The 54,108-nt window shown below is 69.1% G+C and carries 59 protein-coding genes and 7 pseudogenes (2 of these 66 only partly in view); 38 read left to right on the top strand and 28 right to left on the bottom strand.

The genetic code is table 11. The features are described 5' to 3' along the window. The 5 genes and pseudogenes from FVA80_RS19710 to FVA80_RS19685 form a co-directional block, all read left to right on the top strand. Positions 1-1,201: the 3' portion of a methyl-accepting chemotaxis protein gene (locus FVA80_RS19710; RefSeq protein WP_147957859.1), read on the top strand. 983 nt of this gene lie to the left of the window's left edge; the window shows 1,201 of its 2,184 coding nt (coding positions 984-2,184); the start codon falls outside the window, past its left edge; its stop codon occupies positions 1,199-1,201. Between the two features lie 126 nt (positions 1,202-1,327). After that, positions 1,328-3,255: pseudogene (locus FVA80_RS19700) on the top strand (CHASE3 domain-containing protein). Between the two features lie 155 nt (positions 3,256-3,410). After that, complete coding sequence (locus FVA80_RS19695) at positions 3,411-3,884, top strand: chemotaxis protein CheW (protein ID WP_147910601.1); 474 nt, start codon at positions 3,411-3,413, stop codon at positions 3,882-3,884. Between the two features lie 22 nt (positions 3,885-3,906). Next, positions 3,907-4,752, top strand: a complete 846-nt coding sequence (locus tag FVA80_RS19690) for a CheR family methyltransferase (protein WP_147910600.1) — start codon at positions 3,907-3,909, stop codon at positions 4,750-4,752. After that, positions 4,749-5,846, top strand: coding sequence for a chemotaxis response regulator protein-glutamate methylesterase (locus FVA80_RS19685; RefSeq protein ID WP_147910599.1), 1,098 nt, complete (start codon positions 4,749-4,751; stop codon positions 5,844-5,846). The genes FVA80_RS19690 and FVA80_RS19685 overlap by 4 nt, the downstream gene beginning before the upstream one ends. A gap of 25 nt (positions 5,847-5,871) precedes the next feature. Here FVA80_RS19685 and FVA80_RS19680 read toward each other — a convergent pair whose 3' ends face one another. After that, a complete protein-coding gene (locus FVA80_RS19680; RefSeq protein WP_147910598.1) occupies positions 5,872-6,762 on the bottom strand; it encodes a LysR family transcriptional regulator in 891 nt (296 codons plus the stop codon). Between the two features lie 87 nt (positions 6,763-6,849). On the opposite strand from FVA80_RS19680, the gene FVA80_RS19675 reads away from it, so the two are divergent. Further along, positions 6,850-7,251 (top strand): DUF4260 domain-containing protein, encoded by a 402-nt coding sequence (locus tag FVA80_RS19675; protein ID WP_147910597.1) that lies wholly within the window; start codon positions 6,850-6,852, stop codon positions 7,249-7,251. 288 nt (positions 7,252-7,539) lie between these two features. On the opposite strand, the gene FVA80_RS19670 is transcribed toward FVA80_RS19675, so the two are convergent. Continuing rightward, the gene (locus FVA80_RS19670; RefSeq protein WP_147910596.1) at positions 7,540-7,995 is read right to left on the bottom strand and encodes a hypothetical protein; all 456 of its coding nucleotides are present in this window, start codon (positions 7,993-7,995) and stop codon (positions 7,540-7,542) included. A 671-nt stretch (positions 7,996-8,666) separates the two neighbouring features. On the opposite strand from FVA80_RS19670, the gene FVA80_RS19665 reads away from it, so the two are divergent. The 6 genes and pseudogenes from FVA80_RS19665 to FVA80_RS19640 all read left to right on the top strand — a co-directional run. Next, positions 8,667-8,954 carry a DUF3761 domain-containing protein gene (locus tag FVA80_RS19665; RefSeq protein ID WP_246692036.1) on the top strand — a complete coding sequence of 96 codons (288 nt, stop codon included), beginning with the start codon at positions 8,667-8,669 and terminating at the stop codon, positions 8,952-8,954. A gap of 113 nt (positions 8,955-9,067) precedes the next feature. Beyond that, positions 9,068-9,415: a hypothetical protein gene (locus tag FVA80_RS19660; protein ID WP_147957858.1), complete on the top strand. Its 348-nt coding sequence runs from the start codon at positions 9,068-9,070 to the stop codon at positions 9,413-9,415. 323 nt (positions 9,416-9,738) lie between these two features. Further along, positions 9,739-11,047 (top strand): annotated as a pseudogene (locus FVA80_RS19655) (terminase family protein). A gap of 166 nt (positions 11,048-11,213) precedes the next feature. After that, positions 11,214-11,405: a hypothetical protein gene (locus FVA80_RS19650; protein ID WP_147910588.1), complete on the top strand. Its 192-nt coding sequence runs from the start codon at positions 11,214-11,216 to the stop codon at positions 11,403-11,405. Positions 11,406-12,047: 642 nt separating this feature from the next. Further along, a complete protein-coding gene (locus FVA80_RS19645; RefSeq protein WP_147910587.1) occupies positions 12,048-13,238 on the top strand; it encodes a phage portal protein in 1,191 nt (396 codons plus the stop codon). A 66-nt stretch (positions 13,239-13,304) separates the two neighbouring features. Next, positions 13,305-13,430, top strand: a pseudogene (locus FVA80_RS19640) (HK97 family phage prohead protease); the annotation flags it as partial. A 606-nt stretch (positions 13,431-14,036) separates the two neighbouring features. On the opposite strand, the gene FVA80_RS19635 reads toward FVA80_RS19640, so the two are convergent. From FVA80_RS19635 to FVA80_RS19620, 4 genes are read right to left on the bottom strand one after another with little or no spacing between them, the layout of a single operon-like run. After that, positions 14,037-14,237 (bottom strand): hypothetical protein, encoded by a 201-nt coding sequence (locus tag FVA80_RS19635; RefSeq protein WP_147910586.1) that lies wholly within the window; start codon positions 14,235-14,237, stop codon positions 14,037-14,039. Then, positions 14,228-14,623 (bottom strand): hypothetical protein, encoded by a 396-nt coding sequence (locus FVA80_RS19630; RefSeq protein ID WP_147910585.1) that lies wholly within the window; start codon positions 14,621-14,623, stop codon positions 14,228-14,230. The genes FVA80_RS19635 and FVA80_RS19630 overlap by 10 nt, the downstream gene beginning before the upstream one ends. Continuing rightward, positions 14,620-14,859 (bottom strand): hypothetical protein, encoded by a 240-nt coding sequence (locus tag FVA80_RS19625; protein ID WP_147910584.1) that lies wholly within the window; start codon positions 14,857-14,859, stop codon positions 14,620-14,622. Before FVA80_RS19625 ends, FVA80_RS19630 begins: the two co-directional genes overlap by 4 nt. Next, positions 14,856-15,248 carry a hypothetical protein gene (locus FVA80_RS19620; RefSeq protein WP_246692035.1) on the bottom strand — a complete coding sequence of 131 codons (393 nt, stop codon included), beginning with the start codon at positions 15,246-15,248 and terminating at the stop codon, positions 14,856-14,858. The genes FVA80_RS19625 and FVA80_RS19620 overlap by 4 nt, the downstream gene beginning before the upstream one ends. Positions 15,249-15,555: 307 nt before the next feature. Here FVA80_RS19620 and FVA80_RS19615 point away from each other — a divergent pair, with 307 nt between their 5' ends. Together FVA80_RS19615 and FVA80_RS19610 are read left to right on the top strand one after the other, a co-directional pair. After that, positions 15,556-15,786 (top strand): hypothetical protein, encoded by a 231-nt coding sequence (locus tag FVA80_RS19615; protein ID WP_147910583.1) that lies wholly within the window; start codon positions 15,556-15,558, stop codon positions 15,784-15,786. Between the two features lie 258 nt (positions 15,787-16,044). Further along, positions 16,045-17,874 carry a hypothetical protein gene (locus FVA80_RS19610; protein ID WP_147910582.1) on the top strand — a complete coding sequence of 610 codons (1,830 nt, stop codon included), beginning with the start codon at positions 16,045-16,047 and terminating at the stop codon, positions 17,872-17,874. 125 nt (positions 17,875-17,999) lie between these two features. Here the strand turns inward: FVA80_RS19610 and FVA80_RS19605 are convergent, their stop codons facing one another. Further along, a complete protein-coding gene (locus FVA80_RS19605) occupies positions 18,000-18,446 on the bottom strand; it encodes a hypothetical protein (protein ID WP_147910581.1) in 447 nt (148 codons plus the stop codon). Between FVA80_RS19605 and FVA80_RS19600 the strand changes: the two genes are divergently transcribed. After that, positions 18,429-19,238: an IS5 family transposase gene (locus tag FVA80_RS19600; RefSeq protein ID WP_147911041.1), complete on the top strand. Its 810-nt coding sequence runs from the start codon at positions 18,429-18,431 to the stop codon at positions 19,236-19,238. The two genes, FVA80_RS19605 and FVA80_RS19600, sit on opposite strands and share 18 nt — an antisense overlap. A 10-nt stretch (positions 19,239-19,248) precedes the next feature. Here FVA80_RS19600 and FVA80_RS19595 read toward each other — a convergent pair whose 3' ends face one another. The 7 genes from FVA80_RS19595 to FVA80_RS19570 all read right to left on the bottom strand — a co-directional run bounded on the left by FVA80_RS19595 (position 19,249) and on the right by FVA80_RS19570 (position 24,670). Next, complete coding sequence (locus FVA80_RS19595; RefSeq protein WP_147910308.1) at positions 19,249-19,449, bottom strand: hypothetical protein; 201 nt, start codon at positions 19,447-19,449, stop codon at positions 19,249-19,251. A 256-nt stretch (positions 19,450-19,705) separates the two neighbouring features. Further along, positions 19,706-22,216 (bottom strand): phage tail tip lysozyme, encoded by a 2,511-nt coding sequence (locus FVA80_RS19590; RefSeq protein WP_147910307.1) that lies wholly within the window; start codon positions 22,214-22,216, stop codon positions 19,706-19,708. Beyond that, positions 22,209-22,340, bottom strand: a complete 132-nt coding sequence (locus FVA80_RS32015; protein ID WP_281408661.1) for a hypothetical protein — start codon at positions 22,338-22,340, stop codon at positions 22,209-22,211. The genes FVA80_RS19590 and FVA80_RS32015 overlap by 8 nt, the downstream gene beginning before the upstream one ends. Beyond that, positions 22,337-22,846, bottom strand: a complete 510-nt coding sequence (locus tag FVA80_RS19585; protein WP_147910306.1) for a hypothetical protein — start codon at positions 22,844-22,846, stop codon at positions 22,337-22,339. Before FVA80_RS19585 ends, FVA80_RS32015 begins: the two co-directional genes overlap by 4 nt. A 307-nt stretch (positions 22,847-23,153) precedes the next feature. Continuing rightward, the gene (locus tag FVA80_RS19580) at positions 23,154-23,360 is read right to left on the bottom strand and encodes a hypothetical protein (protein ID WP_147910305.1); all 207 of its coding nucleotides are present in this window, start codon (positions 23,358-23,360) and stop codon (positions 23,154-23,156) included. 231 nt (positions 23,361-23,591) lie between these two features. Further along, positions 23,592-23,864: a hypothetical protein gene (locus FVA80_RS19575; RefSeq protein ID WP_147910304.1), complete on the bottom strand. Its 273-nt coding sequence runs from the start codon at positions 23,862-23,864 to the stop codon at positions 23,592-23,594. Positions 23,865-23,866: 2 nt separating this feature from the next. Continuing rightward, entirely contained in the window at positions 23,867-24,670 is an 804-nt protein-coding gene (locus FVA80_RS19570; RefSeq protein ID WP_147910303.1) for a cell envelope integrity protein TolA, read from the bottom strand. A 1,753-nt stretch (positions 24,671-26,423) separates the two neighbouring features. Between FVA80_RS19570 and FVA80_RS19560 the strand changes: the two genes are divergently transcribed. Next, entirely contained in the window at positions 26,424-26,798 is a 375-nt protein-coding gene (locus FVA80_RS19560; protein WP_147910301.1) for a hypothetical protein, read from the top strand. Between the two features lie 24 nt (positions 26,799-26,822). On the opposite strand, the gene FVA80_RS19555 is transcribed toward FVA80_RS19560, so the two are convergent. The 7 genes from FVA80_RS19555 to FVA80_RS19525 form a co-directional block, all read right to left on the bottom strand. Then, positions 26,823-27,494 (bottom strand): DUF3102 domain-containing protein, encoded by a 672-nt coding sequence (locus FVA80_RS19555; RefSeq protein ID WP_187193424.1) that lies wholly within the window; start codon positions 27,492-27,494, stop codon positions 26,823-26,825. Between the two features lie 143 nt (positions 27,495-27,637). Further along, positions 27,638-28,900, bottom strand: coding sequence for an AAA family ATPase (locus FVA80_RS19550; RefSeq protein WP_147910299.1), 1,263 nt, complete (start codon positions 28,898-28,900; stop codon positions 27,638-27,640). Then, entirely contained in the window at positions 28,900-29,133 is a 234-nt protein-coding gene (locus tag FVA80_RS19545) for a hypothetical protein (RefSeq protein WP_147910298.1), read from the bottom strand. Before FVA80_RS19545 ends, FVA80_RS19550 begins: the two co-directional genes overlap by 1 nt. Then, on the bottom strand, positions 29,130-29,486 hold the full coding sequence (locus FVA80_RS19540) for a hypothetical protein (RefSeq protein WP_147910297.1): 357 nt from the start codon (positions 29,484-29,486) through the stop codon (positions 29,130-29,132). Before FVA80_RS19540 ends, FVA80_RS19545 begins: the two co-directional genes overlap by 4 nt. 203 nt (positions 29,487-29,689) lie before the next feature. Beyond that, positions 29,690-29,917: an excisionase family DNA-binding protein gene (locus tag FVA80_RS19535; RefSeq protein WP_147910296.1), complete on the bottom strand. Its 228-nt coding sequence runs from the start codon at positions 29,915-29,917 to the stop codon at positions 29,690-29,692. A 90-nt stretch (positions 29,918-30,007) separates the two neighbouring features. Next, positions 30,008-30,607, bottom strand: a complete 600-nt coding sequence (locus tag FVA80_RS19530) for a hypothetical protein (protein WP_147910295.1) — start codon at positions 30,605-30,607, stop codon at positions 30,008-30,010. 18 nt (positions 30,608-30,625) lie between these two features. Beyond that, positions 30,626-31,777: an integrase arm-type DNA-binding domain-containing protein gene (locus FVA80_RS19525; protein ID WP_348642436.1), complete on the bottom strand. Its 1,152-nt coding sequence runs from the start codon at positions 31,775-31,777 to the stop codon at positions 30,626-30,628. Positions 31,778-31,925: 148 nt separating this feature from the next. On the opposite strand from FVA80_RS19525, the gene FVA80_RS19520 reads away from it, so the two are divergent. Both FVA80_RS19520 and FVA80_RS19515 read left to right on the top strand, forming a co-directional pair. Further along, complete coding sequence (locus FVA80_RS19520) at positions 31,926-32,372, top strand: HK97 family phage prohead protease (protein ID WP_147910293.1); 447 nt, start codon at positions 31,926-31,928, stop codon at positions 32,370-32,372. Then, positions 32,369-33,664 (top strand): phage major capsid protein, encoded by a 1,296-nt coding sequence (locus tag FVA80_RS19515; RefSeq protein WP_147910292.1) that lies wholly within the window; start codon positions 32,369-32,371, stop codon positions 33,662-33,664. The genes FVA80_RS19520 and FVA80_RS19515 overlap by 4 nt, the downstream gene beginning before the upstream one ends. 243 nt (positions 33,665-33,907) lie before the next feature. Here FVA80_RS19515 and dps read toward each other — a convergent pair whose 3' ends face one another. The 3 genes from dps to FVA80_RS19495 form a co-directional block, all read right to left on the bottom strand. After that, complete coding sequence (gene dps / locus FVA80_RS19505; protein WP_147910800.1) at positions 33,908-34,453, bottom strand: DNA starvation/stationary phase protection protein Dps; 546 nt, start codon at positions 34,451-34,453, stop codon at positions 33,908-33,910. Positions 34,454-34,633: 180 nt separating this feature from the next. After that, entirely contained in the window at positions 34,634-35,530 is an 897-nt protein-coding gene (locus FVA80_RS19500) for a trypsin-like serine protease (RefSeq protein ID WP_147910799.1), read from the bottom strand. Positions 35,531-35,935: 405 nt separating this feature from the next. Next, complete coding sequence (locus tag FVA80_RS19495; RefSeq protein ID WP_147910798.1) at positions 35,936-36,685, bottom strand: trypsin-like serine protease; 750 nt, start codon at positions 36,683-36,685, stop codon at positions 35,936-35,938. A gap of 31 nt (positions 36,686-36,716) precedes the next feature. Between FVA80_RS19495 and FVA80_RS19490 the strand changes: the two genes are divergently transcribed. The 7 genes and pseudogenes from FVA80_RS19490 (at position 36,717) to FVA80_RS31375 (ending at position 39,748) form a co-directional block, all read left to right on the top strand. Next, positions 36,717-37,277 carry a hypothetical protein gene (locus tag FVA80_RS19490; protein ID WP_147910797.1) on the top strand — a complete coding sequence of 187 codons (561 nt, stop codon included), beginning with the start codon at positions 36,717-36,719 and terminating at the stop codon, positions 37,275-37,277. Positions 37,278-37,318: 41 nt separating this feature from the next. Further along, positions 37,319-37,671: pseudogene (locus tag FVA80_RS31380) on the top strand (head-tail adaptor protein). Next, positions 37,668-38,084, top strand: a complete 417-nt coding sequence (locus FVA80_RS19480) for a DUF3168 domain-containing protein (RefSeq protein ID WP_147910795.1) — start codon at positions 37,668-37,670, stop codon at positions 38,082-38,084. The pseudogene FVA80_RS31380 and the gene FVA80_RS19480 overlap by 4 nt, the downstream one beginning before the upstream one ends. A 60-nt stretch (positions 38,085-38,144) precedes the next feature. Next, the gene (locus FVA80_RS19475) at positions 38,145-38,555 is read left to right on the top strand and encodes a phage major tail protein, TP901-1 family (protein ID WP_147910794.1); all 411 of its coding nucleotides are present in this window, start codon (positions 38,145-38,147) and stop codon (positions 38,553-38,555) included. Beyond that, positions 38,552-38,889 (top strand): annotated as a pseudogene (locus FVA80_RS19470) (gene transfer agent family protein). Before FVA80_RS19475 ends, FVA80_RS19470 begins: the two are co-directional and overlap by 4 nt. A 107-nt stretch (positions 38,890-38,996) precedes the next feature. Further along, positions 38,997-39,116, top strand: a pseudogene (locus tag FVA80_RS32200) (phage tail assembly chaperone); the annotation flags it as partial. A gap of 335 nt (positions 39,117-39,451) precedes the next feature. After that, the gene (locus tag FVA80_RS31375; RefSeq protein ID WP_246692034.1) at positions 39,452-39,748 is read left to right on the top strand and encodes a hypothetical protein; all 297 of its coding nucleotides are present in this window, start codon (positions 39,452-39,454) and stop codon (positions 39,746-39,748) included. On the opposite strand, the gene FVA80_RS19455 is transcribed toward FVA80_RS31375, so the two are convergent. Beyond that, positions 39,696-40,709 carry a TauD/TfdA family dioxygenase gene (locus FVA80_RS19455; RefSeq protein ID WP_246692033.1) on the bottom strand — a complete coding sequence of 338 codons (1,014 nt, stop codon included), beginning with the start codon at positions 40,707-40,709 and terminating at the stop codon, positions 39,696-39,698. The two genes, FVA80_RS31375 and FVA80_RS19455, sit on opposite strands and share 53 nt — an antisense overlap. A gap of 275 nt (positions 40,710-40,984) precedes the next feature. On the opposite strand from FVA80_RS19455, the gene FVA80_RS19450 reads away from it, so the two are divergent. Genes FVA80_RS19450 through FVA80_RS19440 form a run of 3 tightly spaced genes read left to right on the top strand, consistent with a single transcriptional unit; the run spans position 40,985 to position 43,032 of the window. After that, positions 40,985-41,626, top strand: a complete 642-nt coding sequence (locus FVA80_RS19450; RefSeq protein ID WP_147908039.1) for a DUF2460 domain-containing protein — start codon at positions 40,985-40,987, stop codon at positions 41,624-41,626. A gap of 9 nt (positions 41,627-41,635) precedes the next feature. Beyond that, on the top strand, positions 41,636-42,511 hold the full coding sequence (locus FVA80_RS19445) for a DUF2163 domain-containing protein (RefSeq protein WP_147908038.1): 876 nt from the start codon (positions 41,636-41,638) through the stop codon (positions 42,509-42,511). Further along, on the top strand, positions 42,508-43,032 hold the full coding sequence (locus FVA80_RS19440) for an NlpC/P60 family protein (RefSeq protein WP_147908037.1): 525 nt from the start codon (positions 42,508-42,510) through the stop codon (positions 43,030-43,032). The genes FVA80_RS19445 and FVA80_RS19440 overlap by 4 nt, the downstream gene beginning before the upstream one ends. Here FVA80_RS19440 and FVA80_RS19435 read toward each other — a convergent pair. Further along, the gene (locus FVA80_RS19435; protein ID WP_147908036.1) at positions 42,963-43,247 is read right to left on the bottom strand and encodes an addiction module antidote protein; all 285 of its coding nucleotides are present in this window, start codon (positions 43,245-43,247) and stop codon (positions 42,963-42,965) included. The two genes, FVA80_RS19440 and FVA80_RS19435, sit on opposite strands and share 70 nt — an antisense overlap. Then, positions 43,168-43,548: pseudogene (locus FVA80_RS19430) on the bottom strand (type II toxin-antitoxin system RelE/ParE family toxin). Before FVA80_RS19430 ends, FVA80_RS19435 begins: the two are co-directional and overlap by 80 nt. Positions 43,549-43,626: 78 nt before the next feature. Here FVA80_RS19430 and FVA80_RS19425 point away from each other — a divergent pair. Both FVA80_RS19425 and FVA80_RS19420 read left to right on the top strand, forming a co-directional pair. Further along, complete coding sequence (locus FVA80_RS19425) at positions 43,627-47,520, top strand: glycoside hydrolase/phage tail family protein (protein ID WP_147957856.1); 3,894 nt, start codon at positions 43,627-43,629, stop codon at positions 47,518-47,520. Positions 47,521-47,677: 157 nt separating this feature from the next. Continuing rightward, on the top strand, positions 47,678-48,934 hold the full coding sequence (locus tag FVA80_RS19420) for a DUF2793 domain-containing protein (protein WP_147908034.1): 1,257 nt from the start codon (positions 47,678-47,680) through the stop codon (positions 48,932-48,934). A 156-nt stretch (positions 48,935-49,090) separates the two neighbouring features. On the opposite strand, the gene FVA80_RS19415 is transcribed toward FVA80_RS19420, so the two are convergent. Beyond that, positions 49,091-49,654, bottom strand: coding sequence for a GDSL-type esterase/lipase family protein (locus tag FVA80_RS19415; RefSeq protein ID WP_246692032.1), 564 nt, complete (start codon positions 49,652-49,654; stop codon positions 49,091-49,093). A 94-nt stretch (positions 49,655-49,748) separates the two neighbouring features. Between FVA80_RS19415 and FVA80_RS19410 the strand changes: the two genes are divergently transcribed. From FVA80_RS19410 to FVA80_RS19375, 8 genes are all read left to right on the top strand, one after another. Then, positions 49,749-50,300 carry a phage tail tip lysozyme gene (locus FVA80_RS19410; RefSeq protein WP_147908033.1) on the top strand — a complete coding sequence of 184 codons (552 nt, stop codon included), beginning with the start codon at positions 49,749-49,751 and terminating at the stop codon, positions 50,298-50,300. Further along, a complete protein-coding gene (locus FVA80_RS19405) occupies positions 50,297-50,839 on the top strand; it encodes a hypothetical protein (protein WP_147908032.1) in 543 nt (180 codons plus the stop codon). The genes FVA80_RS19410 and FVA80_RS19405 overlap by 4 nt, the downstream gene beginning before the upstream one ends. Before the next feature lie 123 nt (positions 50,840-50,962). Continuing rightward, positions 50,963-51,283, top strand: a complete 321-nt coding sequence (locus FVA80_RS19400; protein WP_147908031.1) for a hypothetical protein — start codon at positions 50,963-50,965, stop codon at positions 51,281-51,283. Continuing rightward, positions 51,280-51,483, top strand: a complete 204-nt coding sequence (locus FVA80_RS19395; protein WP_147908030.1) for a hypothetical protein — start codon at positions 51,280-51,282, stop codon at positions 51,481-51,483. The genes FVA80_RS19400 and FVA80_RS19395 overlap by 4 nt, the downstream gene beginning before the upstream one ends. A 248-nt stretch (positions 51,484-51,731) precedes the next feature. Further along, complete coding sequence (locus FVA80_RS19390; protein ID WP_147908029.1) at positions 51,732-52,103, top strand: PepSY domain-containing protein; 372 nt, start codon at positions 51,732-51,734, stop codon at positions 52,101-52,103. 35 nt (positions 52,104-52,138) lie between these two features. Further along, positions 52,139-52,816: a response regulator transcription factor gene (locus FVA80_RS19385; protein WP_147908028.1), complete on the top strand. Its 678-nt coding sequence runs from the start codon at positions 52,139-52,141 to the stop codon at positions 52,814-52,816. Beyond that, a complete protein-coding gene (locus FVA80_RS19380; RefSeq protein ID WP_246692031.1) occupies positions 52,813-53,976 on the top strand; it encodes a 2-methylaconitate cis-trans isomerase PrpF family protein in 1,164 nt (387 codons plus the stop codon). Before FVA80_RS19385 ends, FVA80_RS19380 begins: the two co-directional genes overlap by 4 nt. A gap of 14 nt (positions 53,977-53,990) precedes the next feature. Next, positions 53,991-54,108: the start of a sensor histidine kinase gene (locus FVA80_RS19375; protein ID WP_147908027.1), read on the top strand. It continues 1,301 nt past the right edge of the window; only the first 118 of its 1,419 coding nucleotides appear in the window; it begins with the start codon at positions 53,991-53,993; its stop codon lies beyond the right edge, outside the window.

The raw sequence follows: 54,108 nt of genomic DNA, 5'->3' as shown, positions 1-54,108 counted from the left end.
CGGATTCGTCATCGCCACCTGGCTCGCCGTCTCGATCGCGCGCGGTCTCCTGCGGGCGGTCTCACTTGCCGAGGCCGTCGCGGTGGGAGACCTCGGCACGACGATCACCGTGACCTCGCGGGACGAGATCGGCGACCTCGTCGCCGCCCTGAACCGCATGACCGCCAGCCTCAACGACACGGCCGCGATCGCCAACGCGATCGCGGCGGGCGACCTCACGGTCGAGGCGCGCCCCCTCTCCGACAGGGACTCGATGGGCCGGGCGCTGCAGACGATGCTGGGCAAGCTCCGGGCGATTGTGGCCGACGCGTCGGTCGCCGCCGGCAACGTGTCGGCGGGCTCGCAGGAGCTGTCGGCCTCGGCCGAGCAGCTGTCGCAGGGCTCCACCGAGCAGGCGGCCTCCACCGAGGAGGCCTCGGCGTCGATGGAAGAGATGGCCGCCAACGTGAAGCAGAACGCCGAGAACGCCAGCCAGACCGAGACCATCGCGCGCCAGTCGGCCAAGGATGCCGAGGCCAGCGGCGCCGCGGTCGGCCGGGCGGTCGATGCGATGCAGACCATCGCTCAGAAGATCACCATCGTGCAGGAGATCGCCCGGCAGACCGACCTGCTGGCCTTGAACGCCGCCGTGGAGGCGGCCCGCGCCGGGGAGCACGGCCGCGGTTTCGCGGTGGTGGCGTCCGAGGTGAGGAAGCTCGCCGAGCGCAGCCAAGCGGCGGCCGCCGAGATCGGGACCCTGTCCTCCGACACGGTCAAGGCGGCCCAGCAGGCCGGCGAGATGCTCGGGCGGCTGGTGCCCGACATCCGCAAGACCGCGCTGCTGGTGGAGGAGATCTCCGCGGCGTGCCGGGAGCAGGATGTCGGCTCGGCCCAGATCAACCAGGCGATCCAGCAGCTCGACAAGGTGACCCAGCAGAACGCCAGCGCGTCCCAGCAGGTCTCGGCGACCTCCGAGGAGCTGGCGACCCAGGCCGAGCGGCTTCAGGCGACCATCGCCTACTTCCGCATCGAGGAGGCGGGTCCCGACGCCGCGGCCGCACAGCTGCGGACGACGGCAGCCTGGATGGCCGTGCCGGCCAGGGCCGCAGCCAAGCACCGCCCCGTCCGGAGCGCTCCGGTCGCGGTGGCCTCGCAGCCGGGCTTCGTCCTGAACATGAACGAGGGCGACGCCCGCGATTCGGAGTTCATCCGCGCCGCCTGAGCGGCGCCGACCTGGCGTCCTGTCCAGGCCGTCGCCGCCACGATCAACCGCCGTCCGGCCCCACCCGGACCCCGCCAACCGCAGGGTGCTCCCCGATCGAGATCCCCGCCCCCGAGGATGAAGGCCATGAACCTGCTCGACAACATTTCGATCCCGCGAAAGCTGTTCCTGGCCTTCACCCTGATGCTGGTGGTCAGCCTCGGCATCAACGGTATCGTGTACTGGAAATCAGCCGAGATCCGTCAGTCGGTGAACTGGACCGACCACACCATCAAGGTGATCGACACCGCCGACCGGGCGCTGGCCGGCATGGTCAACCAGGAGACCGGCTATCGCGGCTTCCTGCTCTCCGGGGATGCCAAGTTCCTGGCGCCCTACCAGAAGGGCTGGGAGGCCTTCAACGTTGCCTGGCGGCAGGCCAAGGCGCTGACCTCCGACAACCCGGCCCAGCAGGAGCGGCTCGAGACGATTCGCAAGCAGGCCGAGGCCTGGCATGACGGCGTCGCCGAGAAGGGCATCGCCGGGATGGCCAATCCCGAGACCCGCGAGGCCGCGCGCCAGACCGAGATCGCCGGCGCCGGCAAGGCGGCCATGGACGGCCTGCGCGCCGAGGTCGCCGAGATGGTCAACGTCGAGAACACCCTGATGCGCACCCGCCAGGACGCGCAGAATGCGGCCTTCGAGACCACGACGCAGATGATCCTGCTCGGCATCGCGGCCAACCTCGTGATCGCCGTCGCGATCGGGTTCGTGCTGGTCCGCACCGTGGCGAAGCCGGTCACCGCAATCAGCACCCGCCTGGCGACCCTGGCGACGCCGTTCGAGACCGGCCGCCTCGACGAGGTCGGCCGGATCCAGGGCACCGCTCTGGCGGTGGAGCAGGCCTTCCGGGAGATCTCGGACGTGCTGGCCGCCGCCTCGCTCGGCGACTTCACCAAGACCCTCACGAAGGATTTCGGCGGGCTCAGCAGCGAGGTCCAGGCCCATCTCCGGGCGACGACCGACAACCTGCAGGTAATCGCCGGCGTCGCCTCGGCGATCGCGGCGGGCAACCTGACCATCGAGGCCAAGCGCCTGTCCGACAAGGACGTGCTCGGCATCGCCCTGGAGCAGATGCTGGGCAAGCTCCGGGCCGTGGTGACGGAGGCCGCCACCGCCGCCGGCAACGTGTCGGCGGGTTCGCAGGAGCTGTCGGCCTCGGCCGAGCAGCTGTCGCAGGGCTCCACCGAGCAGGCGGCCTCCACCGAGGAGGCGTCCGCCTCCGTCGAGGAGATGGCCGCCAACGTGAAGCAGAACGCCGAGAACGCCAGCCAGACCGAGGCGATCGCGCGCCAGTCGGCCAAGGATGCCGAGGCCAGCGGCGCCGCGGTGGGACGCGCCGTCGATGCGATGCAGACCATCGCCCAGAAGATCACCATCGTGCAGGAGATCGCCCGGCAGACCGACCTCTTGGCGCTCAACGCCGCCGTGGAGGCTGCCCGCGCCGGCGAGCACGGCCGGGGTTTCGCGGTGGTGGCGTCCGAGGTGAGGAAGCTCGCCGAGCGCAGCCAAGCGGCGGCCGCCGAGATCGGGACCCTGTCCTCCGACACCGTCAAGGCGGCCCAGCAGGCCGGCGAGATGCTCGGGCGGCTGGTGCCCGACATCCGCAGGACTGCGCTGCTGGTGGAGGAGATCTCCGCGGCGTGCCGGGAGCAGGATGTCGGCTCGGCCCAGATCAACCAGGCGATCCAGCAGCTCGACAAGGTGACCCAGCAGAACGCCAGCGCGTCCCAGCAGGTCTCGGCGACCTCCGAGGAGCTGGCGACCCAGGCCGAGCGGCTTCAAGCGACCATCGCCTACTTCCGCATCGAGGACGCCGAGACGGGCATCGACCAGGCGGTCTCGCGGCTGCGTGGCGTGGCAACCCGGATGGGGACTGCGCCGGCCGCGGCCTCCCCAGCCCGGGGCGGCGCCAAAGCCCGCGCCGGCCGGCCGACCCTCGCCCCGGCGGTGGCTTCGCCCTGGACATGGGCGAGGGTGACGCCCGCGATGCCGACTTCGTCCGCGTCGCCTGACCGATCCCGGCACCGCGCGGGCTCCCTCCGCGCGGCGCCTCCCGTCGAGACGCCCGATCCCCGAGACCCCCGATCCTCACGTCGCCGCGACGAAGCCCCGTGTCCCCCGCGTTCCGGGCCGGATCCGGCCAGCCGCGACCCAGCCGGAGACCAGCATGTCCAGCCTGTGGCAATACCTGACCCTCGGCCTCGATCGCGAGATCTTCGGGATCGACATCGAATCCGTACACGAGATCCTCGATTACCGCCCGCCGGCGTCCCTGCCGCAGGCGCCGCCGTTCCTGGTCGGCATGATCGACGTGCGCGGCCAGAGCTACCCGGTGGTGGACCTGCGGACCAAGCTCGGCCTGCCGGCGATCCCGGCGACCCCGGCGACCCGGATCATCCTGCTGAACATCCCCATGGGCGACCGGCCGATGCGGGTCGGCTTCGTGGCCGACCGGGTCATCGAGGTGACCGAGCTCGACAGCGCGGAGCTGGAGCCCGCCCCCGATGTCGGCGGCCGCTGGCGCTCGACCTACATCGCCGGCATCGGCCGGAAGGGCGACGCCTTCGTGGTGGTGTTCGACCTCCGGGCGCTGATGGCCGGGGAAGACCCGGCGCTCCTGTTGCCTTCGCTCGCGGCCTGATCGCCCCACCGGGAGCCACACCATGCCGCGCCTGAACGACCGCCATTTCGAAACCGTCGCGGAGATGATCCAGGACCGGGTCGGAATCCAGATCCCACCGGCCAAGCGCACCATGGTGGAGGGCCGGCTGCGCAAGCGCATGCGCGCGCTCGACATCGAGACCCTGACGGAATACGGGCGGCACGTGTTCGATCACGGCCACCTCGCCGAAGAGTTCGTCCACATCGTCGATTGCGTCACCACCAACAAGACCGACTTCTTCCGCGAGCCGGCGCATTTCGACCAGCTCCGGGACGAGCTGATCCCGATGCTGCGCCGGAACGGCATCACGCAGGCGCGGCTCAAGCTGTGGAGCGCCGCCGCCTCCACGGGGGCCGAGGCCTACACCCTCGCGATGGTGCTGCACGACATGGCGATGGCCGGGCACGCCATCGACTACGCGATCCTCGGCACCGACGTTTCCACGGAGGTGCTGCGGGTCGCCGCCGACGGCATCTATCCGGACGACGTCCTCCAGGCGGTGCCGCCGCATTTCCGCAGGCGCTACGTGATGAACGCCCGCAACCCGTCCTGGAAGGTCGGGCGGATCGTCCCGGAGCTGCGCAGCCGGGTCCATTTCAAGCACCTGAACCTGATGAACGCACAATATCCGGTCGATCGCGACGTGGACATCATCTTCTGCCGGAACGTTCTGATCTATTTCGACAAGGATACCCAGCGGGCTGTGCTGTCCAGGCTGGCCACGCACCTGCGGCCCGGCGGCTTCCTGGTGGTCGGCCACTCGGAATCGATGGCCGGGGCCGGGGTGCCGGGCCTGGCTCAGATCTCCTCGACCATCTTCGGCCGGACGCCGGGCGCGGTCGCGTGAGGCGGGGCGCGCCGATCCGCGTCCTGATCGTGGACGATTCCGCCTCGGTCCGGCAGACCCTGGTGGGCATCCTTGAGGCTGCCCCCGACATCACCGTGCTGGGCACGGCGGCCGACCCGTTCATCGCGGCGCGGCGCATCCACGACGAGGTGCCGGACGTCATCATCCTCGACCTCGAGATGCCCCGGATGGACGGGCTGACCTTCCTGCGCAAGATCATGGCGCAGCGGCCGATCCCGGTGATCGTCTGCTCGACGCTCACCGAGGACGGCTCGCGGACCCTGTTCGAAGTGCTGGAGGCGGGGGCGGTCGATGTCTTCCCGAAGCCCCGCGTCGACACCCGCCAGTTCCTGATGGAATCCTCCGTGCGGGTCTGCGACGCCGTGCGGGCGGCGGCCCGGGCGAAGCTGCGCCCGGGCCTTCCGGCTCCCCGGCCGGTGGAGGCCAAGCTCACCGCCGACGCCGTGCTGCCGCTCAGCGCCCGCCCCCGGGCCCTGGCCGGGACGGATCCGATCGTCTGCATCGGCGCGTCCACGGGCGGCACCGAATCCCTGCGCGACGTGCTGGAGGCGCTGCCGCCGGATTGCCCGGGCCTGGTCATCGTCCAGCACATGCCCGAGCACTTCACGGCGGCCTTCGCCAAGCGGCTGGACGGGCTCTGCGCCATCGCGGTCAAGGAGGCGGAGGACGGCGACGCGGTGGTCCCCGGGCGGGCCCTGATCGCCCCCGGCGGGCGGCACCTGCTGCTCCAGCGCAGCGGCATCCGCTACACCGTGGCGGTGAAGGACGGCCCGCTGGTCTCGCGCCACCGCCCGTCGGTGGACGTGCTGTTCCGCGGGGCCGCGCAATGCGCCGGCGCCAACGCGCTCGGCATCCTCATGACCGGCATGGGTGACGACGGCGCCAACGGCCTCCTGGAGATGCGCCGGGCCGGCGCGCTCACGGTGGCGCAGGACGAGGAGAGCTGCGTGGTGTTCGGCATGCCCAAGGAGGCGATCGAGCGTGGCGCCGCGGCCAAGGTCCTGCCGCTGGACCGGCTGTCCCACGAGATCATCCGCTTCGGCTGCGCCCCGGCCCAGCGCCAGCCGGCGTGAGCCGGAGCGCCGCGGGCGCGCGCACTCAGCCGCCGCGCAGCAGGGCGCCGAGCGCGTCCGTCACAAAATCGGCGACGCGGCGGATCCGGGCGTTGCCGCGCACCTCCTCGTGCAGGACCAGCCAGACCGGCAGCGGCGCGAGGGCAAGGCCGATCTGTGCCTGCTCCAGCTCGGGGTGGCGTCCCGCCAGGAGGACCTGGGCGAAGCCGAGGCCGGCCCCGGCCCGCATCAGGTTCCAGTAGGCCATCTGGTCGTCGCAGCGGATCGGGAAATCCGTGCGCGCCGCCCGGAGCCCGTGGGCGGCATAGGCCCGCAGCAGGGCGTCGCTGCGGTCGAAGCCGAGGACGTCGTGCTCATCGAGGTCCGCCACCGTGCGGGGCCGACCGCGGCGCTCGAAATAGCCGCGGGTGCCGAACAGGCCGAGCGGCGCCTCTCCGAGCCTGCGGGCGATCAGCGCATTCTGGGTCGGGTCGAACATCCGGATGGCGATGTCGGCATCCCGGCGCAGCAGGTTCTGGGCCTGATCCGAGGCGACGAGTTCAATCTGGATGCACGGCTCGGCCGCCCGCAGGTCCGCCAGGATCGGCGGCAGCAGCAGGTTGGCGACCATCACGGAGGCCGTGATGCGCACCGTCCCGCGCAGGCCCTGCGCGCGACCCTGAGCCTTGAGCGCGAAGGTTTCGGCGGCTTCGCCCATGGCGCGCGCGGCGTCGATCAGGCCGAGGGCCGCCTCGGTCGGATCGAGCCCCCGGGCCGAGCGTGTGAACAGGGTGACGCCGAGCGCGGTCTCCAGCGCGCGGATATGCCGGCTCAGGGTCGGCTGGGTCGCCCCGATGCGCGCCGCGGCCGCCGACAGCGAGCCGGTCTCCACCACCGCCAGGAAGGCACGCAGCAGGGTCCAGTCGAGGGTATTCATATTTCGGGTACCGCCATGCCGAATCTCGATATCGCCATTCGGAAATGGATCGGCGAGCCTCGGGATCGTCAAGCGGGAGACGACGTCATGGCCGGAATGGTAACGGGAGTGCCGCGGCTGCTCCTGCGTCTCGAAGGCGTCTGCATCGCCGCTGCCGCCACGGTGGCGTATGGCCGCCTGGACGCCGGCTGGTGGCTGTTCGCCCTGCTCTTCTTCGCCCCCGACCTGACCCTGCTGGGCTATGTCGCCGGGCGGTCGGCGGGGGCTGCGCTCTACAACGCCGCACACGGGTACGGCCCGCCTGTCGCATGCCTGGCCTGGGGCGTGTTCGGGCCGGCCCCGGAGGCCCTCGTGGCGGGGCTGATCTGGGCCGCCCATATCGGCTTCGATCGTGCCCTCGGCTACGGCCTCAAATACGCCGACGGCTTCGGCGTGACGCATCTGGGGCCGCTGGGGGGTGGTCCGAGGGGTTCGCGGGCCGACGCGTGACGGAGCACCAATCGGCGGCCCCCAGCCCAGCACCGGCTGGCGTCGGGCATCCGAGGCCGGCCCTGTCGGCGCCGTCTGTCGCGATCCGAGGAGCGTGCCGCCCCGCGCCCGTCGATCCAGGAGGCGCGCGAGGCCGGGAAAGACCGGTCAGGCGGGGCTTTCAAAACCGCACGCGCTCCCACGGGGCCCGACCGGCGCGTCTTCGTGAGGCGCTCACCATCGGAGGGCCGGCGCGCGCCTTCCGGGCCACGACCGAACCCTCCCTGCTTCCGATGTCCCGGCCGCGGGTCAGGCCCGGCGGCGTTGGCCCGACAGCGTGTCGTTGGCGACGGCGCGGGGCGCCTCGGACTGGATGTTCACCATCGGCTTGTGCGCGGCGGCGGGATGCCGGCTGCGCACGGCGGCAAGGAGGAGGCCGGCGAAGACCGCCGCGCTTCCCGCGCCGAACGGGGCCAGGAGGACCGCGCCGGGGCCGAACCATGGCCATGCGCCGACACAGGTCAGAATGCCACCCGCCAGGGTGGCCAGCACCAGAACGAACACTTCGCCCCCGTATTCATTTTCGAACGCGTCGCCGACGCGCCAGTCACATAGATTACCGTCGCACAGGTCTCCCCGGCAACCCCGGTATTTTTGCAGGACGCGCGACGAAAACGGCTCGCTCCATGTCCAATACGCAGATCGGACGCGGGTGACTGCAGCGAAAGCACGGTTCGACCAATAAAGTATCGAACCGGATTTCATGGTGCCTCAAGACTTTTTCTAGACCTGCGCTTGGTGTTCGACGGGCGCCGGGCCACCGCATACGCGAAGGTCTGTCTCGATCGCGTGCAGTCCCGGACCTGTCGCTCTGCTCTGGAAGCCTGCGCCGGGGCCATCGACAGCGCTGCTGCTCCCGGGCGCTGCGCGCATCGCCAAACCCGGAAAACCCACCGCAGACGGCAATCAGGAGCCTCTGACGGTGCAGGATCCCGACCCGCCGATGAGGCCGGATCCGGCGCAACATCCGGCCCCGCAAAGGAAATTTCGCCATCGCGCGCCGTCGCGGTGCCGCACGGTGCGGATCGGGTCTCGCCTGGGACGCGGCGCGACCCGCGCGGCCCCGCCGCCCACGATTACAACTTGCGAGATGTTTAAAGCTAACCCGAGATAGTCCGTGACGGCCCCGCATGGGTTGTGTCTGATGCCATTCGACACAACCCACAGGGTACCCTGTGAGACCGAACCCGATCCGCCCCGGGGCTTTGCTGTCGGCCGATGCCGGACCCGCCCGAGGATCCGGTGGCGGTCGCGGGCCGAGCGCCACCGGCCCGAACGACACCGCGCGCGACGATTCCCGGGCACCAGTAAGCCCCTTGCCGGCGCGGTCGCCAAGCGCGGTCGCCAAGCGCGGTCGCTATGCCCGGTGCCGACCGGTGAATCCCCATGCCTGCGCGCGGCTGGTGCTGGCCGGTGCCGTGCTTCTGGGATTCGCGGGCGCCGCCTGCGCCCGGGATGTCCGCGAGCCGGACGAATCGACCCTGGACCGGCATGGCCATTACCGCAGCCGCGACGGCTCCGAGGTGCATCGCCCGGCCAAGACCCGCGACGGCGGCAAGCCGGCCGGCGCCACGGCCAAGTGCCGCGACGACACCTGGAGCTTCAGCCACACGAGGCGCGGCACCTGCTCCGGCCATGGCGGCGTGGCGCGGTGGGAGGGGTGAGGCGGTGCCCCGAAGATCTGCCTAAAATCCGTTTCTAGGATTTTAGAGATTGACACCGTCGCGCTCCTCGGGTACAAGACAGGCACGGTCGAGAAGTGTGCGGAGCGGCGGCGATGCGGTCCTTCGATGCGCTCCCGTCGGAGCGGCGCGCCCTGGCCGAGCAGCTCCTGCGCGAGACTGCGTTGACGCTCGACGAGATCAGCGCCCGCACCGGCGTCAAGCCGGCCACGATCTCCACCTGGAACGCCCGGTCCGGCTGGCTGAGGCCGCGCCGCTGGCGGCAGGACGTGGTGACGCGCTGGCCGGAGGCGCGCCGGCGGCGCTCGGCCGCCTCATCGGCGCGGCGCAGAACGATCCCGGCGACGTCGCCGGGCGGTCGGGATCGGGCGCGACGCCGCCCGCCGGCTGATGGCGGTCTGCGGCGTGGCCCGGCCCGAGCCGCCGGCCGAGCCCGAACGTGAGCCCCAGACCGAGTTTTCGAGGCGGCGGTCGAGCGCGGGATCCTCGATCCGGACTCGGCGGCAGACCCGCCGGTCCTGCGGGCGCACCTGCGCGCCCACATCGCCCGGCAGATCGCCGCCTTCGACGCCGCCTTGAGCGGGCAGGGGCGGCGGTGCTGGATTCCGCCCGGGTGCTCCGCGACCTCGGCGGTCTCAAGCGGCTGCTCGACGAGATCGCTCCAGGGCAGGCGCGTGCGCGGACCGGCGGACAGGCGCAGGGGAGGGCGGCGATGGCGGCACCGGACCCGACCTGCCTGCGCTCCGCACGGAGATCGCGCGCCGCTATGCTGGCTTTGTCCGCGACCGGAAGGCTGCCTGACTTCCTCGCGACCCTGCCGGCGCCGTTGGTCTGCGCCCTGGCCGACGACTGGCTGCACCAGGCCCGCCCCGACCAGCTGCCGCCCGCCGAGACCGCGACGCCCTGGACCACCTGGGCGGTGATCGGCGGCCGCGGCTGCGGCAAGACCCGCACCGGAGCCGAGTGGGTCGATGCGCTGGCCCGGGGCGATCCGGCCTTCACGCCGGAGCCGGTCGGGCGCATCGCCCTGGTGGGCGAGACCCATCTCGACGTGCGCGACGTGATGGTCGAGGGGCCGTCCGGCCTGCTCAACCTGCCGGCCCGGGGCCGGGTGCGCCCGCGCTGGTCGCCGAGCCTGCGCCGGCTCGCCTGGGACAACGGCGCGGTGGCCCAGGCCTTCTCGGCGGAGGAGCCGACGCGCTGCGCGGCCCGCAATTCGGCGCCGCCTGGTGCGACGAGGCCGCCAAGTGGCGCCGGCCCGAGGCCGCGTTCGACATGCTGCAATTCGGGCTGCGGCTGGGCACCCGCCCGCGCAACCTCGTCACCACTACGCCCCGGCCGGTGCCGCTGATCCGCCGCCTGCTCGCCGACCCGCGCACCGTGGTCAGTCGCGCCCGCACCCACGACAATGCCCGGCACCTCGCCCCGGATTTCCTGGAGCAGGTGGTCGGGCGCTATGCCGGCACCCGCCTCGGCCGCCAGGAACTCGACGGCGAGCTGATCGCCGACCGGGACGACGCCCTGTGGGACCGTGCCGCCCTGGAGGTCGGCCGGGTCGGCGCCGCGCCGGAGCTCGCCCGGATCGTGGTGGCCGTGGATCCGCCCGCGACCTCGGCGCGCGCTCGGATGCCTGCGGGATCGTGGCCGCGGGTCGGGCCGGCACCCACGCCTACGTGCTGGCGGACGCGAGCCTCGCCCGGGCGAGCCCCCAGGCCTGGGCCGGGGCGGCGCTGGCGCTCTATCATCGGTTTCGGGCCGACGCCCTGGTGGTCGAGGTCAACCAGGGCGGCGAGATGGCCGCCGCGGTCCTGGCCCAGTGCGACCCGGCGGTGCCGGTCACGCCCGTCCGCGCGACGCGGGGCAAGTACCTGCGCGCCGAGCCGGTGTCGCTGCTCTACGCCCGGGGGCTCGTCCACCATGTCGGGGCCTTCCCGGCCCTGGAGGACGAGCTGTGCGATTTCGGTCCGGACGGCCTGTCGAGCGGCGGCTCGCCCGATCGCCTCGACGCCCTGGTCTGGGCGGTGACGCACCTGCTGCTCGACGCACCCCGCGCGCCGCGGATCCGCGGCCTCTGAAACCAAATTGTGCGCGGTCACACGGGAACGTGACGCCGGGCTGCATCCTTAAATTGCATACACGCAGGGCGACTGCTATAAACCCGTGTACATCGGAGGATGGCCCGTGAACTCGGATGTTAATCCTGAGAGCTGTCTGTCCGACGGAGCCCATCGGCGCCTCCGGATGATCGCTGAGACCCTCGGCTGCCCGGTGGGCGATTTCTACGGTGTGGCGACGGTCCGCCCCGACCTGAGCGCGACGGTCGAGCTGCTGCGCCTGTGGAACGCGATCGCGAGCGAGACCGATCGGGCCGCGGTTCTGCGCTGCGCCCGAGAGGCCGCCAACGTCGTCAGCCGCGAAGTCGAGGCCGTCTGATCGGCGTCGCGGCGTTCGGTTTTCGTTTGGCCTCATCCGGAATCCGGCGGCGACCTCTCGGGACGATGTCCGAGCCCGGCGTGCCCCAATCTCGAATACCCTGCCTTCTGACGCGGTAAGTCGCCCGATCGGCGGATCTTTGCCCTGCATCCTGCGGCGCACACGCAGCCGCCGCGAAGGTTGGGCCGACATCGCTCTCAACATCAGGCTCGCGATACCCGCCGCGTCCACAGGGGCGGAGGCGCGTCGCGCCCGTTCCCGCACTGCCTAAGCGCGTCGGCTGCCGATGCGGCGCTGCGAAGCCTCGACGCGGGGTTGGGATGGCCCGCGCTTGCAGGGCGCCGGATCCAAGCCGTGCTGTCGAAGCGCGCACAAAACAATACGGCGCGCTTCTGCGGGAAGCGCGCCGGGAGTCGGTTCGTGGTCTCTGGAACGAACTGCATCCTGAATACACGACTTCGCCCATCCAGGCTGTAGCGGCGTCGCCACGGTGCCGGTTCGGGTGCGGTGTATTCGCCGCAGCCGCCGTGATGCCCGAGGGCGCTGGCCGAGACCATCCGAAGCCTCCCGGTCCAGGCCCGGCCCTCCCGGGCCGGCGGACGCTCGGAGGTCGACATCATCATGGCGCAGGAGCGGACCGGCATGGCGACCTTCCTTGATCGGATGGCGCGGGTGGCGCGCCGCGCCACCGGGGGCCCTCCGGGGCCGGCCCTCGCCACCAAGGCCGCCCCGGCCTTCGCGCTCTACACCGACGGGCGAGCGAGCTGGACCGCCCGGGACCCGGCGGCGCTGGCAAGGGCCGGCTACCAGCGCAACCCGATCGTGCACCGGGCGGTCCGGCTGGTCGCCGAGGGGGCGGCCAGCCTGCCGCTCATGGCCACCGGACCGGGCGCCGGCCATGCGGCCGATCTCCTGGCGCTGCTCGCCCGGCCGAACCCGCGCGAGAGCGGCACGCGCCTGCTCGAGACCGTCTACGCGGACCTGACGCTCAGCGGCACCGCCTACCTGGAGGCGGTGAGCCTCGACGGGCGGATCGCGGCCCTGCAGAGTCTGCGGCCCGGCCGGATGCGGATGCTGCCGGGTCCCGACGGCTGGCCCGCCGCCTACGTCTACACGGTGGGCGGCAGCAGCCGGCGGTTCGACCTGCCGGCACCCGGCGCGCCCGAGGTGCCCCCGATCCTGGCGCTCAGCCTGTTCCACCCGGACGACGACTATGCCGGCCTCGCCCCGATCGAGGCCGCCGCCACCGCCCTCGACATCCACAACGCCGCGAGCGCCTGGAACAAGGCGCTGCTCGACAACGCGGCGCGGCCTTCGGGTGCGCTGGTCTTCGCCGGCGCGGCGCTCACCGAACCGCAATTCGACCGGCTGAAGGCCGAGCTGGAGGCGAATTACCAGGGGGCCGCCAATGCCGGCCGGCCGCTGCTCCTGGAGGGCGGCCTGGACTGGAAGCCCCTGGCGCTGTCGCCCCGGGACATGGACTTCGTCGAGGCCAAGAACGCCGCCGCCCGGGAGATCGCCCTGGCGTTCGGGGTACCGCCCCTGCTGCTCGGCCTGCCCGGCGACAGCACCCACGCCAACTACGCCGAGGCCAACCGGGCGCTCTACCGCCAGACCCTGATCCCGCTCGCAGCCCGCACCGCCCAGGCGCTGGCCGGCTGGCTGGAGCCGGCCTTCGGACCGATGGACCTGGAACCCGACCTCGACCGGATCGAGGCTCTGTCGGGCGAGCGGGAATCCCTGTGGCGCCGGGTCGAGGCGGCCGGGTTTCTGTCGGTCTCCGAGAAGCGCGAGGCGGTGGGCTACCCGCCACTCCCGGGGGCCGGGGCCTGAGGTCCCGGCGGGTCCGGGCGGAGCCCGGATCTTGGTTCGCGCAGCACTCAGTTTCGGAGCCTTGCAATGGATGGCCATTTCTCCGGCTACGCCAGCGTGTTCGGCGTGCCCGATCTCGGCCGCGACGTGGTGGTGCCGGGCGCGTTCGCGACCAGCCTGGCCCGGCGGGGGGCAGCGGGGGTGAGGCTGTTGTTAGCTCAAGACGTAGTAATTTAAACGTTTAAGATCAATGAGATAGTTTTTGAACCGGGGTCATACCTACAAGCAGGCCGACACACGGTTGGCAGCTTGTTGCCCGCACGGGATGCGCGAGCGGCGTTCGTGAGGGGCAGACATCAACCGGAAAAGCTCAGTGCCTAATGCCGAGATCGTCGGCGGCCTAAGCCCCCGCTGACCTTCCACGTCCGCCCCAAGCATCCCCCTCACACCGCTGAGGGGCGGGCGTGGATGCTGCAAAATCCAAGGGCGTGCTGGAAACAAGTTGTTCAGCCCTGGGTTGTCGGTCGGATCCGCCCCTATGGCGGAACACCACCGGCCGGCAGCACTTTCGCAGAAAGCGACCGCCAATCATGTTCGAGCTTGCCTTCACGGTTGCCTACTCAGCCGGGGCGTTCGTTGCGGTCGGCGTGATCCTCAGAGGCCTCACCGTCTGACGGCCTAAGTTTTCCTTAGCCCTCACCGGACCGGCAAAACGGAAACGGTTTCCGTTTTCGAAAAGCGAAACCGTTTCGCATTTGGCCCTAACCTGTGCGCCACTCAGGTTTTGCGGAGCGCAAGGTGGGGGACGCGTCCCCCACCCTACCGGCACAGCACTGGCATTGGCGGGATCGCCGGCACGCCGCTGAGGGTTCGCGGGATCGGCCCTCGACCGACTGCAATCAGGGTCCGCAGGCTCCGGATGGCGTAGTAGTTCGCCCTCCGCATGTCGTGGGTGGCACGGCGAACCCGCCGCATCTGCCACCACGCCACCGCGGTGATGAACGGGCTGATCAGGCGCATAGCTTGATCACTTCCTGAAGGATGGTGGCTGCGAGGCGCTCGTCCCCGTAGGTGCTCTTCAGCAAGCCCGTGCTGGCCCATTCGTCGAGCAGCAGCCGGGCCTTCGCTGCCAAATCAGCCGGGCTTCGGGAGGGCTCGGCGGCAGCGCGCTTCACGATGGCTTCGTGTCGGTCGCTCTCGAAATCTAAGCGGTCATCGTCCCAGTGCTCGGCAATCGCAGCCGTGTTGATCCAGGCTCGGTGCTGGACAGCCCAATCACAGGCACGGACGAGGTCGGAAGGCGCCCCGGGCGGCAGTGAACCGGAAGGGAGGGCCATGACGGCCCCACCTGTCAGCGGAGCGGCGAGGATGGCGCCAAGGGCGGCGCGGCGGGTGGAGGCTGTCATCGCGACACCTCCCGCAGCGAAAGCGCCAGCTTGAAAGCCGCGTTCCAGTCGTCCTGAAGTCGCTGGGCCACGTCCCTCATGTTGTAGCCTACGACCTGCACGCCCGTAGCGGTGCAGTTGTCGGATGACCCCAAATCGTACACGACGTTCGCCCATGCCAACAGATCGGCTACGTCCGTCTCCATATCGGAGATGAGGTTCGCGAGGTTGTCGCGGCGGTGCTCGCGCTGGCTCATAGGCAGCCCCCGTAGCCCGGGAAGCCCTGCTCGCCGATCGCGTCGTATTCGGCGACGCCGTTGTCGTCGGTCAGCCCCTCGGCGTCGTGACCGTCTTCGAGGTCAGCGTCGCCCTCAAGGGCATCGAGTAGAGCCAGGTCCGCCTCGATCCGGTCAGCGATCCGGCGGCGCAGCTCGCGGACGCGCTGGCGGTCGGCATCGGCGAAGAAGCTCGCCAGACCGATCTGAATGTCGGCGATGGCTAGGTCGGCGGGATCGGTCTCGCGGCAGGCTCGAATGGCCCGGGAGACGGGACCCAGCTGCCGGGCGAGCCCCTGGCCTAATAAGGGCCGCGGGTTGCCGTACTGGGGTAATAAGGGCGTGCGTGTGCTATGGGCGTGAGTAGCCATTGACGTAGATCCACTGCGTTGATGGTTAGGCTCGGTTCAGGGGCTGCAACCCCTGTCCGGGCCGTTGCCTTTCGGCGACGATGTAGTTACAAGTAGCGCATCAGCTTGTCAACTACACCGGCATACGATGTCGTCTAAATCGCTACCTGTTTCGCTTCGCCTCCCTCCCGAGGTCAAAACAGCTGCTGAGAAGGCGGCGAAGGACGATGTCCGGTCGCTGTCCAGCTTGTTGGAAAAACTCCTCACCGAGCACCTAAAGGCGAAGGGCTATCTCAAATAGCCAACCCACATGCGGAGTATGTAGGCCGTGAAGCACATCTACACCTTCGCCGAGGTCGACGGTTCGCGACTGGCTGCTACCGCAGACCGCGATGGAGCGAACCTACCTGGTGGCCCCAAGTTGTGGCGGCGAATAGACAAGCTCGATGTCGAGAAAATGGTCAGTAGCTCCGGCATCACTGCGATGGGCAACGCCGAGGAGATCCTACGCGACGTGCGGGACCACGGCGTCTATCTCACCGCGAGCCGACCTGTCTGACCCATGATCGCCGGCTAGGGCTACGTGAGGCACCGCGAGGATCCTGAGCGCGAACTAGCATCCTGGATCGGTCACGCATCAAGGCAATAGAATGTTAGCTGATGCAGATCTGAAATCATTTGTCGATATTTTTAACTCCGCGAAGATTTTAGACAGAGAATTCACTGAAGATACTTTAAGTCAGCTGCAAATTGGCGACACTGTGCTGTCGTCTGTTGAGATTTGGCGACTAGCAAAATCTGCCGAAATTGCTTTTTTTTGGGTGATGCGCCGGAAGACGCAGCAAGAGTCTTGCTCTTTTTGCAAGGGAAACTGCAAGGCAATAGCTGCGTTGCTTTCGATTGTCGCGATAAATGGATTGAAGCAACCGCCTGGGGCCTGAGATCTATGGCGGCTAGAGAAGCACTCTATGGTCGCCAGCCTATATATATGAGACAGAGGCATGTAGGAGAAGCATGCCGAAGATTGAGGACGCGAGGCTATAAAATTGAAGTTGGTGCGCAAGGACCTCGCATGGCAGCATCGTCAGAGCGCGAACTATTGACGGTAATCGATAATTTTGCCGCCCTTATTGGCGGACTTCGTATTCTTGAAATTATTTTTGGGCGAATGCGAGAAAGAAATCTCTTCCACAACGGCTTTTGGTTGTTTGGCAACACAGTACCCGGTTTCACTCAAGAGGGACGAATTGCCAGCCCTTATGGGTGGCTTTGCTCTGTAGCCATACGAAATATTTCGAAAGCGGGAACGGCAGCCAAGCCCAGCCGTATGATAGACACTTTGTTCTCTATATCGGAAGATTATCTAGCTATATATGACGCCCAACGGTACGGACAATTTGAGCACTCGAACGTAGATGTTACAGAAATACCGCGTGCATTGCGAGAGTCTTTGATTTGGAGAGAGGCCTTTACATTACCACAAACTCCTCAGATGGTTACAAAGACGCTTGCTCGGGCATTCAATAAGTTTATTACAGTCGATGATAAGCGCAATTTGGGTTTTGATCTGACAAAAGTATTTCATGAAATCGATAAATTGCTTGATTGTACCGCAGAAGACAGGCCAACAATTTGTCCGAAAGATCGTGCGACGCAAGATTTTCCTATTTTATTCGCCCAAGGCCTAAGAAAAGGGCATGCCATCTACAATGACGTCATCGATCCTGTTGACAGAAGTATAGAAAATCAAGAAGGAAATATATTTTATGAGCGTAGCTTAAATGAACTTGTTCTCCTGCCAAAGACCCTGACAGGAGCTCACTGTTGTTTCTTAGTTTACAAATTGGTCTGGTCAACTTTGCCGAAAGAGCGAGCGTCTAAAATTGTTGGAGACTCAATGGAATGGGCAATCCAAATTGCATGCGAGGGAAAATCGACGGTAGCGTTCTTTCAATACAATTATTTGGTCAAGAAACAAAAATTCGAAATTGATTATGCAGCGCGCACTGATGACAGGATAGTTTTGTTCGAGACCAAGGCTAAGTCCTTAACTGCTCCGGCAAGGTCCGGAAATCCAATAAAATATTTGACGGATTTTTCTCAGAGTTACCTCGCAATGCTTCGGCAACTTTCTCGACATGAAATCAATATCAAGGCTGGACATACCGAAATTGCCTCTATCAACGATGATTGGTCTGCCTTAAGATTAATTAAGCTAGCGATCTCGCCGCTGTCATACGGACAGATGTCTGACAAAGTCTTGTTAAGGGCTATAATGGGATCGCTTACGAGAGCGGTCTTTCATTCGGTTACTGGACGGCCCGAGGATGACGATGCCATAAATTCATTTAATCAAAATCTTCGAAAATTGTTTATATTGTTGCAGCAAGTCGCGCCGAACGAAGAAGGAAAGATTGATCTTGGGGCATATTTGTTCAATGTTCATTGGTTAGATCTAGGTGAAATCATACATTTGTTGAGTATTTCGCGGTCTGTTTCTGAAGCTTCTAGGTTGCTGATGCCGGTTACTTATGCGTCAAGAGACTTTTGGACTGAATTAGCTTTCCTTGAGCGCCAAGGGATGTTTGCGGTAGCTCGACGTCCTTTGCCTGAAAATGGCGGTTCTGATCATGATGGGTTTGCTTGAGCGTGTCTGAGCTGCTCCGGTCTCGGGACCGGCGTTTGAGGTGATGGGCACCAAGACTCACTCCGCCTTGGCCATTTGACGCCCGTGGTTCTGCATGATGTCGCGGAAGGGGTGAAAGCGGTAGGTCAATTGATCCTGCAGCACAAAGCCACGACGCAGCTCAGAGCGCCAAACCCGATGCTGCACCATGCGACCCACATCGCGTATCGGATGAACTTTGCCGCACGATGTAGAACCATCGAGTTCCGATCGATACACTCGGCGCTGTCTTCAAGCAGTTCGGCTTTCGAGAGTTTCATGGCTTTCTTGCTGTGCAGATCGCCGAGCCAAGCGGCGGGAGTATTGCCGACGTAGCTGAAGGCGTCCGGCATAGCAGTCAGGTTAGCGAACACCATCGCCGCCAAGAGGCCGCAAACCGTTGCCAGACCGATCGCGGCAAAGATAATGAACTCCAGCTGGCTGACTAAGAGCCTGTTTGAGCGCCTCTGCCGGCCGTCCCCATCTGTCTCGTGTAGCAACACAAATTCCGCCTGGCGGGGCGGGGTGGAGAGCAGATGTGGACGGACCGACATCGGACGCGTCACGAGGCGCGTCTGAAGAACATGGTGCTGCAAGCGGGCTTGGACGAGGTGGCCCGTTTCCTGGAGCGCGCGGATCCGCCGGGCTGTCCGGAGGCTACACCGGCGCGCCACGCGCTGGCAGGGATAGCTTGGCACTTGCGGACGGGCGGAGGATGGCGGTCGCTGCCTGCGGGCTTTCCGCCGTGGCGCACGGTCTACGGCTGGTTCCGGCGCTGGATCGACAAGGGCCTGTTCGAGAGCCTGCTGCGGTCTCTGACCCGCCGTCAGCGGCGGCGTTGCGGACGCCGGTCGGAGCCACGGCTGGCGATCATCGACACGCAGAGCGTCAAATGCATCGGGGTGCGCGGACCGCGCGGCTACGATGGCGCCAAGAAGGTCGTCGGGCGCAAACGCGTGGCCTTGGTCGATGCCGAAGGCCATGTTCTGGCGCTCGCCGTCGTGCCGGCCAACGTGCAGGATCGCGATACCTTACCCGCCCTTGATGATGGCAAGGAGCAGTGGCCCAGTCTACGCTTGGCCATCCTCGACGGCGCCTTCGCGGCCGAACGCTGCCGGGAATGGTGCAACATCCACGGCATGCGCCATCGCGTCGTCGAGAAAGACCCGGATCAGAAGGGCTTCGTCGTCCTGGAGCGGCGCTGGGTCGTGGAGCGAACCTTCGGCTGGCTCAGCCATTGGGGCGGCCTGCACCGTGAGCGCGCCGGTCGCCTTGATGTCGCGACAGGGCGCCTCGTCTGCGCCGCCAGCCTCATGGCCGCTAATGCCCTCAACAATCCGGCTTAAGATAAGACGCTCAAACAGGCTCTAAGACCGTCACGCTGGCGGTGGCGATTACCGAGGCTGCCGTCGCTAAGAAACCGAAGAATGTCATCGCACGCTGGTTGCCAGCCAGCGCCACTGTCAGCTGCGCCGTAAGGTAGGCGTCAGCGTCTTTCTTCACTAACTCCAGCGTGTCATCGTCCGCCCCTGCGAACCCGTCGGTGAGATCAGACATGGCCGGCCTCGAAGCTCATCCTGACAAACGCCCAACGGGAACGAAGGCCCCAGGAGCCGGCGTGCAACAGCGAAAGGGCAGCAAGCGCGCGCCTGGGAAGGGTGGGATTACGATGGATGAGGAAATTCGACATCGGAAGGAGCCTCCACCGGCGCGGCATGAAGAGCTGCCGCCCAAACCGAGTGACGAGAAAAAGGACAGATGAGCTAAGGGAGTAGCTTAGTCTGCTACCTCATCCGCGCTCCGCTGCTCGCCGTTACGACCGCTCCGCCGGCGCCATCGTCCGGCCCCGGCTCAGCACCACGTCCTTGAACAGGTTGCCGGAGGCTGACGTGCGAACGTTGGTGTCCGGCCCAGGCTTCTGAACGAGGACGTTCACGCTGCCGTTCGCCTCGACCTTCGTGCCGCCCACGACACCGGCACGGCTGGCGGAGGCATCGAGGCGGCCCTCGCCCTTCTGCATCGTCTCGAACGCCTTCCTAGCCTTCTCCCGGGACGCCCAGGCCTCGCCGTCGGCTTGGCCAATTTCGGGGCGCGGTAAGCCTGGGGTACGGGCAGTCGGCGCCTCAACACCCTGTCGGCGCAGCCGGTCGAGGAAGGGTTTCCGGATCCCGTAAGCGAGGCTGTGCTCGCGCGGGTTCTCGTACCCGGTGATGCCCGTCCACAAAGACTGCTCGCCGCTCTGCGCGCCGCGGATCCGATCGTAGACCCGGCGGTAGGTGCCCATCATCTCGCGGCGGTACATCTCCTGCTGAACGGAGCGATCCGTCCAGTCCTTGCCCATCTCGGCGCCCAGAGCGCGAAGCCGTGGGAAGCGCTGATTGCCCTTGGCATCGCTCCACTGCACGGTGCCGAATGCATGGGGGACGCCGCTACGGTCGTGATCGCCCTTAGCCGCCGGGTTCAGGTTCAATCCCGACTCGCCTTGCATCATCGCGACCTGGCCGCGGGCTTGCTCCTCGGTGTAGCCCATGCCGCCCTTGTCGGTGGGGCGGCGGAAAAACTCCATCCAGGAGGCGACGTTCTCGCGACCCGAGCCAGACATGCGGCTACCGGCGGCGCGGCGGCCATCGTTGCCTGTGTAACCGCTGGGTGGCTCGCTGCCGCCGCCGACACTGGGTAGACGAGGCGTCTCGCCGCCGAGGCCAGGGATCCGCCCGCCCGGCCCGGTCGGCACCATGGCCCCACCGTCGTAGCCTGGCACCTTCTTCATCAAGTACTTCCGGAACGCCTCGCGCGCCGCGTCGCGCTGAGCCTCCGGAATGGGACCGATGCCGCCAGGCCCACCGTAGATCCTGGCGCCGCCGAGAGAGGCTGCCTGGACCCGAGCGTCACCGAACAGGCCGTCGGCGTCCAGGGATGATTTCTGGGCCGTGGCGCCCTGCTGCGTCTTCAACTGCTCCGACAGACCGTCGACCGACTTGCGCAGTCGCTCGGTCGAAGCATCGTAGTCCTTCTGGCGCTGCTCCGGGGTGCGGGCCTTAAGCCGGTTCAGTTCGGCCTCGGCCGCGTCCAGCTTCTGTTGCGCCGCCTCCGGGCTGTCGATCAAACCCATGCGCTGCTGCGTGCGGCCGATCAGGTGCTGCGACGCCTCGTTCGACACGTCCCGCAACTTGCGCAGGCGGTCGACGTTCTCCGAGGCGTTGATCTCGTCGTCGCCCACCATGGGGGCGAGCTTGCGGGCGAGCGGACCACTGCCACCGTCGAGGTGCCGCAGTGCTTCCAGGGTTTTGCCCTCGCTGAGGCTTTTGATCGACGCCGCGATCTCGGCGACGCCTTTGGCCAGCGGCGTCACCAACGCCGTCGTGGTGAGCAGCATCTGCTCCGCGTTTTTGCCCGCGGTCTGCCAGTCGATCTTGCCCAGTTCCTCGCCGATGTCGTGCATGCCCCGGCGGAGCCCTTGGATCAGCTCTTTCCGCTGGCCCGAGACGAGATCGTTCATCCACGAGGTGAAGCGCTCGGCCGGTACCATCAGCTCGGAGGCGATGGTCATGCCGACTTTGGACATGGACGAGCGGAGGTCAGAAAGCGCTCGATCGTACCGCTCGGCACTCGCAACGGCAGCAGGGTCCAGGGGCCCAAGTTTCTCGGCGGTCTTCGCGTTCAGGTCCTTTATCGCTCCCAGGTGCTTATCGCCGAGCCGGCCCAGGTCCATGTTGCCGAACAGCTTCTCGGCGAAGCGACCCCGGTCCACCGCGTTCGGGATCTGCTCCATGAACTCCTCAGCCATCTTCAAGGCTTCGTCGTTGTTCGTGGTGCCTTTGAGCTTGATCGCGAACTGGGCGACCACTTGGTTCTGCGACTGCAGGAACCCCATAGTCTCACCGACGCCACGGCGGATGTCGCGCATGTTCGTCGCAAAGCTTTTTGGGGCGGCCGAAGCGGCATCGCCCGACACCCCGAACTTGCCAGCCACCGACTGGAACACGCGCAGCTGGTCGGCGGCCATGCCGGTCTCACGACCGAGCTGCCCGAGGCTCGACAGGTTGCCGGAGAGACTGTTCAGCGCGTTGGCGATGCCCGCCACTGCCACGCCGGCGCCGATGCTGGTGACGCCTAGGCCAGCGAGTGCCGGGCTCAAAATCGTCTTGGCCGAGTTCGCCGTCGACTGGATCGCAGCCTCGGCCTTGCCCATGCCCTTCGCTAGGTTCTGGCCGTGTTGGGCACCTTCGCGGCTGGTGTCGAGCAGCTGAGCCCGGAGGGCCTTCAGAGGGCCGCTGAACCGGTCAACGACCTCGGCCTGCATGCGGAGCGCTTCATCAGCCATTTGCGGTCACCTTCTGCCACTGAGAGCCATTCCACCGGAGCTTGATCCCGAACAGCTCCCGGATCTCACCGATGCGCGGCGGGTCGTTCGAGGCGATGGGCTGGTTGTTCGGCTGGTCGGTCATGCCGACACCTCCGGCGGTGCCCGCCAGTAGTCGGTGGCCGTGAACCAGGTATCGAGCGCTTCGAGGTCCAGCGGCACGTCGGCGGCCTTCGCGAGCGCTGCCCAGTCCGGATCCGCGTAGTCGAGGCCCAGTGCTTCCAGCGTGCCGTAGCCGTTGGCCGTGTCGGGATGACCGTGCTGGGCCAGGAACCGGGCTGCGATGCCATCTGCCTCGACGGCAACGGCCTGGTCGAGCCCGTAGGCAACCTGCAGCGGCGCGCCGAACTCCACCGCCATCCGGGCGGCATAGGGGCCAATCGCGCGGATGACCTCGGCGAGTCCGGCGTGGGCCAGCGCCAACGGATCAGGGGGTGTCCCCAAATCTGGGGAGACCAAATCTGGAGCGGCCTTCTTCCGATCCGTCTTGGCGCTCGGCCCCTTGGCCTTGCCGCCGCGGTAAGTTTCCGCCCGCCCGCCCAGCAGTTGCTCCGACGCCTCGACGTTCACCAGCCCGTCGACCGTCAGCACGATGCTGCCCTTGGCTTCCCAGCGCCCAACCGTCGAACGGTTCACACTATGGCGGCGGGCGAAGGCGGCTCGGGTTTCAGTTGTTGCCATGTTGCGTGTTGCCTGTTGCGCTAGCCGTTCTGTGTTGCTGGGTTTTGGGGGGCGCTATCTGCGGAGTTATCGGACTCATGCGGACCCGTGTCCTAGGGGAGGGTAAAAGAGGACCCGAGTCCTATTTAGACCGGACACCCTCCGCAGGGAGATCCATCACGGGTCCCACCCTCTGGCAGTGAGGGACGGTCGCTCACCGCATCCCTGCCGATCGCCGTCACGCCGCCGTGTCGGCGCGCGACCAGGTGTTGCCGGTCCAGCGCATAGTGTGGCCGTCGATCACCTTCGTGTCGCCGACGTTCGGCCAGCCGGCCATGCCAACGCTACGCGCGTCCCCCGGGTCCTTGCTCATCATCGTGTTAGCGAGGTCGTTGTAGACGGCGAGCATCTGAGTGTCGGTCGGGTTCGGCGGGGTGTTGGCCATGATGGCTCTCCAGACTGTCGGGTGAGGAGACCGCAGCAGGCCACTACACCGCCGCGGTCTCCGATGGTCCGTCGCTTGGTCGACGGGGCGCAGTTGCGCCGGCCTTGGTATCCCCGGGTCCATGGCATTCGAGGCAAGGGACAGGCTGGCTTGTCGCTGTTGGGCTGGCTGCATCGCCCTCAATGGCGTGGGTGAAGGGGGCCCTCTCGGGTCTGGCCCACGCAATTTCGTTCAGGCCACGCGCTTCCAGCGGGTGCCGTCCATGGCGAAGCGCTCGGCGCCGACTTTGTAGGCGGCACCGGGAGTGTGGAGATCGCGCCGGGTCTGCTCGACGACCGCGCGGGTCTGAGTGCCCTTGGCTTCGTTCTGGCGGATCTGCGCCGACCACGCTGCAAGGCGCTCAGCCTGGGTCGGCTTGCGCTCAGCGGTCACCGGCTCAGGCTTGTTGAGGACACGGCGCCAGAAGGCGGCGTGCTCACCGGGGTTCTGTCGATCAATGCTCATGCTCAGCGTCCCGTGTTGGAAGTGATGGGAGAGGGAATGCCGCCCCAGATGCGGGGAGCATCGCGGCCGAGACCGGGCAGCGTGACGCGGTGGGACAGCGGGATGTGCGGCTCGCCTGGCGTGCCGGGCACGTAGACTTCCTGCTCGACCCGCTTCGCCGCACGGTGCCGTAGGTCGTCGCCGGCCATTGCGCTCGCGCGGGAGCCGTCGCGGCTGTCGACCCAGACGAGGTTGTGTGAGGTCTCGTAGCGGGTGGGCGTGCCTGCGGTGCCATTGAACGGCTCGCCAGGCGGCACCGGCTCGGCGCCGTCAGGCAGGTTCTGGTTCGCCTCGGCGATTGCCTGCTCGTGCCCACGCAACTGGTTGAGCAGCCCGGCCATCTCCTGAGCCATGGCCACGTACCTGTCCGCGAGCTTGCCGGCCTCGGCGCTGGCCTTCAGGCCGACCTTGCGCAGAGCTTTGCGGCGGGCCTGCTCGGCCTCATTCTTGGCCTTCGCGTCGGCCTCGGCGATCACTGCGATGGCGTGCTGCGCCTCTGCCTGATCCTGCTTCGCCTTCGCCAACGCGATGCGGGTGTCGAGGGCGAGCAAATCCTCGACCGAGCCGTTCACCAGCACGTCGGACCGGGATGCCTCTAAGGACTCGCGCTCGGCTTGAGCGCGGTCACGGTCCGCTATGATCTGTGCGGCAGTCCGGGGCTCGACCGGCACCGTCACCGGCAGACGGTCAATGTAGCTGCGGCCCAAGCTGACGTGCGGCGCGACGTTACCGTCGTGATTGTTGTGGCGGATGTTGACGTACTGCATGCCGGCCGTCCTCAAGCTGCCTGTCGCAGGGCGGGAGCGGCCGGAGGCGTGCGGGGGCCGTCGTCCGGGCTGAGCCGAACACCGTGACGGGCGAGGTGAGCGCGCACGCCCTGGCGCACGTATTCCGAAACTGTCTGACCGCGCTGGCGGGCGGTACTCTCTACGGCTCGGGCGAGATCAGTCTCGACCTTCAGCCGGAGTAGTGCGTCTCGTCGGAGTGGGTTGGTCATCGTAAGTGCCACCGCGTTGCAGTTGCGTGGCTCTTACAGTGCTATCTTATTGACCGGTCTGCAATAACGGCCGTCACGTCAGCTAATGCCAGATCTACGTCCGCCGTTATGTACAGTTGTCCAACGTTGTGTTTTGTTGCGGTTGGGCTGAGTTGTTCTGTCGCACATTTATAGATGAATGTCTTTGTCAGCTTCCCCGTTCAGATGGGGTGCGATCTCGTCCTACATGCCGATCAGGTCGATCCGGCCGCCTCTGGATCATGCGAGAGATGATGCAGACGGATGCCAACCAGCTTGCCTCTAGGATGCAAACCTTGAGGACGGTGTCAGTCAGCATGTCACTAAACGTGCACCCATTGATTGCACCTGCCACACCGCTGGCAAGAGCGATGGCGGTCACGATCGGGATCAGCACATACCAGTTTAGTAGCACGCCGCATGTGGCCCCGAGCAGGGCGATCAAGAGATGTACCATCGACAACGCCATATCCCGCTTATTCCCCCCTTAAGCGAGGAATATCCAGGATGGTACAACGGCAGGATGCATAAAGCGATGCAGATACCGTTGCGACATAACGTACAATTCGTTACATTGATGGGAATTCGTTATTTTTCTTAAAGTCTTATTGAATTCAATTTAGACCATGTACTACTGAAAATACATCACAGCTAAATACCCCATGGCGCCAATAGCTATGGCCCACATCAAACCAATCACTGCAAGCATGATTAATTTGCGAAGGGGCATAGCGACATTCCGAAATGCAGTGTGACTTCCGCCATCTTGAGTGGGGAAATCAAGATTGAGAAATCTGCAGATAGTGTCCATGGTGCGGATCATAAGTGGCGTCACAATTGAATACCTTAAACCTATAAATTCATTTGCACCTTCCGGTACCCGTCGCACTACGCAGGTGGGAATGGATCCACAATCAAGGCGGCATACGGACTGACCAAAAGAGGTACGCGCGCCGATACGCTCGCTCTATCGGATAAGTTTCAGCCGCTCGCCCGCGAACGCGCCCACTCCCGATCGCGCTCGCCCTGAAGCTCCCGCTGTCGCGCTTCGTAGGCGGCTTGCTCGGCCAGTTCCCTCAGGAGCCTGCGATCTGCCGCGGCGGCTGCCCGGCGCTTTTCCGCATCAGCTTCAGCCCTCTGCCGAAGCACCTCCTCCAGGGTTGGCGGCTTCACGGGCCGCTTGGCCCTCGCTCTAAGCGGGGTCCGACGTGCCGCGCGGGGCGTTGGGTACGGCCAATCCATTCTTGGTGGGGCAGGCCGAGAGTGCCCGACGGCGGCTTTGGCCTCCAACAGCGTCATGCCGGCCGAGGCAGCAAGGCGCTCGGCTGCGGCGAGGCCGGCGGCGCGCTCGCCAGCTGTAGCTCCGCGCTTGGCCAGGGCGAGGCACTTCTCGAAGCGGTCGCGCTCGGTGGGCGTCATGGCAGGGCTCCGGAACTTTTTCGATGCTGCCGAGTGCTTGATGGAAGAGGAAGGCGCGTTCGACGCCGTCTTTTCGAGGGGATCCGATGAATACTAACAAGGGTTTGTTTTCGAAGATCGTCGGCTTTTTGAGATACAGACCAAGTGCCTCCGACAACGATCAGGGTTATGGATCGCGCGATAATGGCAATTACAATTCCAATTCCAATTCCGGCAATATGTCGGTGGATTTTGACGGCGACTATCGTAGCGCGACGGCAATGTTGAGAGAGCGCATGAGTGAGCGCTTCCCGGATAACTTCTACGCACGGGTGGGATCGGAGATGAACAGCGCGCGCGACTACGGTGATGAGCGTGCTAGCGCAGTAGATACGGCTTCGGCCGCCATAGCCGCAGCACTTCGCAAGGGTGCGACGGTTAAGCAGGCGGCCGATGCAGGGGCAGCCAGCGTCGGTATCTGAATAGTGCTCGGTGGGTGGCTAGAGTCACACCTCTGCTGCCCGCCGTTTCCGATCCTCCTGTACGTCCCCCATAGCGATCGCGATATCGCTGGCCGGCACGTTCTTAAGCCTTGGAATGAGCTTGAGCAGCGTTTCCCGCGGTAGCTTCTCGACCAGCATTTCGGCCGCGCGCTTCGCAGCTTCTTTCCGATCCGCATCGGTCAGGTGAGCGTAGTGTTTTGCCCAGACGCTGCGGATGATGTCGTTCCGCTGCGGCTTGGTGATGTAGCCAATGCGGAATAGTTCGCGGGCCGCCCCTTCCTGCCAATCCGGGTTGTCCTTCGCCTCGTCCCAGACCTGCTTCAACTCACTGAAGTCGTGCTCGACCTCGTGCGATAGGGCCTTCCTAGACGCGGTACCCCGCTTCGGTCCGGTCGCTTCGGCCGCCGCTTCCCGCACGCTCAAACCCGCAACGCGTTGCGCTTTTGCCGGGTCGCCTTCGACGTGCCGAGCGATCCGCGTGTAGAGCTGTGCAGTCCTCGGCGAGACCGTGGTGTTCAGCCGAAGCCAGGCGTCCCAGCCGCCGTGCGGGACGGTCTCCTTGGCCTGGGAAAGCAACCGGCCGCACTCGACAGCGTACCGCGCTCCCTCGCGCTTTGCAGCCTCGACACCGGCATGGGCCGCGTTAATGGCGCTCGCAATATTCGACTTCGTCATCACGGATCTCCCGTTGCTAGTGGATGGTAGCAGGCTGCGGACAGGGCGGACATTTCGGACAAATGTCCGGTTTGTCCGGTGTCCGGGACCGGACGGACAGGACAAAACCCTAGGGATCTGTCCTGTCCGTCCGGTCGAGCCGGTCATTCAGCGGCCTCGATCATCCAGAGATGATCGACACCTTTGAGCGCCACCGAGCCGATCAGGCTGCGGCCGAGACAGGTATCAACAGCGCGCTTGAAGGCCTTCCGCTTTGCCTCGGTGCGCTTGGCCTCATCGTCCCCATCCGCTGGGTAGATCGCGCTGAACCCAATTTTCACGGCCTGCAACGGGACCGCGCGAACCTCAGCGCCCTCGTCGCCGAACGGCCAAGCACGCACCCCATCGTCAACGAGGCTCGACAGCAGGGCTTGCCGGAAGACCTTCACGGATGTCGGCCAGCGTTCCTTGCCGGCCGCCATTGCGGCGGAGGACACTCGATCCGTCTGCCACTGGACTACACAGGTCGTGATCGGCTCCTGATCGTAGTTCTCGCCGACGGTGACGACCTCCAGTGCGAATGGGATCTCGTAGCCGCAGCGTGCGCCACGGACCTTCCGGATCGCCATGCGCGTGTTCGAGATCGTGCCGCCCTCGTCGCGGTTGGCGAGCACCGCCAGCACCACGTCGGCCGCGGCTTCCTTGGCGGAGGATCCACGGGTACCGGTCTCGGTCGTCTTTCCGAAGTGGTCGATGCCGAGGACGAACGCGCCGGTCTGACGGCTCAGCGCCTCCATGGCGTTCATCACCTTCTGCGCCTCGGCCGCGCTGTTCTCGTCGCCGAAGCCAGCGGCTGCAGCCACCGTGTCGATGATGATCATCGCCAGCGGGAGGTCGAACGTCTCGCGCAGATGTTCAGCTGCAGCCTTTGCCGTCGTGGCCAGCTGCGCCACAGCCTCGGTGCTGAGGAGGCGTGGGCAGTCCTCGATCCAAGCGAACGGTAGACGTTCGGTTGCATCCGAGCCGAGCTTGCCGTGAACCAGACCCCTCAAGCGGATGGGGATCTCAAAGGCACCTTCTGAGGCGACGAACAGCACGCCGCCGCGGCGCATGACCCGCCGGCCGGCGAACGGCTCGCCGGTCATGATGGATGCGGACAGGTCGAGGGCCGTAAAGGTTTTGCCGGAGCCCCACTGCCCAGGCATCAGCCCCTTACCGGTCTCGCTAATTAGGTCTTGGACAAGCCAGTCCCGATCGGCTTGCGGATCTGCATCGCCATGCCACCGGATGCTGATGGCAGGCCCATTGCGAGCCGGGACATCGTCACGCCGCTTACTCCGCGGTAGGACGTCAGGGTCCGGGCCGGGCCAGTCGTGAAACCGATCTGGCTCGTCCAGCGAGGAGCCGTGCAAAGAGCGCTCCGACATCAGGCGCCTCCTCGTGAGCCAGTGGGGCTGAGTAGCGCTGCAGCATCTGCGGCGCTGGCGAGTGCGACGGCGGCTTGGCGCAGCGCATACCGAAGGCCACGGCTGTCACCGATCGCCGCCATCTCCGAGGCCATCCGGGCATAGGCTTCAGCGATCGACGCGGCCTCGGCGACGGCGTCGAAGGTGTGAACGGCCATCGCTGCCCGCTCGGGGCTGTGGAAGGGCGCGTTCATGCCCGCCCTCCGATCCGCACTACGGAGAACAGTTCGTCGAGGCGGCCGACGAAGCCGACCTCGGCTGCCTCCAGGTGATCAGCCAGGAGCGCAACGTCTTGCACGCCATGGGTGACAAACGAGGCCTCGATGGAGGTCATCAGGTCGCCGATCGTGTCCTTCAGGAAGCCGGCCTGCTGATCCACAGTCATGTCTGGCCGAGACACGAGCTTCAGATACGCCGTCGCCGCCAAATCGGCGCCGAGGGCGTTCATATGGTCGATGCCGACGCGACGAACTTCGTCGTCATCACGGGCGGCCTCAAGCCGAGCGTCAGTGTCGCGCATGATCTGTCTGAGGTTGGAGGCGCTCATGCGCGCCCCCAACGATCAGTCACCGTGAAAGCCAGTTCGGCCACGGCGGAGGCAACGGCCGGCGAGAGACCGAAGCGTGCGGCGAGATAGAGATCTTGCCGAAAGGCGGGGGCGGGAGTATTTCCGTGAGTGTCGGCCTGCGAAGCGACAATCATGGAAACCTGCCTCGGCCCGCGCTGAGCGCAGGTTTTCTTTTGCATGACTCAGGCGGCCTCCATCTCAAGAGACGCGAGGTAGCCGCGAAGGCTATCTGCCGGGATCAGCGTGCGGTTGCGCGCCTTGATGGATCGAAGCTTCTTCTCCTGCAGCAGCAAGTAGATGGTGGAGCGGCTGAGGCCGGTGCTGAAGCAGGCTTCGGGGACCGTGAAGCAAAGCTTCTCCGTCGACGCACACAGGTCTCCCTGCGGCGCCTGAACCTGGTGAAAGTTCATGGCTGCTGTCCTTCTAAGTCCGCTAGAACGTCAGCGGATGCAGACTAACTTGTGCCGATCACAAGCAGCAGTCTTGTGGGCAAACAGGGGTTAAACCCCATTTTCGCCATTCACCCACTTGGCAAGCTCGTCATATGCTCTGGAGGCCCGAGTCCGAATTTCCTTTTCGTCCTTCGGTGCTCCCCCGTCCTCTCTCTCGAACCACTCAATAATAAGCTCAGCTAGTCGGGCCTTTTTATCAGGAAGTCCGTGCCGGGCGACCCACCATCCACAATACGCCAGAGCGCCAGGCCAGTTGTGCTCTTCTGGTCTACCGCCTTTGTTAGCAACTTTGGTTGTTTCTTTCGGCCAAAGCTTCAGAACCTCATGAAGCAAAACTTCGATCTGAGTTGCTTCAACAGCGTGCAGGGTCCAAGGATTGCGCGAACCCGCGGCAGCAGGTTTTGTGAGAGAGCTGCTGGCAAAATCAATCTGCCCGGCCTGAAAAAGATAAGAACTCATCGGCCGATCAATGCTCTCGCTCATTTCACTGAAGCTTAAACCGAGTCGCATCATTTTTGCCCGAGCGCCAAGCTCGTTGGAGCGAAGCTTATCCAATAACTCATGATGGGCTCGCTCTGGAAGGCGTCGGATACCGAGCACATGATCGTATGCACTCGCCAATGGCATCCATTCTTCTTCCTTTGACATCAGCATTCCGTCGCGAAGCTATGAAATGAAGTTGGCCCAGTCGTTCATCAGCTCGCGTCGCTTGGCGAACAGATCGCCCCGCCTGTAAGCTGCCTCAACCCGGTTCTCTACGACGTGCGCAAGCGCGGCCTCGACCACCTCTCGTGGGAAGCTCGTCGTCTCGCTCGCCCAATCTCTGAACGCGGATCGGAACCCGTGAACCGTGATGTCCTTGCGGCCCATCCGGACCAAGACCTTCAGCATCGCCGTCTTGCTCAGAGGCTGACTGCGCTTCAGGCCTGGGAACACGTACTCCGAGCCGAGCGGCCGGAATTGACGGATGAGACTGAGGGCAGGGGCGCTTAGGGGTACCCGGTGCTGAACGCCGGCCTTCATCCGCTCGGCCGGGATCGTCCACGTCGCCTCGGCCTCATTGATCTCGTCCCAGCGGGCGCCAGTCGCCTCGGCCGTGCGAACCGCAGTCAGGATTGTGAACTGGACCGCCACCGCTGCGGTGCCTGCTTGGCGTTCGACATCGGTCATGAAGGCCGGCACCTCCTTGAACGGAAGGGCGGGGTAGTGAACCACCTTGCTGACCCGCGATCGCTTCGGCAGCAGGTTGGCTAGGTGACCGCGCCAGCGTGCTGGGTTCTCGCCAACACGGTGACCGTGCGTGCGCGCCCAGTCGAGCACTGACTCGATGCGGCCGCGCACCCGGACTGCCGTCACGGTCTTCGTGGTCCAGATCGGCTCCAGCGCCTGCATCACCAGGCCGGTATCGACCGACTGGACCGACACGCCGCCGAACACCGGGTAGACGAAGCTCTCGAAAGCGGTCCGCCAGTGATCGGTAGTCCGCTCGATCCAGCCGGCTTTGTGAGCCTCAATGTAGCCCTCGGCGCACGCTCGGAAGGTCAGAGCCTTGGCCGCGTCTAGCTTCAGCCGCGCCCGCGCTTGTTCGCGCTCAATGATAGGATCACGGCCATCGAGGCATAGCTTCTGGCACTCAAGCGCCTTGGCGCGCGCATCGGCCAGGGAGATTGTATGGAGCGGCCCGAGACCCATGGAGCGGGCTCGGCCGTCGAGCATGAACCGGAAGATCCAGGACCGCGCGTCGGCGTGCGTGACCTGAAGATAGAGGCCGCCACCGTCGGCATACATGCCGGGCTCGCGTGCCCTAGAAACCGCCAGCGCTGAGAGCCGTCCAACCTGCCGCACGAACAGAGCGCCTACGTCTGTACCTACAATCGTTTGTAGGATTGTGGCACACACCTGTGGACGTTGGTAGACCATCGGTCACTCCAAACCGCAGTGAAATCAGCTGATTAGGCGTCCGTAGATGTCCGCACGGACACCCGTCGTTCGCCTGCTGTTCCAGCACGATCCGGCCGAGCCGATCGGGCGCTGGCTGTCGCTCCGGGAGGATGCCCGCGGCCTGTTCGCCGAGGGGCAGCTCAACCTCGCGGTGCAGCGCGCCCGGGAGATCGACGCGCTGATGCGCGGCGGCGGCCTCGACGGGCTGTCGATCGGCTTCCGCACCCTGCTGTCCCGCAAGGGCCCGGCCGGCGAGCGCCGGCTGCAGCGGGTCGACCTCTGGGAGATCTCCCTGGTGACCTTCCCGCTGCAGCCGCAGGCCCGGGCGAGCCCGGATCGCACCCCGTCGGCCGAGGAGATCCGCGGCCTCGCCCGGAAGATCGCTCCCAACCCCGCCGCCTGCCGCGCCCCTTGCCCGCGCCCGGCGCCTCGGTTCCGCTTCACCCACCCCAGCCACGAGGTCGTTCGATGATGTCTCACACCACCGCGCTGTCGAGCCCCGCCCGGGAGACCAAGGCCGCGCTGCCCGGCCTGGAGAACAAGGCCGGCCGCCCCGGGGCCGAACCGGTCCAGCCGGCGCTGGACGAACTCGCCACCGCCTTCGAGGCGTTCAAGGAGACCAACGAGACCCGCATCGCCCAGATCGAGGGCCGGCTCGGCACTGACGTGCTCACCGAGGAGAAGCTCGCCCGGATCGACGCGGCGCTGGACGCCGCCCGCACCCGGCTCGAGCGGATCGGCCTCGACCGCGCCCGGCCGGCGCTCGGCCAGCCGGGACCCCGGGAGGATGGGGCCGCGCAGGAGCACAAGGCGGCCTTCGACCTCTACGTCCGGGCCGGCGAGAGCGCGGGGCTCAAGCGTCTGGAGGCCAAGGCCCTGTCGGCCGGCTCGGGGCCAGACGGCGGCTATCTCGTGCCGCAGACCATCGAGCGGACCGTGCTCGCGCGCCTCGCGCAGGTCTCGCCGATCCGGTCCATCGCCAGCGTGCAGCAGATCTCGGGCGCCCAGTACAAGCGCGCCGCCGCGGTCGGCGCCCCGGTGACCGGCTGGGTCGCCGAGACCGCGCCGCGTCCCGGCACCGACGGGCCGGTCCTGTCCGAGATCGCGTTCCCGGCCATGGAGCTCTACGCCATGCCGGCCGCGACCCAGACGCTGCTGGACGATGCCGTGGTCGATCTCGACGCGTGGCTCTCCGCCGAGGTCGAGATGGCGTTCGCGGAGCAGGAGGGGGTGGCCTTCGTCACCGGCAACGGCTCCAGCCGCCCGCGCGGCTTCCTGAGCTACGACACCGTGCCCAACACCGCCTGGGTGCCGGGCAAGCTCGGCGTCGTCGCCACCGGGGCGGCCGGGGCGTTCCCGTCGACCAACCCGTCCGACGTGCTGTTCGACCTGGTCTACGCCCTGCGTGCGGGCTACCGCCAGAATGCCGGCTTCGTGATGAACCGGCGGACCCAGAGCGCGATCCGCAAGTTCAAGGACGCGCAGGGCAACTACCTCTGGCACCCGCCGCTCACGGCCGCCCAATCCGCGACGCTGATCGGCTTACCCGTAACGGAGGCGGAGGCGATGCCGGAGATCGCGGCGGGCAGCCTGTCGGTGGCGTTCGGCGACTTTCGCCGGGGCTACCTGGTGGTAGACCGCACAGGCCTGCGGGTGCTGCGCGACCCGTACTCGGCCAAGCCCTACGTGCTGTTCTACACCACCAAACGCGTCGGCGGCGGGGTGCAGGATTTCGATGCGATCAAGGTTCTGAAATTCGGGTGAGCCTTGGCGTGGCTGACAGGCGCGTTGAACCCTCCCCCCTTTGCGGGGGAGGGTGGCGCCTGCGTCAGCAGGGGGCGGGAGAGGGGAGCGACGCCTCCGGAAAGGGCGCGACGGGCGCGAACTCCTGCACCGTCACGCCGCCCCTCTCCCGACCCGGCCTAACGGCCGGCCCACCCTCCCCCGCAGAGGGGGGAGGGAAGGAGCGTGCCATTACCGAATCCGCTTGGCTCTCGACCGAAGCGCTTACCGCCCCGGGTTGCCGTCGCGCAGGGTGCCGGTCGGCTCCTGGACGTGGGCCTCGAGGAACCAGAGGTGCTTGTCGACCGCCCGCGAGATCTCGGTGAACAGGTCGGACGTGCCGTCATCGCCGGCCTCGTCGGTCTCGTCGATGTTATCGCGCACCGCGTTGGCGTAGGCGGCATAGCTGTCGATCAGCGCGGCCACGTGGTCGGCGATGGCGTAGATCCCGGTCGGGTAGGCCGGCAGCTTGGTCTTCTCGGCGACCGCCTGGGTCGAGCCGAACGCCGTGGCGCCGAGCTGCACCGCGCGCTCCGCGACCTTGTCGTTGAAGTCGTCGAGCTCGGTACGGAAGCCATCCAGCATCTCGTGGATACCGATGAACTGCGGGCCCTTGAGATTCCAGTGCGCCTGCTTGATCGCCAGGGCGAGGTCGATGCCGTCCGCCAGCCGGGCGTTCAGCGCCTCGACCGAGACCTGCTTGGCGTTCGAATCGGTGTTGTTACGGGTCTTGTGCGAGCGAACGGTGTCGCCTTTGCCGGTCTCAGCCATCAAATCTGCTCCGTGACTTTGCGTGCGGGCCTCCGCGCAGATGCCGATACGGCCGCGGGTCCTCATCGAACGCGATTGCGTTGCACAAACGCGACGGCGCGCCCGGTGTTCCGAGCGGCGCCGACACGTCCGGGCGCGCGGTCTCGTCCCGACGGCCGATGACGGGCCCGGGGACGAGGCTCAGCGGCGCCGGCCGGGCTTGGCCATCCAGTCGGAGCGGTTGCCGCGGGGCAGGGCCTCGCCGACCGGGATCCGCGACAGTTCGGCCGACCGGGTGGCGATCCAGCCGGTATGCTCCGCCACCGGCGTCACCGCGGTGAAGCCGCCGCAGGCGGTCCGGCGCGCACCCTGCTGCAGGGCGCCGCTCGACCAGCTGACCACGCCGACGATCCGGTAGCCGCCGGGGCCGCCGATCAGGATCGGGCCGCCGGAATCGCCCAGGCACGCCCCGGCGCCCGAGGTCTCGGCCATCCGCCGCCGGTCGGTCACCACGGTCACCCGGTTGGCGACCTGCAGCGAGCCGATCGACACGAGGTGCGCCAGCCGCAGGATCCGCGCCGAGTCGCGCCGGTTCTCGGCCACGACGCCGAAGCCGGCGATGTCGACCGGCGCGCCGGTGTCGATCGTGGCGGCCCCGCGCGGATCCAGGGGCACGTAGTCGGCGCCGAGCGGCGCCTCGAGCTTGAGCAGGGCGAGGTCGACGCCCGGCTGGTCCTCCGGGGTCGTGCCGGGCACGAAGTCCGGATGCATGGTCGCGGCGATCACCGGGGTGCGCTGCTGGCGGAAGCCGCGGTCCACGCTGATGACGGTGTAGCCGGCCGGGCGCATCACGCAGTGGGCGGCGGTGAGCACGAGGTCCTGGGCGATCAGCGTGCCCGAGCAGATCTCGCCCTCGGTGCTCTCGATCCGCACCGCGAAGGTCCGGGCGCCGTTGGGGTCGCGGGTGGTGGTGCCGTTGATCACCGCGGATGCGGGCGCCGGCATCAGTCCGGCCACCGCGCCCAGCAGGGCGCTGCCGAGCCCCAGGCCGAACAGACGCTCACGGGGGCCGGCCTTGCGCATCGGGCGACGGAACATCGGGCACTCCGGGGGCGCTCGCGGCGCAAGGTGGGACGCCGCGGCCAGGGGCGCGGCGCCGAGGGAGCCTAGAGCAAGGCAATGAACCGGCCAAGCTGCGGTTCCGGATGGGCAGGTGATGCGAGTTGGAAGAAGACTTTGATCGGCAGCGGTGGAGCTTCGATCGCGTGGCCGATCAACGGTGGATCTGTCGGCTCACACCCCAACCCCGTCATTCCGGGGCCGCGCAGCGGAGCCCGGAACCCAGAAACGCGGGTTCAGCCAGGTCTTGCGCCGTCCACGGTTCTGGATTCCGGGCTCGCCTGCGGCGCCCCGGAATGACGATTTGAGTTCTCAGCCGTCATCTCAACTCACAAGAGCGCGAACCGCGGCCTTGCCTCGCGATCGCACGTCACGGGCGGCCCGTCAGCCGCCCCACCGCGCATCCCGGCCCCATCCCACCAACACCCGGTCGATCCAGCCGCGCTGCGGTCCCACCAGGACACCCTGGGTGAGGCCGCCGCAGGTCCCGCCGACCCAGGCGGCCAGCGCCAGCACGGACCCGTCCGGAGCGGTGATCGGGCCGCCGGAATCGCCCTGGCAGCCCCCACCGGCCGCACCCTTCAGCCAGACCAGGATGCGGCTCGGCCCGTGCGGCTCGATCACCGGCAAGCCGACGCTGCGGTAGGTTCCGGTCGAGCGCGGGTCGCCGGCCCTGGCGGCGCCGTAGCCCGACAGGGTCAGGCGTTCGCCGGCCCGGGGTAGCGCGGCGCCCAGGGTCACCGGGGCGAAGCGCGCTGGCAGCGGCGTCGCGGTGCGCAGGAGCGCGAGGTCGATGGACCGCCGGCGGCCCGAGGCGCCGCCGGCATCGTAGCCCGGATGGATCGCCCGGCCCGCCACCTCGACCAGGACCGGCGCCCCGGCCTCGTCGCGAAAATGGATCCGATGCTCCTGCCCGGCGGCGGCGCAATGGGCGGCGGTCAGCACCGTGTCGGGGGCGAGTACCACGCCGGTGCAGACGCCGCCCTTCGACGACAGGACCATCACGGCCCCGCCGGCCTGCGCCTCGGCGCCGCCGACGATCGCGCGGGCCGGACCGGCCGCCAGCGACAGGGCCGCAGCCAGGACGGTGGCCGGGACGGTGAGGGCCGCCCGGCGGCGCTTCGGAACCGGCATTCGGAACAATGACCTGTGAGGGGGCAACGCGATGATCCCGATACGCGCCGACGGGGCCGTGGTCGAGCCGGTGACCGTCGCCGAGCTGCGGGCCTACCTGCGTTTCGACTCCGACGACGGCGGCACCGAGGACGGGCTGCTCCAGGCCCTGATCACCGCGGTCCGGGCCAGCCTGGAGATCGAGGCCCGCCGCATCCTGGTCCCGGGCCGCTACCGGATCGCCCTCGATTCCTGGCCCGCCAACGGCCGGCTGGCCTTGCCGCTGAGCCCGCTCGTGGCGCTCGTCCGCGCCGGCTTCGCGGACGCGAAGGGCGTCACCGAACTCGCCGCCGGCCTGGTCCGCCTGGGGCCGGAGCCGGTCGAGGCGCCGGGCCTGCTGATCGACGCAAACGTTCCGGACCCGGCTGGTCGGACGATCCTGATCGAGGTCGCGGCCGGGTTCGGGGGCGACGGCCCGCCGCTGCCGGCGCCCCTGCGGCTCGCGATCCTGCGGCTGGCCGCCGCCCGCTACGAGCACCGCGGCGACGAGCCGGATGCCGTCCGCACCGATGCCGCCGACCTCGCCGCGCCGTTCCGGCGGATGCGCCTGTGATCCGCCGCCCTGTCCGCATGCGACCCACTGGAGCAGCCCCGATGGCGCCCAATCCGCACCACCCTGCGCTCGGCGCCCGGCGCCGCCGCTTCGTGCTCGAACGGCCCCTGGAGCAGCCCGACGGGTTCGGGGGCGTGCTGCGCCGCTTCGTGGCCGGCCCGGTCCTGTGGGGCGCGATCACCCCGGCGGGCCTCGCCGACCGCCCGGCGGGCGGCCGGACCGACACGCTGCCCGCCTACCGGGTCACCCTGCGCGCCGGGGTCGCCCTCGACCCGACCATGCGGCTCGCCGCCGGCCCCGCCGCTTCGCGATCCGCGCCGTCGGCGAGCCGGACGCGCGGGGCCGCGACCTCGTCTGCCACGTCGAGGAGCTGGTTCGGGAGAGCGCGTCGTGAGCGACCCCAGCCCGCTCCTGGCCCTGCGCGCCGGCCTGATCGCCCGCTTCTCCGGCGACGCCGCGCTGGCCGCCCTGCTCGGCGGAAAAGTCCGGCTCCACGACGAGCCACCCCGGGGTTCGGTGCCGGTCTACGCCCTGTTCGGCGACGCCGAGAGCGTGGACGATTCCGTCGACGGCGCCGAGCGCCACCGCCACAGCCACGCCATCGCGGTGATCGCCAAGCCCGGCTCGGTCCGCACCGCGCTGGACGCGGCCGCCCGCATGGCCGCGCTCCTCACCGACGCCGCCCTGCCGCTCCAGGGCTGCCGCCTCGTCACCCTGCGGGTCCGGGCGATCAGGGCGAGCCGCGACGCCCGCACCGGCGAGGCCCGCGCCACCCTGACGATCGAGGCCGTCACCGAGACCCTTTGAGGTGGGCGCGGTGCCTGACACGCACGGCACGTTCGATTGCGATGAGGCAGGAGGGAACCGATGGGCGCACAGAAGGGCAAGGACCTGCTGCTCCGGGCCGGCGACGGCGCGGGCGGCTTTCTGGCGGTGGCGGGCCTGCGCACCCGGCAGATCACCCTCAACGCGGAGACCGTGGACGTCACCAACGCGGACTCCACCGGCCGCTGGCGCGAGCTGCTGGCCGGGGCCGGCGTGCGCCGGGCCGCGATCGCCGGCGCCGGGGTGTTCCGCGATCAGGCCTCGGACCTGCGCCTGCGGCTGATCTTCTTCGAGGGCGCGATCGAGACCTTCCAGGTGGTCGTGCCGGCCTTCGGGACCCTGGAGGGCCCGTTCCAGATCGCGAGCCTCGAATACCGGGGCGACCATGCCGGCGAGGTCACCTTCGACATCAGCCTCGACTCGGCGGGCGTGCTCGCCTTCACGGCGGCTTGAGCCATGCCAACCGGATCCGCGGCGAGGTGCCGCTCCAGCTCGCCGGCCATCGCTACACCCTGTGCCTGACCCTCGGCGCGCTGGCCGAACTGGAGGGCGCGCTCAAGGCCGGCGACCTCGTCGGCCTGGCCGAACGCTTCGATGGCGGCCGGGTCTCGGCCCTGGACCTCATCGCCCTGCTGGGGCGGCCCTGCGCGGCGGCGGCCACGCCCTCGACGACGATGCGGTGGCGCGCCTGCCGCTCGCCGGCGGGCTGGAAGCGATCTCCACCGCCCTGGGCGAAGTGCTCGCCGCCGCGTTCGGGGAGGCGCCGGGCCCCGCAAACCCTCGGTAGGGCCGGCGCCCGACGGTTATGCGTCGGCGCCGGCTCGAGCCACGGCCTTTCCCTGGGACGACGCCCTCACCCTCGGCCTCGGGGCGCTCGGCTGGAATCCCGCCGCCTTCTGGGCGGCCACGCCCCGCGAGTTCGCCGCCGCGCTCGGCCGCCGCCGCGGCCCGGAGCCTCTGAGCCGCGACGGGTTCGAGCGCCTGCTCGCCGCCTATCCGGATCCGGGCCCGTGAACGGAGCCGGGGCTCCACCCCTGACCCGGCCAAAGGGCTGAGCCCTTTGGGATCCCGGGTGTTGGCACCACGCTGACCCCGACCAACCAGGAGGGCCGCCCGATGAGCGACGCCGATCCCGATCCGCAGGATGCCGCCCGGATCAAGCAACTCGAGACCTTGGACCAGCTCGCCAAGAATTTCGGGCGCAGCCTGGATTCGGCGCTCACCCGCGGGGCCGCCTCGGGGCGCAGCCTCGACGGCGTGCTCGGCACGATCGGCAGCAAGCTCGCCGGCGCGGCGGGCGGGCGGCCGCCGGCCCGATCCGCTCCGGCATCTCCGGCCTGGTCAACGCCGTGCTCAGGGCGGGCGCCGGCAGCGAGACCGGCTTCGCCAGGGGCGGGGTGTTCCAGGGCGGACAGGTCCAGCCCTTCGCGGCCGGCGGGGTGGTGGCCGCGCCGACCTACTTTCCGATGGCCAACGGCACCGGCCTGATGGGCGAGGCCGGGCCCGAGGCGATCCTGTCGCTGAACCGCGGCCCGGACGGCCGCCTCGGCGTCGCCGCGGGCGGCGGCGCAGCCCGGCCGGTCTCCGTCACGGTCAACATCGCCACCCCGACCCCGGCGCCTTCCGCCGCTCGGAGGCGCAGGTGACGGCGAGCCTCGCCCGCGCGGTCGCGCGGGGCAGCGGGCGACGTGACCGCCCCTCACGCCGCTTTGCTGGCCGCCGCCTCGCGGGGCGGCTGCGGCGTCCGTCGACGCTCACCGCGGGGGCGCCTTCGAGGGTCACGCGGCGGACCACCCGGGGCTGGTCGCCGTAATCGTCCACCGCGCGGTGCACTGTGGCCCGGTTGTCCCAGATCGCCACGTCGCCCAACCGCCAGGACCAGCGCACCGTGTTCTCCGGACGGGTCGCGTAGTCGTGGAAAATCGCCAGCAGGTGCTGCGAATCCGAGGTCGTGAGCCCGAGGATGCGCTGGATGAAGTGCCCGACGATCAGCGAGCGTTCGCCGGTCTCCGGATGGACGTGCACCAGCGGGTGCTCGGCCTCGTGGACGGTCCGGGTGAACACCTCGTCGTGCCGGCGACGGCCGGCCTCGGTGACGTTCACCCGCCCGCCGACGTAGTCGTAGACGTTGGAATGCAGCGCCCAGAGCCGGTCGGCCAGCGCGCGAAGCGGCTCGGGCAGGTCCGTGTAGGCCGCCGCCGTGTTGGCCCAGAGGGTGTCGCCGCCATAGGCCGGCAGGGTCACGGCGCGCAGGATCGAGATCGCCGGATAGGCCGGCACGAAGGTCACGTCGGTGTGCCAGGAACTCGCCCGCTCGCCCCGGCTGGCGTCGAGGTCGAGGATTCCCGCGGTCCCGGGGAGCGACGGCACGGTCGGGTGCGGGACGAGCTCGCCCAGGCGCCGTCCGAACGCCTCCTGGCCGGATTCGTCGAGGCTCTGGTCGCGGAAGAACACCACCTTGTGGGTGAGCAGCGCCTGGCGGATCGCCGCCACCGTCCCGGCATCGAGGTCGCCCGAGAGCGCGACGCCGCGGATCTCCGCGCCGATGCGGCCGGCGACCCGGCGGATGTCGAGATTGGGGTGCAGGGACTGCAGGACGGCACTCATCGGAAAACTCCTTCGGTCGGTCGGTGACGGCCCGTACTGATCGCGCAAGAGTTTCGAAGCCTTTTCGAGCATCGAGATCTTCGGCGGATCGTGGCGCGTCTTCCATGATCTTTGACCGGTGTGTGCCGATTGTCGATGAACGGCGTTTTCGAAGTTCCGGCGTTTTCCGAAAGACTTTTCCCGGCCGCCGGCTGCCGGCAGGGGGGGCCTTCTCCCGTCGCCCGACCGGGATCGGGTCTTCGCCGGATCGGGCTCCAACACGGGATCATCGCGCCATGGCCGACGCCTTCCACGAAATGCTGTTTCCCCTCGACGTGTCGCTGCGCGGCAGCGGCGGGCCGCAGCGGCTCACCGAGATCGTCACGCTGGCCTCGGGGCGGGAGCACCGCAACGGCCGCTGGGCCGATTCCCGGCGCCGCTACGATGCCGGGTTCGGGGTGCGCGGGCTCGACGCGCTCCATGCGGTGCTGGCGTTCTTCGAGGAGCGGCGCGGAAGGCTGTACGGCTTCCGCTACCGCGACCGGGTCGATTTCCGCTCCGGGCCGCCCGGGCGGGCGATCGGCCCCCTCGACCAGCCGCTCGGCGCCGGCGACGGCGCCACGGCGACGTTCGCGCTGACCAAGTCCTACGGGTCCGGCTTCGCGCCCTACCGCCGGCGCATCGCCAAGCCGGTCGCCGGCAGCGTCCGGGTCGCCCTGGCCGGCCGGGAGGTCGGCGCCGACGCCTTCGCGTGCGACCCGGCTACCGGGCTCGTCACCTTCGCGGGCGGGCACGTCCCGGCCAAGGGCGCCGCCGTCACGGCGGGCTTCGCCTTCGACGTGCCGGTCCGGTTCGACACCGACGACCTCACCATCGACCTTGCGGCCTTCACGGCCGGCGAGATCCCCAAGGTGCCGCTGGTCGAGATCGTGCCGTGAGGGACAACGATGCGTGCCATCCCCGATGCCTTCGCGGCCCATCTCGCGGGCGGCGTGACCACCCTGTGCCGGTGCTGGACCCTGCGCCGGCGCGACGGGGCCGCCCTCGGCTTCACCGACCATGACCGCGACCTGACCCTCTCGGGCCTGGTCCACGAGGCCCGGACCGGGCTGGACGCGGCCGAGGCCAGCGCCGAATCCGGCTTCGCGGTCTCCGGGGGCGACGTGGCCGGGGCGCTGAGCGCGCTCGGGCTCACCGAGGCCGACATCGCGGGCGGCCTCTACGACGGCGCGTCGGTGGAGACCTGGCTGGCCGACTGGACCGCCCCCGAGACGCGCCTGCTGCTGGATGTCGGCACGATCGGCGAGGTGCGCCGGGAGGGCGACGCCTTCGTGGCCGAGCTGCGCGGCCTCGCCCACCGGCTCGATGCCGAGCGCGGCCGGACCTTCCGGGCCACCTGCGGGGCCGACCTCGGCGATGCCCGCTGCCGGGTCGATCTCGCCGCCTGGCGCACCACCGGCCGGGTCACCGGCCTTCCGGAGCCGGCGACGCTTGCGGTGTCGCTGGCGGGTCGCTTCGCGGACGGGCTGTTCACCGGCGGGACGCTCACCTGGGAGACGGGTGCCAATGCGGGGCTCGCCGCGGATGTGCGGCTTCAGCTCGGCGGGCTGGTCGAGCTGTGGACGGTCCCGGCCCGGCCGGTGACCCCGGGGGATGCCTTCAGCGTCTCGGCCGGATGCGACAAGCGGCTGGCCACCTGCCGGGACCGCTTCGCCAACGCGATCAACTTCCAGGGCTTCCCGCACATGCCCGGCAACGACGCGGTGATGCGTGCGGTGCCGGGCTCGGAGCCCGTCCTCGACGGCGGGAGCTTGTTCCGATGAGCGCAATGCGGCGGGACATGGGCGTGGCCGCCCTCGGCGAGGCGCGGCTGTGGCTCGGCACGCCCTACCGGCACCAGGCCTCCTTGCGCGGGGTCGGCTGCGACTGCCTGGGCCTGCTGCGCGGGGTCTGGCGCGGGCTCTACGGCGCCGAGCCGGAACCGGTGCCGCCCTATGCAGCCACCTGGGCCGAATCCGCCGCCCCGGGGACCGATCCCCTCACCGAGGCGGCGGCGCGCCACCTCGTGCCGGTGCCGTCCGCCGGAGACCCGCCCCGTCCGGGCGACGTGCTGCTCTTCGCCTTCCGCCGCCACCTCCCGGCCCGCCACTGCGCCATCGCCACCGGCGACGGTGCCATGATCCACGCCCACGACAACGCCACGGTCGCCGAGGTCGCGCTCACGGCGTGGTGGCGCCGGCACCTGACCGGGGTGTTCCGCTTTCCGCAGGCCCCTTACGAGGCGCCGGTCGCCACGGTCAGCTTGACGCCGAGCGCGTCAATGACTTTGCGCACAGTCTCGTAGCGCAGCTTCGAGCCCGGGGTCAGCGCCTTGTACAGGCTTTCCCGCCCCAGGCCGGCCTCCCGGGCGATCTGGCTCATGCCGCGCGCCTTGGCGACATCACCGAGCGCCGCGACGAACAGCTCGGGATCGGGATCCTCAAGCGCGGCCGCGAGATATTCGGCGATCGCTTCCTCGCTGTCGAGGAACTCCGAGGCGTCGAAAGGCGTGAAGGACATCAGGTGATACCGTAAGATGTTTGGCCAGGGCCTTGGCTTTCTGAATATCTCGATCCTGACTGGACTTGGCGCCGCCGTTCAGAAGCCGGTAGGTCACCTCGCCCCGCCGAACGTAGTAGAGGCGATATCCTGGGCCGTACGAGATTCACATTTCGAAGACGCCTTCACCGACCGGTTTGACGTCACCGAAATTACCGAAGCCCGCAGCTCGGATCCGAGCGACGATACGCGCCTTCGCGCGGTGATCCCGCAGGTCGGTAAACCACCGACGAAAGCTATCGGACAGCAGAATCGTAGCCACGATGCAACGTATCCGACCGGATACGGATCGGCAATCCGTGAGCGTCATGTCTTTCCACCCCCGCCCCCGGAGCCCGCCATGGCCACCCTGATCCTGTCCACGGCGGGCGCCGCGGTGGGGACCGCGCTCGGCGGGCCGATCGGATCCGTGGTCGGGCGCGTGCTCGGCGCGGCCGCGGGGGCGGGGCTCGACGGGATGCTGTCGGGCTCCGGGCGGCACACGCGTTTCGTCGAGGGGCCGCGGCTCGCCGACGTTGCCGGCCTGTCCTCCACGGAGGGCGATCCCATCCCCCGGGTCTACGGGCGGGCGAAGATCGGCGGCAGCCTGATATGGGCGACGCGCGTCCGCGAGGTCGCCAACACGACGGTGGAGCGCGCGGCCTCCGCGTCCAAGGGCGCGGGCGGGCAGAAGACCGTGCACACCCGCTACGCCTATTTCGCCAACCTGGCGGTCGGCCTGTGCGAGGGCGAGGTCGCGCTGGTCCGCCGGATCTGGGCGGACGGCAAGGAAATCGATCAGGTCGGGATCACCGTGCGGGTCCATACCGGCGGCGCGGACCAAGCGCCGGACCCGCTGATCGTCGCCAAGGAGGGCGCCGAGAACGCCCCGGCCTATCGCGGCCTCGCCTACGTGGTGTTCGAGAACCTGCCGCTCGCCGACTTCGGCAACCGCGTGCCCCAGTTCGCCTTCGAGGTGGTCCGCCCCGTCAACGGCCTGTACCACCGGATCCGCGCCGTCGACCTGATCCCGGGGGCCGGCGAGTTCGCCCTCGACCCGAACCGCGTCACCGTCGATCTCGGCCTCGGCCGGACCGAGGCGGCCAACCGGCACCAGCTCCAGCGCGCCACCGACGTCACCGCCTCCCTCGACGCGCTTCAGGCCCTGTGCCCGAACCTGCGCCGGGTCGCCGTGGTGGCGACGTGGTTCGGCACCGATCTGCGCGCCGGCGCCTGCCGGATCGTTCCGAAGGTCGAGACCCGGGGCAAGCGCACCACGCCGGAGGCCTGGGCCGTCGCCGGGATCACCCGTGACAAGGCCGAGGTGGTCTCGACCCTGCCGGACGGCACCCCCGCCTACGGTGGGACGCCCTCGGATGCCGGGCTGACCCGGCTGGTGGCTGACCTCGCCACCCGCGGCCTGGACGTGCTGCTCTACCCGTTCGTGATGATGGACGTGCCGGCCGGCAACGGCCTGCCCGACCCGCGCGTGCCCGGCGCGACCCAGCCGCCCTATCCCTGGCGCGGGCGCATCACCTGCGACCCGGGCCCGGGCGTCCCCGGCAGCCCGGACGGCACCGCCGCCGCGGAGGCGCAGGTCCAAGGTTTCTTCGAGGGCGGCTATCGCGCGGGGGTGCTGCATTATGCCGGCCTCGCGGCCCTGTGGGCGGCCTCCGGTATCCGGATCGCCGGCTTCGTGATCGGCAGCGAACTCGTCGGCCTCACCCGGGTGCGGGGTGCCGCCGGCTACCCGGCCGTCCAGGCGCTCCGGTCCCTCGCCGCGGATCTGCGCGGCCGGCTCGGGCCCGGCGTCACGCTGGTCTACGGGGCGGACTGGACCGAGTACGGCGCCCATGTCCGGGACGGGGGCGCCACGATCCGCTTCCCGCTGGACGACCTGTTCGCCGACCCCAACATCGGCGCGGTCGGGATCGACTGGTATCCGCCGGTCACCGATTGGCGCGACGCCCCGGACCACGCCGACCTCGCGGTCGCGGGCGACATCAACGACCGGGCCTACCTGAAAGCGAACGGCGCCTCCGGCGAGGCGTTCGACTGGTACTACGCCGACGCGGCCGGGCGCGCCGCCCAGGACCGCCGGCCGATCCGGGACGGCGCCTACGGCAAACCCTGGATCTTCCGGCCCAGGGACCTCATCGGCTGGTGGTCGAACCCGCATGTCGAGCGCGACGGCGGCGTCGAGACCCGCGCCACCGCCTGGGTGCCGAAGGCCAAGCCGATCTGGCTCACCGAGGCCGGGGTGCCGGCGGTGGACAAGGGCACCAACGGCCCGAACGTCTTCCCTGACCCGAAATCCGCCGAGGGCGCCTACCCGCCGGACTCGCGAGCCCTGCGCGACGAGCTGATCCAGCTGCGCGGGCTCGAGGCCGTGATCGCCCGGTTCGACCCGGCGGCGACCGGGTTCTCGGAGGCCGACAACCCGGTCTCGCCGGTCTATGGCGGCCGGATGGTCGATCCGGGATCGATCTTCGTCTGGTCCTGGGACGCGCGGCCGTTCCCGGCCTTCCCGGCGGTGCAGAAGGTCTGGGCCGACACCGCCAACTGGCGGGTCGGCCACTGGATCACCGGGCGGATCGAGGGCTGCGACCTCGACCTTCTGGTCCTGAGGATCCTGGCCGATTTCGGCTTCGACGCGCCGGTCGCCGTGGAGGCCGCCGCCTTCCTCGACGGCTACGTCGTCGACCGGCTGCTCTCGGCGCGGGCCGCGCTCGAGACCCTGGCGCAGGTCTACGGGCTCGACGTCTCGGCGGGGGCGGGGCGCCTGCACCTGCGCGGACCCCGCCGCGAGCGGCCGGTGGTGCTCGCGGAGGCCGACCTCGTCCGCCTGTCGGAGGCGAAGCCGGTCCTGCGGCAGGTCCGGGCCGAGGAGAGCGCGCTGCCGCGCTCGGTCATCCTCGGCATCACCGAGTCCGAGAGTCCGGATTACCGCCGCGCCGCGGCGGCGGCGATCCGGCCGGTCGGCCAGCGGCGCCGCGAGACCCGGATCGAGGCCGCCATCGTCACCCGCAGGGAGACCGGCGACGATCTCGCCGAGGCGCTGCTCGACCGGGTCATCGCGGCCCGGGACAGCGCGGCCTTCACGGTGAGCCCGCGCCGGCTGGAGCTGGAGCCCGGCGACCTGCTGGCGGTGCCGGCCGACGTGCCGGGCGGGACGGTGCTGCGCAGGATCGACCGGATCGACGACGCCCCGACCGGGCGCCGGATCGAGGCGAGCGGCGTCCCGCCCAGGGCGGCCCTCCGCGCGGCCTGCCCGCAACCCGGCCTTGCCGGCTGGCGCGACCCGGCCTTCCCGGGGCCGCCCTTCGCGCTCGCCCTCGACCTGCCGGTGGATCGCGGCAGCCCAACGGTGCTGCAATACCTCGCGGTCGCGGCGGAGCCCTGGCCCGGGGAGGCGGCCGTGTGGCGGGCGGAGGGCGCCGGCCCACTGACCCTCCGCGGCCTGGTCGATTACCCGGCCTGCCTCGGCCGGACCCTTTCGGACCTGCCCGCCGGGCCGCTCTGGCGGCTGCAGCGCGGCGCCCATCTCGACGTCACCCTGCGCCGGGGCGGGGCGCTCGGATCGATCGGCGAGGCCGCGATGCTGGCCGGCGGCAACCTGTTCGCCCTGGTCGGGCCGGACGGCATCGTCGAGCTGCTCTGCGCGGCCGACGCGGTGCTGACCGGCCCCGACACCTACCGGCTCTCCGGGCTGCTGCGCGGGCTCGCGGGCAGCGAGCCGGCCGCCGGGCGTTCCACCCCGGCGGGCAGCCTGATCGTGCGCCTCGACGACGGCGCGGTGGTGCCGTTGGTCGAGAGCCTGGACGAGGCCGGCCGGGGCTTCCGCTACCGGGTCGGCCCGGCATCCGCCGACCCGGGCGATCCGGCGGTTTCGGAATTTGCCGCGACGGCCGGGCTGGGTTCGCTCCTCCCCCTGCGGCCGGTCCACCTGCGGGCGCGGCGGGACGCGTCGGGGGTGCGGCTCTCCTGGATCCGCCGAGCGCGCCGCGACGGCGACGCCTGGGCCCCCGCCGAGATCCCGCTCGACGAGCCGGAGGCTTACGCGGTCACGGTGTTCACGGGGGCCGGCACGCCCCTGCGCCAGTTCCGGGCCGAGGCGCAGCAGGTCCTCTACGCCGACGAGGCGGCCGATTTCGGCGCTGCTCAGACCAGCCTCGACGTCGCTGTGGCGCAGATCGGCGCGGTCGCAGGTCCCGGCCCGGCCATCCGCGCCCGCATTCCGATCCGAAGCGCCTGAACGGACACCGACCCCGCGGGACGGCGCCGGTCCCGCAGCACCCCTTCCCGGATCGCCGTCCACCGCCGTTCCAGGCGTCCGGGGCGGGGGGCGCGTCATCCACCGGCGACGGCTGCGCCGCTGGTCACGGACAGAGTATCCGATCGAGGAGCCCCCGATGTCCGACACCACGCCCCGCCTCGGCCTGCCGCTGATCGCGGCGAGCCAGGCCCAGAAGCACGTCACCCACAACGAGGCGCTCGGCCTCCTCGACGCCCTGGTCCAGCTCGCCTGCCTGGACAAGGACCTCACCGCGCCGCCCAAGAACCCCGCCGACGGCGACCGCTACCTCGTGGTCGCCTCGAACCCGGGGGGCGCCTGGGCCGGGCTCGCCGGCCAGGTCGTGCGCTACGCCGACGGCGTCTGGGTCGGCGCGGTGCCCCGGGCCGGCTGGTTCGCCTACCTGATCGACGAGGCCGACCTCTACGTGTTCGACGGCAGCGCCTGGGGCAGCTTCCGCCGGACGCTGACCGCGATCCAGAGCGTGAGCCGGCTCGGCATCAACACCGGGGCGGATGCCACCAACCGCCTCGCGGTCAAGGCGGACGCGGCCCTGCTCACCTGGGACGACGCGACGCCGGGCTCCGGCGACATGCGGATCTCGGTCAACAAACAGGCCGCCTCCCGGGACGCAGCCCTGAACTTCCAGACCGGGTATTCCGCCCGCGCCCTGCTGGGCCTTCTGGGCGGCGACGACTTCTCGCTGAAGGTCTCGCCCGACGGGGCCGCCTTCGCCACCGCGCTCACCGCTTCCGCGGCGAAGGGCGGGATCGATTTCGCCTCCACCGAGACCGTGCTGGCCGCGGCGGCGACCACGGATCTCGGCGGTGCCGGCACCCGGCGGGTCCTGGTCACCGGAACGGCCCGGATCACCCGCTTCGGCTCCGGCGCCGACCGGGAGCGGCTCGTGCGCTTCGCCGGCGCCGCGACCCTGGTCCACGATCCCGAGCAGCTCGCCCTGCCGACCCGGGCCGACATCGTCACGGCCGCCGACGACACCTGCCTGGTCGCCTCGGACGGTGCCGGCCGCTGGCGCGTGCGCCATTACCAGCGCGCCGACGGGACGCCGCTGGCGCTGGGCACCCAGGCGCTCGCTCCGAACGGCTACGCCCGGCTCGCCAACGGCCTCGTCCTGCAATGGGGTCTTGCGACCGGCGCGGACGCGGATCTCTCCGTCGCGTTCAGCCCCGCCTTTCCGAGCGCATGCCTGGGGGTCTGGGCCCAGCCGGTCGCCCGGGATGCCGGGACGCTCTACGCCAGCCAGGTCAGCGACGTGTCGGCCACCGGGTTCACGCTCCGCAACCGCCGCGACACCGGCGGCGCGGTGACCGGCGCCGGGAATGGCGCGACGTATTGGCTGGCCCTGGGGTCTTGAGGGCGGTTCCGGACGCGTGGCTCTCGCCGAGCCCCCCCATCACTGCCGCTTCGGCATCGTCTGCGCGTCCGACGCAAGCCGGAATGGGAACGTCGGTGGGGCGTGAGAGCGGAGCCGTCGCCGTCGCGACAGGCCCGTGGGTCCGTCAGCCCCGCCTCACCGGTCGGCCCCCGGCGCCAGGGCCGTCAGCATCGCCCGTTCGATCGCCGCGTAGCCCGCTCCGTTGAGGTGGATGCCGTCCGCGGTGAAGTCCGGCCGCAGCGCGCCCGACGGGGTGGCGAGCGGCGTGTGATAGTCGATGAGCGCGGCGGCGCTGGCGGCGCAATGGGCCCGGATCCAGCGGTTCAGGGCGTGGATGCGCGCCACGGGCCTGAGCTCGGGGCGCCATCCCCAGAAATCGCTCGGCATCACGGTACCGATCCACAGCGGCAGCCCGGCCTCGAAGGCCAGCCGCGCCATGGCGGCGATGTTGTCGCGGATCGCCCCGTCCGAGACCGGGCCGCCGATCTCGGCGATGTCGTTGACCCCGCACAGCAGGTGGACGCCCCGGGCACCGGCCGCGTCGCGGCGAAAGCGGGCGCGGATCTCACCGCTCGTCTGCCCCGGAATGCCGCGCGCCGCGAAGCCGTGCCGCGCGAACGTCTCGGCCCGGGCCTCGCCCCAGCCCGCGGTGATCGAATCGCCGATGAACACCAGCGGCCGGTCCTGTCCGTGTCCCACGTGGCCCAAGCGTCCCCTGTCCCTTGTCCCCTGTCCGCGTCCCTTGTCCGCGTCCCCCGTCGGCATCGCGCGGATTCATGCCCGGAGAACCCCGATGTCCGCAACCACTGGTCCGGCCCGTGGGCCGGGCGACGCCTTCGCGGCCGGCTGCCGGAGCCTGGGGCCGCGCCTGATGCGCGATCTCGGCCTCACCGACCTGCAGGCCGCCGGGCTGCTGGGCAATCTCGGCCACGAGAGCGGCGGCTTCCGCCGGCTCCAGGAGGTCGCCCCGGCGGTGGCCGGGTCCCGGGGCGGCTGGGGCCTGGCGCAGTGGACCGGCCCCCGGCGCGTGGCCATGGAGGCCTGGTGCCGGGCGCACGCGCTCGATCCGGCCGCCCCCGAGGCCCAGTACGGCTACCTCTGCACGGAACTGCGCACCACCGAGGCGGCGGCGCTCGCGGCCCTGCGGCAGGCTCCGACCCTGGAGGCCGCCACCGAGAGCGTGTGCCGGCACTTCGAGCGGCCAGGCGTGATTGCGCTGGCGAGCCGGCTGGCCTGGGCCCGCCGGGCGCTCTCGGCCCTGCGCGCGGGCGCCGTCTCGCCGCGCAAACCCGAATCCCGAGCCGGCCGGGTCCGCCGCGCGCTCAACTCCGGAGATCGATCATGACGCACCTCTTCCCGGCCGGGCTGGCGCTGGCCGGCGCCGCGATCCCGTTTGTCGCCCTGCTCACCTCGGCCCTGGTCGCCCCGGCTCTGGCCTCTGCCCAGGCGGGCGGCGTGGCGATTCCCTGGGGCGACTGGCTGGTCGGGCTGCTGCAGCCGGTCTCTGCCGTGCTGGTGCCGATCGCCGCGGCGGCCGTCACGGCCGGGATCGCCCGGGTCGCGCCCTGGGCGGCCTCGCTCCTGACCCGGGAGCGGGTCGAGGCCGCGATCCGGGCCGGGGCCGCGTACGGACAGAACGCGGTGGCCGGTGCCGCAAGGGGCCGGACCGTGAGCGTCGATCTCGGCTCCGCGGTGGTGGCGGCCGGCGTCCGGCACGTCGTGGCGACTGCGCCGGCCCATGTCGTCCGGAGCGCGGGCGGTGCCGAGGGCGTCGCCGCCCGGATCTTCCGGGCCCTGCCGCTCGACCCGCAGGCCAGCGCCGGCAACGTCCTGGCGCCGGCGCTGCGGGCGCTGAGGGAGGGGGACGCGGTGCATCGGGCCTGACGGCGTTCTCCGACCTCACACGTCTCCGCACGCGGGTCGGACCCCTGTCCCGGATGGGGCGGGGACATGACGTGGCCCGCGCGCGGCATCGTGCGGGGCCGGAGAGGTTCCGGGGAGGAAGCCATGAACGCGGGCCACCATTCCCCCGAGGACGCGCCCGGTCCCGGTGGTCGGGCGCGGACGATCCGGTTCCCGCCGTTCTGGCAGGCCTACGTCGCCCGCCAGACCGCGCCGCGCCTGGCGGTCCTCGACGAACTCGTGGACGCGCATGTCGAGCGGCGGGTGCTGCGCCGCTACGTCCGGCGCCTCAAGCATGCGGCCCTGTTCACCTTCGTCACCACGGCGGCGGCCGCGCACTGGTTCTCGGACCAGATCGCCTGGCTGGTCGAGCGCATGCCGGCCCTGCGGGCGTTCTGGTTGCTGATCACGGGAGGTTCGCGATGAGCTTGCACCGGGACCGGATCCTCGACCGCGTCTGGCTGACCCTGTCGGGGGCGGCGGTGATCGCCGTCACACTCCAGCTGGGTGCACGGCTCGGGGCCCGGCCCTGGCCGATCGACGCCGCCCTGGCCGCGCAGGCTGCCGCGTCGGTGCCGGCGGTATGCCGGGACGGCTCTCAATCCTCGGTTCGAAGCGCGCGCTGACGCCGAACCGGTCACCACTCCGGCGGCGAGGGCGCCGGATCGGGCACCGCGGCGTGCGCAATCGCCTGTGCGGCGCGACCTCGGCGGTGGAACCCGAAAAGCCCGTCGGCCGTAGTGCCGGCACGATGGCATCCACAACGAAACAGCTCACATCTTACCGTTGCAGGCGCCAGTCAGAACTCGCGTCGGGGCCGCTACAGCTACGTATTCAGGGCGCATTCAGTGCCCTCGGCGCAAATCTCCTAGCAATGCGCTACGCCATCGCCCTCGTTGCCATCAGCCTGACCGCCGCGGCCCTCGCCGCCAGCGGCCTCGGCTCCATGGCCGATGACGGACCGGCCTCGCAGACGTCCCAGGTAGCGGACCCGACGCCCCTGCGGATCGAGTCCTGCCTGTCGCCGGCCGACATGCGCGAGGAGGTCGGCGAGCGGCGGGTGATCGCCCCGGTGGCGGCGATCCGGGCGGCCCGCACGGTGATCCCCCGGGCCGAGATCCAGCGCGCGAGCCTCTGTCGTCACGCCGACGGCCTCGTCTACATGCTGACCGCCTTGCGCCGGGACGGGCATTTCGTGCACGTGATCGTGGATGCCCGCACCGGCAAGGTCGCGGGCCAATACTGACCGGGCTTCACACCCGCAGTGGAATGGAGTGAGCCGTGCGACTGCTCGTCGTGGAGGATGACCGGGACATCAACCGGCAGGTGGTCGCGGCGCTGGAGGAGGCCGGCTACGTCGCCGACAAGGCCTATGACGGCGAGGAGGGCGGCTATCTCGGGGAGAGCGAGCCCTACGACGCGATCATCCTCGACATGGGCCTGCCCAAGGCCGACGGCGTCTCGGTGCTGCAGAAGTGGCGCCGGGCCGGGGTGAAGACCCCGGTGATCATCCTCACCGCCCGGGACCGCTGGTCCGACAAGGTCGACGGCTTCGATGCCGGCGCCGACGACTACGTGACCAAGCCGTTCCACATGGAGGAGCTGATGGCCCGGGTCCGGGCCCTCCTGCGCCGGGCGGCGGGCCACGCCTCCAGCCAGATCGCCTGCGGGCCGGTCACCCTCGATACCCGCTCCGGCAAGGTGTTCGTGGACGGCGCCCAGGTGAAGCTCACCAGCCACGAATACCGGCTGCTCTCGTACCTGATGCATCATACCGGACGGGTGGTCTCCCGGGCCGAGCTGACCGAGCATCTCTACGACCAGGATTTCGACCGGGATTCGAACACCATCGAGGTGTTCGTCGGGCGGCTGCGCAAGAAGCTCGCCGTGGACCTGATCCAGACCGTGCGCGGGCTGGGCTACCTGGTGGATCCGAACCAGCCGCCGGCGCCGGTGTGACCGCGGTGCCGGCGCCCGGCACGCTGCCGGCCGTGTTCATGCGCGGCGGCACCAGCAAGGCGCTGATGCTGCATCGCCGGGACGTGCCGGGCGACCTCGCCGCCTGGGAGCCGGCCTTCCTGTCCGCGATGGACAGCCCCGACCCGTTCGGCCGCCAGCTCAACGGCATGGGCGGGGGCGTCTCCTCGGTCTCGAAGATCTGCGTCGTTGAGCCGTCGCGCCGGCCGGATGCCGACATCGACTACACCTTCGTGCAGGTGGTGGTCCGCGACGGGCGGATCGACCTGTCCGGCAATTGCGGCAACATGCTCTCTGCGGTGGGCCCCTTCGCGGTGGACGAGGGCCTCGTGCAGCCCGCCGACGGCCCGGTGCGGTTACGGATCTACAACACCAACACCGCCAAGCGGATCGAGGCCGGCTTCGCGGTCCGGGACGGGCGGACCGTCTACCGCGGCGACCTCGCCATTCCCGGCGTCACCGGCACGGGCGCGCCGATCCGCCTCGACTTCGTCGATCCGGGCGGCGCCACCACCGGGCGGCTGCTCCCGACCGGCTCGGTCCGGCAGCCGCTCGACGTGCCGGGCCTCGGCCGGGTCGAGGTCTCGCTGGTGGACGCGGCCAACGCCTGCGTGTTCGTCCGTGCGGCCGATCTCGGGCTCGCCGGCCGCGAATTGCCCGCCGCGCTGGAAGCCGTGCCCGGCCTCCTCGACCGGCTGGCGCGGATCCGCCTGGCCGCCTCGGTGGCGATGGGCATCGCGCCGGATCTCGACGCCGCAGCCCGGATCGTCCACGTGCCGTTCGTGGGCCTGGTCGCGTCGCCGCTGGATGCGTCCAGCCTGTCCGGGGCGGCGATCAACGCCGACGATATCGACCTGACCGCCCGGGTGATCTCGAACGAGGTGCCGCACCAGGCCCTGCCGCTCACCGCCACCCTGTGCCTCGCGGTGGCTGCCCGGATCGAGGGCAGCCTGGTCCACGAGGCCGCGCGCGCCACCGGGGATGGCGCCCTGCGGGTCGGCATGCCATCGGGCATCCTCACCGTGGACGCCACCGTTTCGCGGGATGCGGACGGTTGGCGTGCGGAGCGCGGCTCGTTCTTCCGCACCGCGCGGCCGCTGATGCGGGGCGCGGTGTATTACGATGCGGTGACGCCGGTGTGAGTGCGGTTGTCCCGATGAAAACCCTGATCGGCCTCTTCTCCCTGCGCCGCCGTTCGATCGCGGTGCGGCTGGCCGTGTCGGCGTTCCTGTCGAGCTCGGCGATCCTGCTGATCGCGGCCTGGATCCTCACGA

Source organism: Methylobacterium sp. WL1, from assembly GCF_008000895.1.
Classification (GTDB): Bacteria; Pseudomonadota; Alphaproteobacteria; order Rhizobiales; family Beijerinckiaceae; genus Methylobacterium.
This window is presented reverse-complemented; position numbering and strand designations above follow the sequence as displayed.

Bases quoted from the DNA above. Each gene is read 5' to 3' on its own strand.
- FVA80_RS19695 (WP_147910601.1), top strand. From the start codon at position 3,411: ATGTCCAGCCTGTGGCAATACCTGACCCTCGGCCTCGATCGCGAGATC.
- FVA80_RS19690 (WP_147910600.1), top strand. From the start codon at position 3,907: ATGCCGCGCCTGAACGACCGCCATTTCGAAACCGTCGCGGAGATGATC.
- FVA80_RS19680 (WP_147910598.1), bottom strand. From the start codon at position 6,762: ATGAATACCCTCGACTGGACCCTGCTGCGTGCCTTCCTGGCGGTGGTG.
- FVA80_RS19675 (WP_147910597.1), top strand. From the start codon at position 6,850: ATGGCCGGAATGGTAACGGGAGTGCCGCGGCTGCTCCTGCGTCTCGAA.
- FVA80_RS19670 (WP_147910596.1), bottom strand. From the start codon at position 7,995: ATGAAATCCGGTTCGATACTTTATTGGTCGAACCGTGCTTTCGCTGCA.
- FVA80_RS19660 (WP_147957858.1), top strand. From the start codon at position 9,068: ATGCGGTCCTTCGATGCGCTCCCGTCGGAGCGGCGCGCCCTGGCCGAG.
- FVA80_RS19650 (WP_147910588.1), top strand. From the start codon at position 11,214: ATGATCGCTGAGACCCTCGGCTGCCCGGTGGGCGATTTCTACGGTGTG.
- FVA80_RS19645 (WP_147910587.1), top strand. From the start codon at position 12,048: ATGGCGACCTTCCTTGATCGGATGGCGCGGGTGGCGCGCCGCGCCACC.
- FVA80_RS19635 (WP_147910586.1), bottom strand. From the start codon at position 14,237: ATGCGCCTGATCAGCCCGTTCATCACCGCGGTGGCGTGGTGGCAGATG.
- FVA80_RS19630 (WP_147910585.1), bottom strand. From the start codon at position 14,623: ATGACAGCCTCCACCCGCCGCGCCGCCCTTGGCGCCATCCTCGCCGCT.
- FVA80_RS19625 (WP_147910584.1), bottom strand. From the start codon at position 14,859: ATGAGCCAGCGCGAGCACCGCCGCGACAACCTCGCGAACCTCATCTCC.
- FVA80_RS19620 (WP_246692035.1), bottom strand. From the start codon at position 15,248: ATGGCTACTCACGCCCATAGCACACGCACGCCCTTATTACCCCAGTAC.
- FVA80_RS19600 (WP_147911041.1), top strand. From the start codon at position 18,429: ATGTGGACGGACCGACATCGGACGCGTCACGAGGCGCGTCTGAAGAAC.
- FVA80_RS19605 (WP_147910581.1), bottom strand. From the start codon at position 18,446: ATGTCGGTCCGTCCACATCTGCTCTCCACCCCGCCCCGCCAGGCGGAA.
- FVA80_RS19595 (WP_147910308.1), bottom strand. From the start codon at position 19,449: ATGTCTGATCTCACCGACGGGTTCGCAGGGGCGGACGATGACACGCTG.
- FVA80_RS19590 (WP_147910307.1), bottom strand. From the start codon at position 22,216: ATGGCTGATGAAGCGCTCCGCATGCAGGCCGAGGTCGTTGACCGGTTC.
- FVA80_RS32015 (WP_281408661.1), bottom strand. From the start codon at position 22,340: ATGACCGACCAGCCGAACAACCAGCCCATCGCCTCGAACGACCCGCCG.
- FVA80_RS19580 (WP_147910305.1), bottom strand. From the start codon at position 23,360: ATGGCCAACACCCCGCCGAACCCGACCGACACTCAGATGCTCGCCGTC.
- FVA80_RS19575 (WP_147910304.1), bottom strand. From the start codon at position 23,864: ATGAGCATTGATCGACAGAACCCCGGTGAGCACGCCGCCTTCTGGCGC.
- FVA80_RS19570 (WP_147910303.1), bottom strand. From the start codon at position 24,670: ATGCAGTACGTCAACATCCGCCACAACAATCACGACGGTAACGTCGCG.
- FVA80_RS19560 (WP_147910301.1), top strand. From the start codon at position 26,424: ATGAATACTAACAAGGGTTTGTTTTCGAAGATCGTCGGCTTTTTGAGA.
- FVA80_RS19555 (WP_187193424.1), bottom strand. From the start codon at position 27,494: ATGACGAAGTCGAATATTGCGAGCGCCATTAACGCGGCCCATGCCGGT.
- FVA80_RS19550 (WP_147910299.1), bottom strand. From the start codon at position 28,900: ATGTCGGAGCGCTCTTTGCACGGCTCCTCGCTGGACGAGCCAGATCGG.
- FVA80_RS19545 (WP_147910298.1), bottom strand. From the start codon at position 29,133: ATGAACGCGCCCTTCCACAGCCCCGAGCGGGCAGCGATGGCCGTTCAC.
- FVA80_RS19540 (WP_147910297.1), bottom strand. From the start codon at position 29,486: ATGAGCGCCTCCAACCTCAGACAGATCATGCGCGACACTGACGCTCGG.
- FVA80_RS19535 (WP_147910296.1), bottom strand. From the start codon at position 29,917: ATGAACTTTCACCAGGTTCAGGCGCCGCAGGGAGACCTGTGTGCGTCG.
- FVA80_RS19530 (WP_147910295.1), bottom strand. From the start codon at position 30,607: ATGTCAAAGGAAGAAGAATGGATGCCATTGGCGAGTGCATACGATCAT.
- FVA80_RS19520 (WP_147910293.1), top strand. From the start codon at position 31,926: ATGTCCGCACGGACACCCGTCGTTCGCCTGCTGTTCCAGCACGATCCG.
- FVA80_RS19515 (WP_147910292.1), top strand. From the start codon at position 32,369: ATGATGTCTCACACCACCGCGCTGTCGAGCCCCGCCCGGGAGACCAAG.
- dps (WP_147910800.1), bottom strand. From the start codon at position 34,453: ATGGCTGAGACCGGCAAAGGCGACACCGTTCGCTCGCACAAGACCCGT.
- FVA80_RS19500 (WP_147910799.1), bottom strand. From the start codon at position 35,530: ATGTTCCGTCGCCCGATGCGCAAGGCCGGCCCCCGTGAGCGTCTGTTC.
- FVA80_RS19495 (WP_147910798.1), bottom strand. From the start codon at position 36,685: ATGCCGGTTCCGAAGCGCCGCCGGGCGGCCCTCACCGTCCCGGCCACC.
- FVA80_RS19490 (WP_147910797.1), top strand. From the start codon at position 36,717: ATGATCCCGATACGCGCCGACGGGGCCGTGGTCGAGCCGGTGACCGTC.
- FVA80_RS19475 (WP_147910794.1), top strand. From the start codon at position 38,145: ATGGGCGCACAGAAGGGCAAGGACCTGCTGCTCCGGGCCGGCGACGGC.
- FVA80_RS19455 (WP_246692033.1), bottom strand. From the start codon at position 40,709: ATGAGTGCCGTCCTGCAGTCCCTGCACCCCAATCTCGACATCCGCCGG.
- FVA80_RS19450 (WP_147908039.1), top strand. From the start codon at position 40,985: ATGGCCGACGCCTTCCACGAAATGCTGTTTCCCCTCGACGTGTCGCTG.
- FVA80_RS19445 (WP_147908038.1), top strand. From the start codon at position 41,636: ATGCGTGCCATCCCCGATGCCTTCGCGGCCCATCTCGCGGGCGGCGTG.
- FVA80_RS19440 (WP_147908037.1), top strand. From the start codon at position 42,508: ATGAGCGCAATGCGGCGGGACATGGGCGTGGCCGCCCTCGGCGAGGCG.
- FVA80_RS19435 (WP_147908036.1), bottom strand. From the start codon at position 43,247: ATGTCCTTCACGCCTTTCGACGCCTCGGAGTTCCTCGACAGCGAGGAA.
- FVA80_RS19425 (WP_147957856.1), top strand. From the start codon at position 43,627: ATGGCCACCCTGATCCTGTCCACGGCGGGCGCCGCGGTGGGGACCGCG.
- FVA80_RS19420 (WP_147908034.1), top strand. From the start codon at position 47,678: ATGTCCGACACCACGCCCCGCCTCGGCCTGCCGCTGATCGCGGCGAGC.
- FVA80_RS19410 (WP_147908033.1), top strand. From the start codon at position 49,749: ATGTCCGCAACCACTGGTCCGGCCCGTGGGCCGGGCGACGCCTTCGCG.
- FVA80_RS19405 (WP_147908032.1), top strand. From the start codon at position 50,297: ATGACGCACCTCTTCCCGGCCGGGCTGGCGCTGGCCGGCGCCGCGATC.
- FVA80_RS19400 (WP_147908031.1), top strand. From the start codon at position 50,963: ATGAACGCGGGCCACCATTCCCCCGAGGACGCGCCCGGTCCCGGTGGT.
- FVA80_RS19395 (WP_147908030.1), top strand. From the start codon at position 51,280: ATGAGCTTGCACCGGGACCGGATCCTCGACCGCGTCTGGCTGACCCTG.
- FVA80_RS19390 (WP_147908029.1), top strand. From the start codon at position 51,732: ATGCGCTACGCCATCGCCCTCGTTGCCATCAGCCTGACCGCCGCGGCC.